This window comes from Bradyrhizobium sp. Mp19, from assembly GCF_029952935.1.
Taxonomy (GTDB): Bacteria; Pseudomonadota; Alphaproteobacteria; order Rhizobiales; family Xanthobacteraceae; genus Bradyrhizobium; species Bradyrhizobium elkanii.
In genome coordinates this window covers 1-54,586 of record NZ_JASAUT010000033.1, presented here as the reverse complement: position 1 = coordinate 54,586, position 54,586 = coordinate 1, and the positions used below count along the sequence as shown (strand labels likewise).

Sequence of the window (54,586 nt, the reverse complement as noted above, 5' to 3'; positions counted from 1 at the left end):
CGGCATGGAGCCCGGCATTCCCGGCCTGCTTGGCCTGCGCGCCGCCTATATCAGCGGCCAGCTCGGCGGCTGGCGCTACGGCACGCGGACCGCGTTCGCTCCCGATTGCATGCAGATCGTCGCGAGCCTGCTGACGGAGGACGACGTGAAGGCGGTGGCCGCCTACCTGTCATCGCGTCCGGCGCCGGCGGATCCATCCTTCGCGCCGCGAGGCAGCCTTCCGATGCCGCTCGAATGCGGCAGCGAACCGCATTGAAGGGATCGTGCCGATGTCGCGAACCTTAGCAGGACTGCTTGTCGGACTGATGCTGGCACTGTCGCCCATGGCGGCATCGGCGCAGCAGAAGGCGGCCGATCCGGCCGTCCTCGCCAAGGGCGAGTATCTCGCACGCGCCGGCGATTGCATCGCCTGCCACACCGCGCGCGAGGGCAAGACCTTCGCCGGCGGCCTCCCGATGAAGACGCCATTCGGCACGCTCTACACGTCGAACATCACGCCCGACCCGCAGACCGGGATCGGGACGTGGACGTCGGATCAGTTCTACCAGATGATGCACAATGGCCGCTTCCCCGATGGCGGCCTGGTCTATCCGGCGATGCCGTTCGCCTCCTATACCAAGGTGACGCGCGAGGACAGCGACGCGATCTACGCCTATTTGCGCACGGTGTCGCCGGTCAGGCAGCTCAACAAGCCGCATGACCTGACATTCCCGTTCAACAACCGCTCGCTGATCCTCGGCTGGCGCACGCTGTTCTTCAGGGAAGGCGAGTTCAAGCCTGATCCAACGAAGTCGGCAGAGTGGAACAGAGGTAACTATCTGGTCGAGGGACTGGGTCATTGCGGGATGTGTCACACCCCGATCAATGCGCTCGGCGGCAGCAAGCAGTCGCAGGCCTTCGAGGGCGGCCTGATCCCGATGCAGAACTGGTACGCGCCGTCGCTGACCTCCAACAAGGAGACGGGGCTCGGCGACTGGACGATCGAGGAAATCGTCGACTATCTGCGCAAGGGCGTGTCCGCGAAGGGCGCCGTGTACGGGCCGATGGCCGAGGTCGTCTACAACAGCCTGCAATATCTCAATGATGATGATGCGCGCGCGATGGCGGTCTATCTGAAGGGCCTTGCGCAGGGCGGTCCGCCGGAAAAGGCGTCGACGTCGCTGCCGTCGGCCGAGAGCAGTCTGCTGCTGTCCTTTGGCAAGTCGATCTATGACCGCGACTGCGCAAGCTGTCATGGCGCGACCGGGCAGGGCATGCCGCCGGATTATCCGCCGCTTGCCGGCAATCAGTCTATCCAGATGGTCTCCGCAGTGAACCCGATCCGGATGGTGCTCAATGGCGGGTATCCGCCGGGCACATCAGGGAATCCGATGCCCCACGGCATGCCGCCGTTCGCGCAGAAGTTGTCGGATGACGAGGTCGCGGCTGTCGTGACCTACATTCGAACGGCCTGGGGCAATCGCGGCGAGCCGGTGTCGGCGCGGCAGGCCAACGAACTGCGCGCAGCAACGCTGAACTAAAGCATGATCCGGAAAAGTGCGAAGCGGTTTTCCGAAACGATCATGCTCAAACAAAGGAGCTAAAGCGCGATGACTAGTCAATCTCGTCTCGTCGCGCGTTAAGGGGAGCGCGATCATGATCAACTCGTCTTCGCCGCAACCGCCGGCATCGGGCTCGGAAGACGATGATGTCGAGACGATCGTACGCGCCGGTCCGGGCGGCGCGGTCGCGGTCGCAGGCATTGCGACGGCCGTCGTGGTCGGGTTGTGGTTTGCGTTCTATCTGCTGGTCTTCCTGCCGCGGAGCGTTCCCTGATGGCGAGCGAGACCGATCACAGCCTCGGCGAGGCCGTTGCCGCACGGATCGAGCGGCGCTGGGCGACGCTGTCGATCGTCATTGTCGGCGTCCTGGTCGGCATGGCGGGCTATATCGGCATCCATCAGGCGACGATGCCGCAGGGCCGGGTCGAAACCGCCGATCCAAAGACGCTGCATCTGTCGGGCGAATTCGTCGAGAGCAATCTCGGCAGCGAAATGCAGGCCGACGGATCGGTCACCGTGCGCGCGATTGGCCAGCAATATTCCTTCACGCCGCAATGCATCGTGGTGCCCGCGGAGACGCCGATCACCCTCCGCGCCACCAGCGCCGATGTCGTCCACGGTTTCCTGATCGAGGGCACCAACATCAACACGATGCTGGTGCCGGGCTACGTCACCGACCTGCCGGTGCGCTTCAAGGCGCCGGGCGATCACGTGATGCCGTGCCAGGAATTCTGCGGCATCGGCCACCAGGGCATGTGGGGCAAGGTCAAGGTGGTCGACAAGGCTGCGTTCCGGGACATGGCCGCAGCGAAGCGGAGGCTGACCTGTGTTGATTAACAAGCGGCTGATCGCGGCGCATTTCTGGCTTGCCTTCATCGTGTTCGGCGTCGCGCTGGTGCTCGGCGCCTGGCAGATGTTCGTGCGCAGCCCGTTGAACGCCTGGCATTTCAACCCCGAATTCTATTATCGCTCGGTCACCGCCCATGGCTCGGCGATGGGATACGTCTTCCCGACACTGATCGCGATGGGATTCGGCTACGCGATCACCGAAGCCTCGCTCGAGAAGGAGCTGGTTGGACGGCGCTGGGCCTGGGTGGGCTTCTTCCTGGTCGCCGTTGGCGCCGTTGTCGCGATGATCCCGGTGTCGCTCGGGCTCGCCTCGGTGCTCTACACCTTCTATCCGCCGATGGTCGGCAATCCCTTCTACTACATCGGCGTCGTCATGGTCGTGGTCGGCTCATGGATCTGGGTCGCGCTGATGGTGATCAATTTCGCGATCTGGAAGCGCGAGAACCCGGGCAAGCCGGTGCCGCTTGCGATGTACGCCAATGTCGCGGGCTCATTGCTCTGGGGCTGGACCGCGGTCGGCGCGGCGCTTGAGATCCTGTTCCAGATCCTGCCCGTGGCGCTTGGGCTGAAGTCGACGATCGATGCGGGGCTGGCCCGCGTCTTCTTCTCCTGGACGCTGCACGCCATCGTTTATTTCTGGCTGATCCCGACCTACATCGCCTACTACACGATCTTCCCGCGGGCGATCGGCGGCCGGCTGTTCAGCGACGCGATGGCGCGGATTTCGTTCATCCTGTTCGTCGTGGTGGCGATGCCGATCGGTGTGCATCATCTGTTTGCCGATCCGCAGGTCGGCGCCGGATTCAAGTTCATGCACTCGGTGTTCACCGGCTTGGTCGCGCTGCCGACGCTGCTCACGGTGTTCACGATCTGCGCGTCGGCTGAGATCGCCAGCCGCCTGCGCGGCGGCCGCGGCGCCTTCGGCTGGGTCGGCGCGCTGCCGTGGTCCAATCCGATCATGCTGGCGACGGCGCTGTCGCTGGTCATGCTCGGCTTCGGAGGCGCCGGCGGCCTGATCAACATGAGCTATCAGCTCGACGCCACCGTGCACAACACGCAGTGGATCACCGGACATTTCCACCTGATCTTCGGTGGCGCCATCGTCATCATGTATTTTGCCATCGCCTATGATCTGTGGCCGCATCTGACCGGCCGGGCGCTGGACAGTTTTGGCCTGATGCGCACGCAGCTCTGGCTATGGTTCATCGGCATGATTGTGACCACCTTCCCGTGGCACTATGTCGGTATTCTCGGCATGCCGCGCCGCATGGCCTATTATGACTATGCCAACCCGGAGATCTCGCCGCAGGCCTTGTCGGTCACGATGTCGGCAATCGGCGGATTCATCCTGTTGCTGTCGGGCCTGCTGTTCCTGCTGGTGCTGATCCGCGGGCAGTTCGGCGCGCGAGGCGAGGCGGGTGCGTACCGCTTCGCGGTGCCGCTGCACATGCCGGCGCGGATTCCGGTCGCGCTCAACTCATTCGGCCTGTGGCTCGCATTGATGGTCGGTCTCACCGTGGTGAACTATGGTTTCCCGATTGCGCAGCTAATGGCGCTGAACGAGACCAGCGTGCCCGCGGTCTATGTCGGAGCAGGCCGATGAGCGACCAGCCGCTGTTCTCGCTGCGCAATCCGTGGTTCGGCGCCAGCGTCGGCATCACGGTCGCCATCGCCGTTTTGTCGGCCATCGCAGGCCTGATCTGGTTGCCGCTGGCGCAACCCAATTTGAAGCTTGCCGGCGTCTGGGATGCGATCTGCAGCGCGGCCGGCGTTCCGCGTGCCGCCGTGCAGGAGGCCGGCATCAAGCCGGATTTCAAGACGTCGAACGTCATCATGACGTCGGAGATGCTGACCAAGGTGAATCAGGTCTCGATCGGGCGGGGCGCAACGCTGGCGCAGCGCTGCGCGATCTGCCACGGACCGCAGGGCGTCAGCGACGCCCATTCGCCGAACCTCGCCGGGCAATTTGCCGCGGTGACGTACAAGGAGCTGAACGACTTCAAGACCGGCGCGCGGGTCAGCGTGGTGATGAGCCCGTTCGCGGCGGCGATGAGCGATCAGGACATGAAGGACGTTGCGGCCTATTACGCCTATCTGCCGCGGGTGCCTTCGAACAATCTGGATACCGGGCGTCCCGCGCCGGCGATCGTGGTGACGGGCGCCCCGATGCGCAACATCGCGCCTTGCGGCTCCTGCCACGGCGATGTCGACAACAAGGCGGGAAGCCCCTGGCTCGGCGGCCAGTCGGCGGTCTACATCAAGGCGCAGCTCGAGGCCTTTGCATCCGGGGCGCGCCGCAACGACATCAGTCAGCAGATGCGCAACATCGCGCGCCAGATGACGGCCGAGGAGATCGACCAGGTCGCGCACTACTACGAGGCCCAGCCCTGAGCCATTAACGCGCCATTAACCATAATTGCGGCAGGTTGACGGGACATGGGTGCCGATTGCCGGCACCCGGCAAGGCACCCGGACAGATGGCGGTCGACCTCTTCAATGCGACGGCTTCGGCAGGTGTCGATCCCTCGCGCCTGAAGGTCGCGAGCTCGATCAAGCAGGCGGCCGCGACCACCGGCACGAGCTTCGAATATCTGCTCACCACCGCGAAGATGGAATCCAATTTCAATCCGCGGGCCGGCGCCACGACCTCGTCGGCGCACGGACTTTATCAATTCATCGACCAGACCTGGCTCGGCACCGTCAAGGAGGCCGGAAGCCAGCTCGGCTATGGCCAGTATGCCGACGCCGTCACCAGGAATTCCGACGGCAGCTATTCGGTCAGCGATCCCTCCGCCCGCGCCGCGGTCATGAAGCTGCGCGACGATCCGGATGCGGCATCCTCGATGGCGGCGGTGCTCACGCAGTCCAACAGCTTCAAGCTCACCGGCAAGCTCGGCCGTCGTCCGACCGATGCCGAACTTTACATGGCGCACTTCATGGGCGTCGGCGGCGCCGGCAAGCTGATCTCGAGCGCCGAGGACAGCCCGAGCGCCAACGCGGCCGCGATGTTTCCGAAGGCGGCAGCCGCCAACCAGTCGATCTTCTACGACAAGTCGGGCAGCGCGCGCAGCGTCAGCCAGGTCTATTCGGTATTGACCACGCGCTACGCCGCGGCCGCGAACTCCAAGGATACGCGCACCGCATTCGCCGCGGCGGGCGGCGACACCATGAGCCCTTACGCGATCGCAAGCGCGGCGCCCACACAAGCGCTGACCATGGACACCGCGTCCTATCTCTCGACGTTCCCGGACTCCCGGTCGGCGACGCCCGTCGCTGCGACCTCGGCCGTCGCATCGGCGCAGCCGGCACCGACCTTCCGCTCGCTCTACCAGGGCGGCGACCGCTCGGAGCCGATCTCGCCGGCGGTGCAGGAGCTGTGGGGCAATTCCTCCTCGCTGACCGCGTCGGCGACGCCAAAGGTCCGCGCGCCCGGCCGGCTTGACCTGTTCAGCGATCCGAGCGGCACCTACAGCAACGGCTAGCGCTGCCCTGCTGCGCGCGCGAAGCTGCACGCCGTTGCCGTCTTAACGAAACGTCAATAATCCCAAACGTTTATGGTGAACCCTTTATTAAGCGTCATGGTTTATTTTTCCTTGTAGTGGCGTCGTATGCCGATGCCGTTTCGTTGCGTAAGCCGGAAGGACCATGATCGTTCGGCAGTTTATTAGTTGGATTAGGACCGCTCCAGCAGGTGAGCGAGCAGAGGCGACACGGGCGTTGGCCCGGGCCTGGCTCATCTCGGATCTCACCGAGGACGACCGCATCGCAGCCGAAGGCGCGCTGCTGATGCTGCTCGACGACCCGTCGCCGCTGGTGCGGCAGGCGATGGCCGAGGTGTTCGCGCGCAGTGCGGATGCGCCTGCCGCGATCGTGCAGGCGCTGTCGGCCGACCAGCCGGCGATCGCGCTGCCGGTGCTGGAACATTCGCCGCTTCTGATCGATGCCGACCTCGTCGACATCGTCGCCACCGGCTCCGACGAGATGCAGTGCGCGATCGCGCGCCGCGTCAATCTGCCGGCCTCCGTCGCCGCCGCGATTGCCGAGGTCGGTTCGGCGGCGGCCGCGCTCGAGCTGATCGAAAATCCTTACGCCGGCCTCGCGCCGTTCTCCTGGGATCGCATCGTCGAACGCCACGGCCATCTCGCCGCCATCAGGGAATCGATGCTGCAGCTGGAAGACCTGCCGTCGGCGACGCGGCTGGCGCTGGTCGCAAAGCTCTCCGACACGCTGGCGCAATTCGTCGTCGCGCGAAACTGGCTCGGTGCCGATCGGGCCGAGCGCATCGCCGGCGAGGCGAGGGAACGCTCCACGGTGAACATCGCCGCGCGCGCTTTCGGCGACGACATGCAGAACCTGATCACGCATCTGCGCGCCACCGGGCAATTGACCGCCGGGCTGATCCTGCGCGCGTTGCTGTCGGGCAATCTCGATCTGTTCGGGGCGGCGCTCGCTGAACTCTCCGGACTGCCCTATGGCCGCGTCTCCGCGCTGTTGAACGACCGCGGCGGCAACGGCCTGCAGGCGCTGCTGCGCCGTGCCGGCCTGCCGGAATCCACCTACGCCGCGTTCCGCGTCGCGCTCGAGGCCAGCCACGAGGTCGGCTATGTCGACAGCGGCGACGGCGCGGCGCGGCTGCATCGCCGCATGGTGGAGCGGGTGCTGACGCATTGCGAGACCGATCATTCTGCGGCCGAACCGCTCTTGATCCTGCTGCGCCGCTTTGCGACCGAATCGGCCCGCGAGGACGCACGGATGTTTTGCGAGGAGCTCGCCGCGGAAGACGCGATCGCGGTGCTGCCTTACGACGACGATCTGATCGCGGCCTGAGGGCGGCGTTTCCTGCCGATCGATGGATGCTTGAGTGGCTGCCGCAACGCGAGCAGCCGGCCGCGGCACTATTCGCCGGGCACGATGCTCGGCGCGAGGATCGCCTCGAGGTGCTCGGGACGGTCGCGGTTGGCGTGGGTCAGGAATTCATCGGCGATGCCGCGGAGCTGCTTGCTCAGCACGCCGGCGACGACCGCGGTGTCGAGCTTGGTGCGGTTGCGCACGATCGCCTGCACGGCGTTGATGTGATGGGCGATCAACTGCGGCGGCACGGCGCCGAGATCCGGCGCGTGCTCGATGATGCGGCACAGGCTCTCCGCGGCCGCGGCCGCCGACGGATAGCCGAATGTCGCGGCATCGCCCTTGACGTCATGCGCGGCGCGGAACAACTCCTCGCGCGTCTTTTGGTTGAAGCCCTCGCGCAGCACGGTGGCGTGCGCGGCGGAGAGGCGGTCGGCCTCGATCGTCATCCACTCCTTGAACTCGCCCGACAGCCCGGCGAGCGCCTTTTCGGCGCGGCCGACCGGATCGTCGAGATCGCTCTCGGGGACGCGCAGCAGCATCTTGCGCAGCGGATTGGGCTGCGTGATGACGTGGTGCGTGCCGAAACTCTTGACCTCGATCGTCCCGGGTTTGTCTTTCGCCATGGCGGTGTCCTAGATGGCCGAGCGCGCCTTTTCGAGCAGCGACGGCTGTTGCAGCACCTCGACCTCGCCGCTGCCGCGGCGTTCGGGGCCGATATAGGTGTTGGTGGTGTTGCGGCGGCGGTCGGGGCCGAAATAGGTCTTGGTCTTGATGAACGGGCGCGGATTGGCGACCACGTTCATGATGCGCTGGTAGAGGCCCTTGGCTGAGATCGGCTTGGCCAAAAATTCGGTGACCCCGGCATCGCGCGCCACCGTGACGCGGCGCTTCTCGGAATGCCCGGTCAGCATGATGATCGGCGCGTAGGGATTGCCCTTGGATTCCGGCTGCCGGATCATCTGCGCAAGCTCGAGCCCGTCGAAGATCGGCATCGACCAGTCGGTGATGACGATGTCGGGCACGTAGTGCGTATACATCTCGAGCGCGGTGGCGCCGTCCTCGGCCTCATACACCTCGCGCGCGCCGAACGAATGCAGCAGCGTCCGCAGGATGCGGCGCATGTGCGGATTGTCGTCGCAAATCAAAAATCGCAGCTTGTTGAAATCGATGCGATACATGGTCCGGCCCTGATAGGGCATACCGGGCCAATGCGGTATTACCCGACGTTAACCATATCCCGCCCGGGGTTAATGATTGGTTGCCGGGCAGGGGGAGCAAGGGGGGCCGCCGTCAGTAGCCGAACTGCTCGCGCAGGATGCGCTCCTCCAGCGAGTGGCCGGGGTCGAACAGCATCCGCATCGCGATCGTCTTGTCGGACAGCACCTCGACCCGGCGGACGTCGCGGACCTCGTCATGGTCGGCGACCGCGGCGACCGGGCGCTTCTCGCCCTCGATCACCTCGATCACCACGAAGGCGGAATTCGGCAGCAGCGCGCCGCGCCAGCGCCGCGGCCGGAACGCGCTGATCGGGGTCAGTGCCAAGAGCGCCGCGTTGATCGGCAGGATCGGCCCCTGGGCGGAGAGGTTGTAGGCGGTCGATCCGGCCGGCGTCGCCACCAGGATGCCGTCGGCCATCAGCTCGGGCATCCGCTCGTGCTCGTCGATCAGGATGCGCAGCTTGGCGACCTGGTAGGTCTGCCGGAACAGCGCGACCTCGTTGATGGCGTGATGCAGATGCACGGCGCCGTGGATGTCGGTCGCGCGCATCAGCAGCGGATTGATCAGCGACTCCCGTGCGGCGGCAAGCCGGGTGCGCAGATCATGCGTCGAGTATTCGTTCATCAGGAAGCCGACGGTGCCGCGATGCATGCCGTAGATCGGCTTGCCGCTGCGCATGTTGGCGTGCAGCGTCTGCAGCATCAAACCGTCGCCGCCGAGCGCGACCACGACGTCGGCATCGGCGGGTGGATGGTTGCCGTACATTTCCGTCAGCTGCTCGAGCGCCGACTGCGCTTCCGCGCTGGCGCTGGCGACGAAGGCGATCTTGTCATACCGCTTGGAGCTGGCCATTCGCTCACGAACTCGTTTGGCACGGAACACGCCGCGCTCGTCTATACATCCCGGGCGGCCTTGTCGAGATGGTCCGGGAACGGACCGCATGCCACGCCGGCGCCGCCAAACTAGCGCAGTTTGCCGCTGGATTGCGTAAATCGGGGCGCAGGGAGTGAACGATATGGCTAACAGTCTTGCGACACGGCTCGCCGCGGCGTTGCTGGTGGCCTGTCTTGCGACCGCGGCGCGGGCCGACGACGAGATCCCGCAGCCATCGCCGTCGCCGAGCGCGCAGGCTCCAAGTGGCCAGAACCCAGCTGGCCAGAACCCGAGCGGCCAGAAGGGGCGGGCAGGACGCGGCGGCGAGGCCGGCTCCGGCGCCAACGCTGCGGCCAGCGGCTCGACCGCCGAGCAGCATCGCCTGCCGCCGGACTCCACGACCAAGCAATCGGTCGCGCTGCCGAACCGCACCCTTAACTTCAGCGCGACCGCGGGCTCGATCCGCGTGTTCGACGACAAGGGCGAGCCGCTCGCCGACATCGCCTATACATCCTACCAGCTCGACGGCGCCGAGAAGGCGAACCGGCCGGTAACCTTCCTGTTCAACGGCGGTCCGGGCTCCGCGTCAGCCTGGCTGCAATTCGGCAATGTCGGGCCGTGGCGGCTGCCGTTCGACGGCGCGGTGTCCTCGGCCGCGCCCGAGCTGCAGGCCAATGCCGACACCTGGCTCGATTTCACCGATCTTGTCTTCATCGACCCGGTTGGCACCGGCTACAGCCGCTTCGTCACCACCTCGGAGGAGGCGCGCAAACGCTTCTTTACCGTCGATGGCGATGCCAATTCGGTCGCGCTGGTGATCCGCCGCTGGCTGGAGAAATACGACCGGCTGACCTCGCCGAAATATCTCGTCGGCGAAAGCTATGGCGGCATTCGCGGGCCCAAGGTGGTGCGCAATCTGCAAATGCAGCAGGGCGTCGGCGTCCGCGGCCTGGTGCTGATCTCGCCGGTGCTCGATTTCCGCGAATATACCGGCTCCAGCCTCCTGCAATATGTCGCAAGCCTGCCGACCATGACCGCGGTCGCGCGACAGACGAAGGGCCCGGTGACGCGCGAGGATCTCGCCGACGTCGAGAGTTACGCGCGCGGCGATTTCCTGCTCGACCTCGTCAAGGGGCAGGCCGACACCGAGGCCACCGCGCGGCTCGCCGACAAGGTCGCAAGCCTGACCGGGATCGATCAGGCGGTGAGCCGCAGGCTCGCCGGCCGTTTCGACATCGGCGAATTCCGCCGCGAGTTCGATCGCAAGAACGGCAAGGTGACCGGCCGCTACGACGCCTCGGTCGAGGGCTTCGATCCCTATCCGGATTCCAGCTACTTCCGTTTCAACGATCCGTCCGGCGATCCGCTGATGGCGCCTTTGACCAGCGCCGCCGTCGACCTCACCACACGCAAGCTGAACTGGCGGCCGGACGGCTCCTATCATCTGCTCAGCGAAAGCGTGAACAAGGCCTGGGAGTTCGGTCACGGCATCAGTCCGGCGGAGTCGGTGACGCAGCTTCGCCAGGCGCTGGCGCTCGACCCCAATCTGAAACTCCTGATCGGGCACGGCCTGTTCGATCTCGCCACCCCGTACTTCGCCTCGAAGATCATCCTCGACCAGTTGCCGGCCTTCGCGGGTCCGAGCCGCACCAGGCTCGCGGTCTATCCCGGCGGTCACATGTTCTACTCCCGCGACGGCTCGCGCCAGGCCTTCCGCAAGGAGGTCGAGGCGCTGATGAGGTGAGGGGAATGTGGCGGTGTGGATTGCGCCGTCGCTGCAAATACTGTCGTCGTCCTGGCGAAAGCCAGGACCCATAACCACCGGATTCGATTGTGAACGGGATCGTGGCCCCAGCGTCGCGCAACAAATGCCATTTGGGGTAATGGGTCCTGGCTTGCGCCAGGACGACATCGATTGCGTGGCACGGCCGACGTCCACATTCGTCGTCCCGGCGAAAGTCCGCAGCGGAAGTTGGGAGCGGACCTCGTCGTTCCAACATCGCGCAATGGTTCGCGGCATGTCGGGGTTGGTCGCCGGCCAGGCCGCGGCGCGGCGCGACAATAAACTACGTCCGCTTGCCGCGTGCGCGATCAAGCTCGCGCCGGTTCTTGTTTTGACGCGTTTTCCTCACGCGAACCGGTAGCCACTTCGCTCGAGAACGCTTTAGCGCTCACGGCTCCACGGGAAGAGGGAGGCCGGGAAGTCGGCCGCGTAGCGGTGACCAATCGGCGGACGGGGCTCTTCTTGCGGAGGATTCCGGTCGGGCTCGACCACCTTTCTGTAAAGATGCCAGGTCGCATGACCAAGCACCGGCAGAACGACGCAGAGACCGACGAAGAATGGCAGTGAGCCCACGGCCAGCAATACCGCAACGATCAATCCCCACGCGGCCATTTCAATTGGATTCATCATCACGGCCCGTATCGAGGTGCGGATCGCATCGATTGCTGTCGCATGACGGTCGAGCATCAGTGGAAATGAGACGACGCTGACGCACAGGGCAACCAAGGCGAAAAGGAAGCCGACGCCGCATCCGACGATGATGAGCGACCAGCCTTCGGGCGTCGTCAACACGCGCTTTGCGAAATCAGGGATGCTCGCAGCCGGCGCATAGCCGAACGTCATGATGTAGATCGCGTCCGCGGTAGCGATCCAGACCCCGAACAGAACGAGCAGGAGAACGCCAAGCTCAAACATGGCGCCGAACGACGGCGCGCGCAGCACCTGCATTGCATCCCAGGCTCCTGGCTCCTCTCCGCGTTCGCGTCGTCGGCTCAGTTCGTAGAGGCCTAGTCCGGCGAAAGGACCGATCAGGGCGAAGCCGGCGGCGAGCGGAAACAGCAGGGGCAGCACCGAATAGCCAAGCACAAGTCTGAACAGGACAAGTCCGAGCACGGGATACATCACGCACAGGACAATTGCGTGGGTCGGGATGGCCTTGAAGTCTTCCCAGCCGAGGCGCAGCGCGTCGCCCAGGTCGGAAAGGCTGATCTTGCGAACGACGAAGGCGGTAGAGACGCCAAACAATTGCAGCTTGGGTCGTGCGAACACCGTGGTCATGGTTCCGGTCTCCTTGCTTGTGGCCGCAGGGGAACGGAGCGCCATCAACACACGCACATCCGCCTCATGCGCGAAAATCGCGACTGAGTCCGGCAAATCAGATTCAACCAGAAGGAGCTTGCCGGACGACATCCGTCGCAACCGGTCCAGTAAAACTAGTCCGATGCGCGGCAGAAGCAAGGTGGCGAATGCGGTCGGGAGAATTGTGCAGGTGCACAAACGAGGTCTTGCGATGCACCATGCGATAGGGAGGGCCGATCAGTGTTCGCGGCATCCAATCCATCCCTACCAACACGCGCCGGACAACGGCGGGCATTACTCCTCTATTGACGTCTGGCTCGATGGGTACCATGTTGATGGTTGACGCCCCCAGCTCCGATGAGGTTGCGGCCGTGACGTTGAGTTTTTGTCATGTCCCAGCATCGCGACCGGCAGAATGGGCGAGGCAAAAGCCACGGTGATGGTGAACGTGAGACCATCCCTCTGACGTGAGCTCCGCCCTTTCGTTCGTCTCCGCAGCCTTCGATGGCAAGGAGGAATGAGGGATGGCTGTAGCGATCTTACTGCTCCTGGTTGCCGTCGCCTCGGTGCTGTTTCACCTCTACAGCCCCTGGTGGTGGACCCCGATTGCCTCGAACTGGAGCTATATCGACCACACGATCAACCTGACATTCTGGATCACCGGAGCGGTGTTCTGCGCGGTGATCGTGTTCATGGCTTATTGCGTCCTGCGCTTTCACCACACCGAGGGACGGCGCGCCCACTACAATCCCGAGAACAAGAAGCTCGAATGGTGGCTCAGCATCGGCACCGCGATCGGCGTCGTCGCCATGCTGGCGCCCGGCCTCGTCGTCTGGCACCAGTTCGTCACCGTTCCCGACGACGCGACCGACGTCGAGGTCGTTGGACAACAGTGGATGTGGAGCTATCGGCTTCCGGGAAAGGACGGCCGGCTCGGCACGTCAGATGCGCGCCTGATCAGCTCCGACAATCCACTCGGGTTGAATCCCAATGATCCGAACGGGCAGGACGACATCGTCGTGCAAAACGAGGATCTGCATCTGCCGATCGGGAAGCCGGTGAAGGTGCTACTCCGCTCGATCGACGTCCTGCATGATTTCTATGTGCCCGAGTTCCGGGCGAAGATGGATATGATCCCTGGCTCGGTGACTTACTACTGGCTCACGCCGACCCGGACCGGAACCTTCGACGTCCTCTGCGCGGAGCTTTGCGGTGCCGCGCACGCACAGATGCGCAGCAAGGTCGTCGTGGAAGAAGAGAAGGAATATCACGCGTGGCTGGACAAGCAGCACACGTTCGCCGCCTTGTCCGGCCAGCGCAACGTCGCGAAGGCCGCGTACAAGACTGGCAGCGAATGAACATGCCGACGAGGATCGGCCGGATGTTCGGCCGGATATGAAGTGAACTCGTCGCTGAGCGGAAGACCAAGGAGGGTATTCCGATGGTCGATATCCCGTTTGATCAGGTCGCAGGAATCCCGCCCGCCGAAGTCGCTGAGGTTGAGCTCTATCACCCGCACAGCTGGTGGACGAGGTACGTTTTTTCGCAAGACGCCAAGGTGATCGCCGTCCAGTACTCGATCACGGCGATGTCGATCGGAATGGTTGCGCTGGTGCTGTCGTGGATGATGCGGCTGCAACTGGGATTTCCCGGCACGTTCTCCTTTATCGATGCCAATCAGTACCTTCAGTTCATCACCATGCACGGCATGATCATGGTGATCTATCTGCTCACGGCGTTGTTCCTCGGCGGCTTCGGCAACTACCTCATCCCGCTGATGGTCGGCGCGCGGGACATGGTCTTCCCCTATGTGAACATGCTGAGCTATTGGGTCTACCTGCTCGCGGTGCTGGTGCTGGCCGCGACGTTCTTCGTGCCGGGCGGGCCGACCGGCGCCGGCTGGACGCTTTATCCGCCCCAGGCGATTCTCTCCGGGACCCCCGGACAGGACTGGGGCATCGTTCTCATGCTGGCCTCGCTGATCCTGTTCATCATCGGCTTCACGATGGGCGGGCTCAATTACGTGGTCACGGTGTTGCAGGCCCGCACACGCGGCATGACCTTGATGCGCATGCCCTTGACGGTGTGGGGCATCTTCACCGCCACTGTGATGGCGCTGCTGGCGTTCCCGGCGCTGTTCGTGGCCTCGGTGATGCTGCTGCTGGACCGCCTCCTTGGAACCAGCTTCTTCATGCCGACACTGGTCGAGATGGGCCAGCTGACCAAGTATGGCGGCGGCAGCCCTATCCTGTTCCAGCATTTGTTCTGGTTCTTCGGCCACCCCGAAGTCTACATCGTCGCGCTGCCGGCGTTCGGCATCATCTCGGATCTGATCAGTACGCACGCGCGCAAGAACATCTTCGGCTATCGCATGATGGTCTGGGCGATCGTGGCGATCGGGGCGCTGAGCTTCGTCGTGTGGGCGCACCACATGTATGTCAGCGGCATGCACCCGTATTTCGGGTTCTTCTTCGCCACCACGACGCTCATCATCGCGGTCCCGACCGCGATCAAGGTCTACAACTGGGTGCTGACCCTTTGGCGCGGCGACATCCATCTCACGGTGCCGATGCTGTTCGCGCTCGGCTTCATCGTCACCTTCGTCAATGGCGGCCTGACCGGGCTGTTCCTCGGCAACGTTGTCGTCGACGTTCCGCTGTCCGATACGATGTTCGTTGTCGCCCACTTCCACATGGTGATGGGGATTGCGCCGATCATGGCCGTGTTCGGCGGGATCTATCATTGGTATCCGAAGGTCACCGGGCGGATGCTCAATGATGCGCTCGGACGCTTCCACTTCTGGGTGACGTTCGTCGGGGCCTATGCGGTGTTCTTCCCGATGCACTATCTCGGCCTGCTCGGGATGCCGCGCCGCTATCACGACATCGGCGACACGTCCTTCGTCCCGGCCTCCGCCCATGACCTCAACGCGTTCATGAGCGTGGCGGCGCTGATTGTCGGCTTCGCCCAGCTCGTCTTCCTGTTCAATCTGGTCTGGAGCCTGTTCAAGGGAAAAGAGGCGGGCGGCAATCCCTGGGGTGCCACCTCGCTGGAATGGCAGACGCCGGAGACCCCGCCGGGACACGGCAACTGGGGCAAGGAGCTCCCCGTCGTGTATCGCTGGGCCTATGATTACAGCGTGCCCGGTGCCGCCAGGGACTTCATCCCGCAGAATGAACCGCCGGCCAAGGTGCTGGCCCAGGGGGCCCATCCGTGAGTGCCATCGTCCTGTTCATTGCTACGATTGCAGCGATCGCGGGATGGTGGCTCTCGCAGCAACGGCTGGCCGCCAAGCCGTGGCTGGAGCAGGGCATTGCCGTCGATCTTCGCGGCGATCGCGGCTCTTCGGTGCCGGCAGCGAAAATCGGCCTCGGTGTCTTTCTCGCGGTGGTCGGCTCGCTGTTCGCGCTCCTGATCAGCGCCTACTCGATGCGCACCACCATGGTGGACTGGCGCGAGCTGCCGCTGCCGAGGCTGGTGTGGTTCAACACCGGCGTCCTCGTCATCAGCAGCGTGGCGCTGCAATGGGCGCTGATGGCCGCGCGCCGCGACGACCATGAGGGCTTGATCGCGGGCCTGTTGGTCGGCGCTGCATCGGCCGTGATGTTCCTGATCGGGCAGCTCGTGGTGTGGCAGCAGCTCAGCATCGCCGGCTATGTCATGGCGTCGAATCCGGCCAATTCCTTCTTCTATCTGATCACCGCGCTCCACGGGCTGCATGTGACCGGCGGCCTGGTGGCGCTCGGCAGGGCGACCGTAAAACTGTGGCGCGGCGCGCCGATGACGCAGATGCGCCTGAGCGTCGAGCTTTGTACCATCTACTGGCATTTCCTGTTGCTGGTCTGGCTGGTGCTGCTCGGTCTGCTGACGGGCTGGACCGACAATTTCGTCGACATCTGTCGCCAGTTGCTCACCTAGCGAGGGCAGGAAGCGATGACAGAAACCACACTCGCAACCCCCAAGGCGCTGCCCGGGACGATACCCGGATTGCGCGGCATCGCCGCCGACTGGGCCTCGGACCAGCGCGCGTTCAAGAACGTGTCCTGGGGGAAGGCCATGATGTGGATCTTCCTTCTGAGCGACACCTTCATCTTCAGCTGCTTCCTGCTGTCGTACATGACGGCGCGAATGTCGACGACTGTGCCGTGGCCCAATCCCAGCGAAGTCTTCGCGCTCAATATCGGCGGCCAGCACATTCCGCTCATCCTGATCGCGATCATGACCTTCGTCCTGATCAGCAGCAGCGGGACGATGGCGATGGCCGTCAACTTCGGTTACCGCCGGGATCGCGTTAAAACGGCAGCCTTGATGCTGGTCACCGCGGCATTTGGCGCGACGTTCGTCGGAATGCAGGCTTTCGAATGGACCAAGCTGATCATGGAGGGCGTGCGGCCCTGGGGCAACCCGTGGGGCGCACCGCAATTTGGCGCTTCCTTCTTCATGATCACCGGCTTCCACGGCACCCACGTGACCATCGGTGTGATCTTCCTGATCGCCATCGCGCGAAAGGTTTGGCGGGGAGACTTCGACGTCGAGCGGCGCGGCTTTTTCACGAGCCGCAAGGGCTACTACGAGATCGTCGAAATCATGGGCCTGTACTGGCATTTCGTCGATCTGGTCTGGGTGTTCATCTTTGCCTTCTTTTATCTCTGGTGAGGTCGCGCATGACAGAAGCAGCGGTACATGTGGAAGGGCAGGCAGCACAGCACGCGCTACACACCTATGTGCATGGTGCGGTGGCATCGGGCGCCGCGCATGCAGAGGGCCAGCAGCACCCGATCAAGCTCTATCTGGTGGTCTGGGGATGGCTGTTCGTGCTCAGCACCTGCTCCTATCTCGTCGACTATTTTGGTATCCATGGCCACCTGCGGTGGTCGCTGATCCTGCTGTTCATGGTGCTGAAGGCCGGCCTGATCGTCGCTGTGTTCATGCACATGGCCTGGGAGCGGTTGGCGTTGGCCTACGCCATCCTGTTGCCGCCGGTGCTGGTGCTGGTGTTTGTGGGGATCATGGTGTTCGAATCCGACTATACGCATCTGCTTCGGGTCATGTTCTTCGCGCCGGCAAGCTAGAAATGCGACGGCCATGAACACATGGGTCATGCTGGAGGAGGCAAGGCATCCTGAAGGCGGAGGCCTCGCCGCTTCTTGCGGCACCCTGCGAAGAGGGCCTTCAGCCGGTGGCTTTTTCGAACTGACGAGGAATTAATCTCGTGCAAATCAATCGTTCAATTCGTCGCCGGGGCTATGCCAACATCGGAGACTACGTCGCACTGACGAAACCGCGCGTGATGTCGCTGGTCGTCTTTACCGCACTGGTCGGTCTCATGGTCGCACCAGGCGGCATCGAGCCCTTCACCGGGCTCGCTGCTCTTCTTTGCATCGCTGCGGGCGCCGGCGCCGCAGCTGCGCTCAATATGTGGTACGACGCCGACATCGATGCGCTGATGGCGCGTACCGCCATCCGTCCAATTCCCAGCGGCCGCGTGTCGCGCCCGGAAGCATTGGTCTTCGGATTGATGCTCGGCACGTGCGCCGTCCTCGCCCTCGGCACCTTGCTGAACATGGCCGCCGCTGCGCTGCTGGCCTTCACGATCTTCTTCTACGTCGTCGTCTACACGATGTGGCTCAAACGTCGAACCCCGCAGAATATCGTCATTGGCGGTGCCGCCGGAGCGCTCCCTCCGGTGATCGGCTGGGTCGCGGTCACAGGATATGTCGGGCTCGAGCCGCTCATCCTGTTTCTGATCATCTTCCTTTGGACGCCACCCCACTTCTGGGCACTGTCGCTCAATCTTGCTGGAGAGTATGCCCGCGCCGGAGTGCCGATGTTGCCGGTCGTGGCCGGCAGGACCGAAACAAAGCGCCAGATTCTTCTCTACAGCGTGCTTCTGGTTTCGACCTCGCTGCTGCCTTGTGCACTGGGGTTTGCGGGAGCCGCCTACGGCGCGGCTGCGGCGACGCTGGGAGCGATCATGATTTTTCTCGCATGGCAGGTACGCCGGAGCCCCGACAAGGAAAGGCGGCCCGCTCGTCGCCTGTTCGTGTTTTCGATGCTCTATCTGGTCCTGCTTTTCGGGGTGCTGCTGATGAATGCTGCACCCTATGCTCAGTCCCGCTGACTGGGCGCATTCGAATCGACAGCCGCCTTGCCTCGTCGGGCATCTCAGTGATTGAATTTCGCGGGGCACCCGCCGGGGACGGCCCTAGCGCTCGTCTCGCATATATGGACTTCGCTGGGAGACGAGTCTCAAGTCTTGATCGGCCGACATCGTCTGGGGCCCGTGCATATGTGGCACGCTCGCCGGGTTGCCCAGCAGGATCCAGGTGATGGCGCCCGTGGCCAGCATTCCGCCGCAAATAACCAAAAGGTCCCGCCTCATCGCGCGTCCTCCGTGTGCGGCCATTTCCAAGCATAAATCAGGCCAATCCATTCGGGTACGGACAGGTGTGGCGCACAGGATAGCGTTGGACAAGTAGGACAGGCTCGCCCTAAGCTTCGCCCATTGCAGCAACCAGGCGCGGTTCAAGAATGGACTGGTCCTACTATCTCGGGGGCACTGCTATTGTCCTGCTTCTTCTTGCCTATCGGCTGCATGGCGGGCTGTTTAGGAAGAATTCACTGCGGGACGAGAGACTAAATCGACTGATTGATGAACGCATTGGACGCATGGACCTGAAGCGACGCAACGATTGAATCGCCCTGAAGCGGCACCCCCACTCTCCGGAATCAATCCTTACGGCGACGGCAGAGCTGTCTCCGGAGAGGACCGTCGCGGCAGATGATATTTTTTGTGATTTGATAAGAGCTATTTGAGCAAGCGAATGAAAGTCTGGGTCTATACCGACACAAGCAAGCCCGTTGGCGAGCCGGAGCATCTGAAGGTTTTCGCGACCAATGACGCCGCGCAGTCGTGGTTCAAACGGAACGTTCCCGAGGGCGCCGCATTTGCTTACGAGATCATTCTGGGGCCACGTTACCTGGCCAAGACGCTCCTCGTGCTGTCCGTCCTGCTTCTTGGCATCGCCGATCTCTACACCACCAACACGATCCTGAATCTCGGCCTCGGCGAGTTGAACCCGTTCATGCATGTCGCGCAGACATGGCTCGGCCCCTGGTGGCTGATCCCGAAGCTCGGTTTGACCTATTTCATGATGTGGCTGCTGTGGCGCAGCAACAACCCTTACAATATCGCGATAGTGGTGGCGTTTTGCTCCACGCCCGTACTCAATAATCTTCTCATCATAGCAGGCACGAACTAACCCCAATTCACGTTTCGACCGTGAACCGAAGGATCGATCTGGCTCACCCATACGTCTCCACGATGAAGTCGATCAGCGCGCGCAGCTTCGGCGTCATCTTGCGGTGCTTCGGCCACAGGATCTGGCGCGCGCGGGCCCGCGTCGTGTAGTTCGGCAGCAGGACCTGCAGCCGTCCCGCGGCGATATCGTCGGCAAGCAGCTCGTCGCGCATCAGCACGATGCCGGCGCCCGCCAGCGCCGCGTAGCGGATGCCGAACGCGCTGTTGATGAAGAGGCGGCTCGCGACATCGACATGCACTTCGCCCTCCGGCCCGGAGAAGGTCCATCGCTGCCCGTCCGACCAGCCGGGGTAGCGCAGGCATTCGTGGTGGGCGAGATCCGCCGGATGGGTCGGCGTGCCGCGTTCGGCGAGATAGCTCGGGGCGGCGCAAACCACGCCGGTATAAGGCGACAGCGAGCGCGACATCATGGTGGAATCGGTCAGCGTGCCGACCCGGATCGCGGCATCGAGCCCTTCCTCGAGCAGGTCGACCATCCTGTCGCTGAGGATGAGGTCGACCGAGACGTCCGGATATCTCTTCATGAAGCGGACCAGCGCGGGCGCCAGGCTGTACGATCCGAAGGCGACCGAGGTCGCGACGCGGAGCTTGCCGCGCGGCGCGCTGAGCGCCTCCTCGACCAGCGCATCGCCGGCCTCGGCCTGTTCCAGCAATTGCCTGCAGTGATCGAGATAGCTGCGGCCGAGCTCGGTGAGGCCCTGCCGCCGGGTCGAGCGGTTGATCAATTGCGAGCCGAGCCGGTCCTCGAGAAAACGGATATGCTTGCCGATCATGGTCGGCGACATCCGCAGCTCCTTGGCCGCCGCGGTGAAGGAGCCGAGATCGGCGACGCGGGCGAACACGGACATGCTGGTCAGTCGATCCATGATTATAAACCAATAGTTATTTCACTGGAGATCAAAGCGCCGATTATAGAGCTTTGGAATTGTATTTATTACCATAAGTGAGCAATCGGCGCGATGATGCGCGATTGCCTTGGAATGTGGCCGGTCGCGCCCGGAGGGGCGCGGACCGCGCGGGGCCTCGAACCAGGACAGGAGTGTCAGGATGCCTTTCCAGATCACGATCAATGGGACCAGTCATCAGGTCGATGCCGATGGCGACACGCCGCTGCTCTGGGTGCTGCGCGACGTGCTGGGCATGACCGGCACCAAGTTCGGCTGCGGCATGGCGCTGTGCGGCGCCTGCACGGTGCATCTCGATGACAGCGCGGTGCGCTCCTGTATCACGACGATCGACAGCATCGGCGACTCCAAGATCACGACCATCGAGGCGGTCGGCAAAACGCCGGCGGGCAAGAAGATCCAGGACGCCTGGCTCGCGCATGAGGTGCCGCAATGCGGCTACTGCCAGTCGGGGCAGATCATGTCGGCCTCCGCGCTGCTCGCGAGCAAGCCGAAGCCGACCGATGCCGATATCGACGACGCGATGTCGGGCAATATCTGCCGCTGCGGCACCTATGTGCGCATTCGCGAAGCCATCAAGCAAGCCGCGCAGTCGGGAGGTTGAGCCATGACGCTGATCGACAATCTGTCCGAGCGCGCCGCCGATCTGTCGCGGCGCAACTTCCTCCGCGCCGGCGCGGTCGCAGGCGGCGGCCTGCTACTCAGCGTGGGCCTGCCGTTCGCGAGCCGCGAGAGCGAGGCGGCCGCCTCCGATGGCTTCGCGCCGAATGCCTTCGTCCGGATTGGTAGCGACGGCAAGGTCGTGCTGACCATGCCCTATGTCGAGATGGGGCAGGGCACCTATACCTCGATCCCGATGCTGATCGCCGAGGAGCTCGAGATCGGCTTGACGCAGGTCCGGCTCGAACACGCGCCGCCGAGCGACAAGCTCTATGCCAATCCGCTGCTCGGCGTGCAGGCCACCGGCAATTCGAATGCGATGCGCGGCGCCTGGCAGCCGATGCGCAAAGCCGGCGCCACCGCGAAGGCGATGCTGGTCGCAGCCGCGGCGAAGCGCTGGAACGTCGAGCCTGGGACATGCCGCGCCGAGAACGGCGAGGTGCATCACGCGGCCTCCGGACGCAAGCTGGGCTACGGCGAACTGGCGACTGACGCGGCGCAGATGCCGGTGCCGGAGAACGTCACGCTGAAGAGCCCGTCCGAGTTCAAGCTGATCGGCACGCCGGCCAAGCGGCTCGATACGCCCTCCAAGATCAACGGCACGGCGGTCTACGGCATCGACGCCCGGCCGCCCGGGGTGAAGATCGCGACGCTGGCGCAGTCGCCGGTGTTCGGCGGGCGGGTGAAGCGCGTCGATGATGCGGCGGCAAAAGCCGTCAAGGGCGTGCGCCAGATCGTGACGCTCGACGACGCCGTCGCGGTCGTGGCCGACCACATGGGGGCAGCGAAGAAGGGTCTGGCGGCGCTCACGATCGAGTGGGACGAGGGCCCTCACGCCAAGCTCGCCACGGCGGATATCGCGCGCGAGCTCGAAGCCGCCACCACCAAGCCGGGCACGATCGCGCAAAATATCGGCGACGCCGACAAGGCGATGGCCGGCGCGGCGACGAAAGTCGAGGCGACCTATCAGCTGCCGTTCCTCGCCCATGCGACGATGGAGCCGATGAACTGCACCGTGCATGTGCGCCCCGATGGCTGCGAGATCTGGGTCGGCAGCCAGGCGCTCTCGCGTGCGCAGGCGGTGGCCGCGAAGGTGCTGAACATGCCGCCGGAGAAGGTGGTGGTGCACAATCATCTGCTCGGCGGCGGCTTCGGCCGCAGGCTCGAGGTCGATGGCGTCATTCGCGCGGTGCAGATCGCCAAGCAGGTCGATGCGCCGGTCAAGCTGGTGTGGACCCGCGAGGAGGACATCCAGCACGACATGTACCGGCCCTACTGGTGCGACCGGATTTCGGTCGGCCTCGATGCGTCCGGCAAGCCGGTCGCCTGGAACAACCGCTTCGCCGGCTCGTCGGTGCTGGCGCGATGGGCGCCGCCGGCGTTCCGCAACGGTCTCGACCCCGACACGACCGAGGGCGCGATCGATCTCGTCTACGACATCCCCAACTTCCACGTCGAATATGTCCGGGTCGAACCGCCGGGCATCCCGACCGCGTTCTGGCGCAGTGTCGGGCCCTCGCACAACGTGTTCGTCACCGAAAGCGTGATCGACGAGCTGGCGGCGGCGGCGAAGCAGGATCCGGTCGATTATCGCCGCGCGCTGCTCGGCAAGTCGCCGCGCGCCAAGGCGGCGCTCGAGCTCGCGGCGGCCAAGGCCGGCTGGGGCGGCAAGCTGCCGGCCGGGCGCGGACGCGGCGTGTCGCTGCAATTCGTGTTCGGCAGCTACCTCGCACAAATTGCCGAGGTCGAGGTTGCCAGGGACGGTTCGGTGCGCGTCCACCGCGTCGTCTGCGCGATGGATTGCGGCACCGTGGTCAATCCTGACACGGTGCAGGCGCAACTGCAGAGCGGCATCAATTTCGGCGTCACGGCGGCGCTCTACGGCGAGATCACGCTCAAGGACGGCCGCGTCGAGCAGAGCAATTTCGACAGCTATCAGATGCTGCGCATCGATCAGGCGCCCGCGATCGAGGTCCATATCGTCCCGAGCACCGAGCCGCCCGGCGGCATGGGCGAGACCGGAACCTCGGGCATCGTGCCGGCGATCAGCAACGCGATCTTCGCGGCGACCGGCAAGCGGCTGCGCAAGATGCCGGTCGATCCGGCGGCGTTGAAGCAGACGTGACCGGTTGAATGCCCGCACCGCTGGGGCCGTGCCTGCGGCTCGCACGGGCACCGCGTTCTCACGGCGCGGTGCATCCGAGCCTCGCTCAATTCTGCCGCCCCTCAGCAGGGGGCGGCTCCACGGCGACATCGAGAATATTCTAGCCTGACCGATCAGGGTGTAACCAAACTGGCCGCGTAAGCGAACCAGTAGGTACAGGCACTGCATGTCGACCACGGAGAACGAGCTCAAGGCGCTGATGCTTGCCAGCCAGGATGGCGATGCGGCGGCCCACCGAGCGTTGCTGGAGCGCCTGAGTCGGCATCTGCGCGCCTATTACAAAAGCAAGCTTGCCAGGACCGGACGCGGCGCGGCGGAGGCGGAGGACCTGGTGCAGGAGGCCGTACTGGCGATTCACCTCCAGCGGCACACCTACGACCCGGCACAGCCGCTGACGCCCTGGGTGCACGCGGTCGCGCGCTACAAACTGATCGATTTCCTGCGCCGAACACAGGCCTCGCGCGCCGACGTACCGATCGACGAGGCCGACGACATCACGGCGCATGACGATCACGTCGGCACCGAGAGCAGCTTTGACGTCAGGCGATTGCTCAAGCAGTTGCCGGCGAACATGCAGTGCGCCATCGCCGCCGTAAAGCTCGATGGATTGAGCGTCGCAGAAGCGGCGCAGCGGTGCGGCATGTCGGAATCCGGTGTGAAGGTCAGCATCCATCGCGGGCTCAAAGCTCTGGCCGCGTTGATCGCTCGGAGAACGGAACCATGAAGACGGACGAACTCATTGCGGCGCTCAGCACGAATGTCGAGCCGGTCGATCGCCGGCTGGTCAGCCGCAGTGTCGCTATCGCGCTCGGGCTGGGGCTGGTTGCCGCGCTTGGCCTCGTGTTTGCCGGGCTTGGTGTTCGCGCCGACCTGACCACGCCGCGCGCCGTGACCTTTCTGTTCCTGAAGCTCGCATTCGCGCTCGGCACTCTGGGTGCGGCGTCGGTCTATCTGACTCGGCTGGCGCGTCCGGGAGGTGAGCGAACAATTTCCCTCGGACTTGCTGCACTACCGTTCGCGGCGATCATGCTGCTCGCTGCGATCAGCCTTGGACAGGCGCCCAGCTCCCACTGGGACAGGATGGTCATGGGAGACCAATGGTTCGAATGCCTGATTTCCATTCCGGTCATCGCGATCGTGCCGTTTGCCGTGATCATCTGGGCCGTCAGAAAGGCGGCGCCGACCAATCTGGTGCGGGCGGGGGCATTCGGCGGCCTTGTCGCAGGTGGCGTGAGCGCTGTCGCCTACGCACTCCATTGCACCGATGACTCGCTGCCCTTTGTCGCCCTGTGGTACGGCGGCACGATCGTACTGTGCACACTCGCGGGTGCGGTATTGGGACCGCGGCTGCTGCGTTGGTGAACGAGGAGATTTAGACCTGTCACGTCGGCGTGAGCGTGTAACCGGAGGAATATCGACTCCGAACTCATGATCAGAAGCGCAAATAAATGCACTTCAGAACAATGATGGAGCCGGGTTATGTCGATCAACAAGATCATTCTTGCTTTCTCGTTCCTGGTGCCGGTTGTTGTGGCATCGGCGGCTGCGCAAGCGGGCGCGACGATCTCCGACAAGCGGTATTTGCCCAATGAGGCCAAGGAAACAACGCCGGCGGTCGCCACCCAACGCAACCCGATGTCTGCATTCGGTTATGATCAGGAAGCGGCGCGCTTGCAGCCAATGAACGTTCCGGACACGGCTGGAACGCGGTGGCGCTATCACGGCGGGCCGAAGTCTCAATAGGCGGGGCGTCAGGCCGGGGTGAACGGTTAACCACCCAACCTCTCGCTGGTGCACTTGTGAACAGGGTGACCTTTCCAGCACCCGTCCTTTGTGAGACTGTCGCACTATGAATGTTCGCCAATTGTTCAGATTGCTGCTCGCCGTCCTCGTGACGGCCGGCCTGACAATTGCGCCGCTGGTCACGCCTGCGGCGGCTGGATCTTTGTTGACCGGTATGAGCCAGATGGCGGACACGTCGGACATGGCGGCTGATATGCCGTGCTGCCCCGACAAGCAGAAGAGCAATGACTGCCGGGATTGTCCGCTGGTTGCGATTTGCATGTTGAAGGTCCTGCACGCGGGACCGTCGGCTCTCGGCCTCGCGATGAGGCCGGTGACGCAGCTGCAATTGCATCCGCATGACGATCTGGTTGCCGACGGCTTGGTCCGTCCGCCTCCCGACCATCCTCCTCGATATTTGGTCTGACTGGCGCTGCAAAGCGCCGGTTGCTGCTGCGCGGCCCTTGGACGCGTGGACGTTTCATGCCGCGCAAGCGGCAGATCAAATCCAATCGAGGAACGAGATAATGAAGTTGTTCAACACGTCGCGTGCCGTAGGGGCCGCGCTCATCGGTCTGGCGCTGACAGGCACCGCCAACGTCGCGCTCGCCGACACCAAGGACTACGAATTCCAGCTCGTCGACCAGACTGTTCAGGCCGGTCCGGACAAGGTTGTCACCGTCAGGCTAATGAACAAGAAGACCGGCAAGGCCGTGCCTGACGCCGTGATCTTCGCGACGCGGCTCGATATGGCCCCGGACGGCATGCAGGAGATGGCTACCAAGGTCACGCCGATGCCGGGGACCGAACCCGGCACCTATCGGTTCAAGGCGACCTTTGGGATGGCCGGCCGCTGGCAATTGTCGCTCGGCGCCAAAGTGCAAGGCGAGACGGGCACGGTCGAAAGCAAGCTCGTAGTCACGGCCGGAAAATGAACCGGCTGGCTCTGGCCGGCGCTGCCGCTGCGCTCCTTGCAGCGGCAGGCGTCGCACATATCGGCCGCGGCCTGCCGTCTTGGGTGGGCGCAAATCTCGCTGCCTCTGCCGCGCAAGCGGCGGAAGCAGGCGCGCCGATCTATTACCGTGATCCGGACGGCAAGCCGTTCTACTCACTGACGCCGAAGAAGACGGCTGACGGCCGCGACTACCGGCCCGTCGCCGCCGGCGCCGATATCAGCTTTGACGAGGCGGAAGGGCCGACGGCAATGCCGGCGGCCGACGCCAAGCGCGAGCGCAAGGTGAAATATTATCGCAATCCGATGGGACTTCCCGACACCTCGCCGGTGCCGAAGAAGGACTCCATGGGGATGGATTACATCGCCGTCTATGACGGCGAAGACAGCGACGACGGTTCGATCACGCTGTCGCCCGGCAGGATCCAGCGCAGCGGCGTCAAGTCCGAGGCCGCGCAGATGCGCCGCATCCGCACGCTGGTCCGGGCACCTGGCACGATCCAGCTAGACGAGCGTCGCGTCTCCGTGATCGCGATGCGGGCCGAGAGCTACGTGCAGAAAGTCGCCGACGTCACGACCGGCAGCCGCGTGACGAAGGGCCAGCCGTTGATGGAGATCTACAGCCCGGCAATATCGTCCGCTGCGGCCGAATATGTCGCGACCATCACGTCGAAGGCGACTGCGGGTATCGAGCCCTACGGGCGCGGCTCCAAGCAGCGGCTGACCAATCTCGACGTTCCCGAACCGGTCATCGCCGAGATGGAGAAGAGCCGGACGGTTCCGATCGCGATCCAGTGGCTGTCGCCGCGCGACGGCATCGTGCTGCAGCGCGCCGCCATCGAGGGCATGCGCGCCCAACCCGGCGACGCGCTGTTTCGGATCGCCGACGTCTCTGTCGTGTGGGCATTGGTCGACGTCGCCGAGCGCGATCTCGGCAACATCGTGGTCGGGCAAAAGGTCACGGTGCGGGCACGCAGCTATCCCGGTCGCAGTTTCGCAGGCCAGATCAGCGTGATCTACCCGCAGGTCAACAAGGAGACGCGCACCGCGCGGGTCCGGATCGAATTGCAGAACGCCGACCTCGCACTGCTTCCGGACATGTATGTCGACGCCGAGATCGACACCGGCAGCGCGGCGCCGGTACTTACGGTCGCTGATAATTCCATCCTCGACACTGGCAGTCGCCAGAGCGTGCTGATCGACCGCGGCAACGGGCGGTTCGAGCCGCGCGAGGTCAAGCTCGGGCGGCGCGGCGAGGGCTATGTCGAAATCCGCGACGGCCTCGCCGAAGGCGATGCGGTGGTGACCTCCGCCACCTTCCTGATCGACGCCGAGAGCAATCTGAAAGCGGCGATCAAGGGCTTTGCCGAGGCCGGTGCTGCGCAGGCGGGCGAGGGCGACAAGACGGGGGACCGCCGATGATTGCCCGCATCATCGCCTGGTCGGCGCGCAACCTGCTGCTGGTGCTGTTCGGCACCGGCTTTGCGGCAGCCGCGGGCCTTTACGCGCTGCTGCATCTGCCGCTCGATGCGATCCCCGATCTCTCCGACACCCAGGTCATCGTCTACACCGAATATCCCGGCCAGGCGCCGCAGGTGATCGAGGACCAGGTCACCTATCCCCTGACCACGGCGATGCTGACGGTGCCGAAGTCGAAGGTCGTGCGCGGCTTCTCGTTCTTCGGCGTGTCTTTTGTCTATGTCATCTTCGAGGACGGCACGGACGTCTACTGGGCGCGCTCGCGCGTGCTCGAATTCCTCAACGGCGCGGCGTCGCGGCTGCCGGCTGGCGTCTCGCCGACCATCGGACCCGACGCCACCGGGGTCGGCTGGGTCTACCAGTATGCCGTGATGTCGAAAGAGCTGAACCTTGCGGACACCCGCACGATCCAGGACTGGAATCTGAAATTCGCGCTTGCCAGGGCGGAAGGCGTGGCCGAGGTCGCCAGCGTCGGCGGCTTCGTCAAGCAGTACAATGTCATTCTCGATCCGCAGCGGATGCGCGATCGCGGCATCACCATACAGCGGATGCGCGATGCGATCCGCGCCAGCAACGCCGACGTCGGCGGCCGCACCGTCGAGCTGTCCGAGTTCGAATATGTCATCCGCGGCAAGGGCTATCTGAAGGACATCAACGATCTCGGCAACATCGTGCTGAAGACCGATGGCGGCACGCCGGTGCTGCTGCGCGACGTCGCCCGCGTCGAGCTCGGCCCCGACGAGCGGCGCGGCATCACTGAACTGAACGGCGAGGGCGAGGTCGCGAGCGGTATCGTGCTGCAACGCTTCGGCGTCAACGCGCTCGACGTGATCGAAAACGTCAAGAAGCGTTTCAGGGAGATCGCGACCAGCCTGCCGAAATCGGTCGAGATCGTGCCGGTCTATGACCGGTCCAATCTGATCTATGCGGCGATCGACACGCTGAAGCGCACGCTGTTCGAGGAGAGCGTGGTGGTCGCGCTGGTCTGCATCGTGTTCCTGCTGCATGTCCGCAGCGCGCTGGTCGCGATCCTGATGCTGCCGGTCGGCGTCTTGATGGCGTTCGGCGCGATGAAGCTGCTCGGCATCGGCTCCAACATCATGAGCCTCGGCGGCATCGCGATCGCGATCGGCGCCATGATCGATGCGGCGATCGTGATGATCGAGAACGCGCACAAGCACCTGGAGCGCGCCGAGCCCGGGCGGCCGCGGGTCGCAATCCTGATCGAGGCCGCGGCGGAGGTGGGGCCGGCGCTGTTCTTCAGCCTGCTCATCATCACCGTTTCCTTCATGCCGATCTTCACGCTGGAGTCGCAGGAGGGGCGGCTGTTCTCGCCGCTCGCCTTCACCAAGACGTTTGCGATGGCGGCGGCGGCGCTGTTGTCGGTGACGCTGGTGCCGGCGCTGATGGTGATCTTCGTCCGCGGCAGGATCGTCCCCGAGCACAGAAATCCGATCAATCGCTTTCTGATCTGGATCTACCGTCCGGTTATCAACGGCGTGTTGCGGGCCAAGACGCTGGTGATCCTGCTCGCGCTCGGTGCCGTCGCCGTCTCGATCTGGCCGGCCCGGCAGCTCGGCACCGAGTTCATGCCTGACCTCAATGAGGGCACGCTGCTCTATATGCCGACCACGCTGCCGGGGATCTCGGTGACCAAGGCGGGCGAATTGCTGCAAATGCAGGACCGGATCATCCGCGGCTTTCCGGAAGTCGCCTCGGTCTACGGCAAGGCCGGCCGCGCCGCGACCGCAACCGATCCGGCACCGTCGGAGATGTTCGAGACCGTCATCAATCTGAAGCCGAAACAGCAGTGGCGCGCCGGCCTCACGCTCGACCGCCTGATCGCCGAGATGGACAAGGCGCTGCAATTTCCCGGTGTCTCCAACGCCTGGACCATGCCGATCAAGGCGCGCATCGACATGCTGTCGACCGGGATCAGGACGCCGGTCGGCGTCAAGGTGATCGGTCCAGATCTTGCCGTGATCGACAAGCTCGCGCGCCAGGTCGAGCAGGTCGTGCGGGGTGTGCCCGGCACCTCGTCGGCCTATGCCGAACGCAGCCTCGGCGGCTATTATCTCGAGATCACGCCGAATCGCGAAGCGTTGTCGCGCTACGGCATCGCGGTGCAGGACGTGCAGGACACGATCGCGACCGCGCTCGGCGGGCAGAGCGTGACCACGACGATCGAGGGGCGCCAGCGCTTTACCGTCAACATGCGCTATCCGCGCGATCTGCGCGACAATCCGGGGGCGATTGCGAGCGACATCCTGGTGCCGATGCCGGCGGGCGGGGCGGTGCCGCTCGGCGAGGTCGCCGACATCGCGCCGGCGCGCGGGCCGACCACGATCCGGACCGAGAACGGGCAACTTGCGACCTATATCTATGTCGACATCCGCGATCGCGATCTCGGCGGCTATGTCGCGGACGCGCAGCGCGCGGTGCAGGCCGGCGTGCAGTTTCCCTCCGGAACCTATGTGGTCTGGAGCGGGCAGTACGAATACCTCGAGCGCGCCGCCGCGCGGCTCAAGATCGTGGTGCCGGTAACGCTGTCGATCATCTTCCTGCTGCTCTACCTCAATTTCCGCTCGGTGGCGGAGACCATGATCGTGATGCTGTCGCTGCCGTTCGCGCTGGTCGGCGGGCTCTGGCTGATGTGGGCGCTCGGCTTCAACCTGTCGGTTGCGGTCGCGGTCGGCTTCATCGCGCTCGCCGGCGTCGCCGCCGAGACCGGCGTCGTGATGCTGATGTATCTCAACCAGGCGCTGGGCGAGGTCACGGCGCGTCGCGCTGCCGAGGGACGCACGATCGATCGTGACGACCTCAATCGCGCGATCATCGCGGGCGCGGTCGAGCGCGTCCGGCCGAAGATGATGACGGTGGTCGCCATCATGGCCGGGCTGTTGCCGATCATGTGGAGCACCGGCACCGGCTCGGAGATCATGCAGCGCATCGCGGTGCCCATGATCGGCGGCATGATCTCGTCGACGCTTCTGACGCTGATCGTGATTCCCGCGATCTTCGCCGTCGTGAAGGGCGTCGAGATCAAAGCGAAGGTGCCGGCACGCGAAGTTGCTTCCTGTGCCGCGCGTCAGGCGGCAAAGATGTGATGGAAACATGACGTCGGTTCGTGGATTCAAACCGGATTGAATGATACCCCGAGGGGGTATATAGCTGATGGCGATTTGCGGCTGGCTGATTTGCGGTCGGCTTTGCGGGGCAATCGGAGATGCGAGGCGGGTGTTGGTGCGACTGAACAGGCGAGGGCGGGTGCGGGCGGGATGTTCCATCATCCTGGCCTATCTGTTTTGCGTGCTCGCGCCGTCCTTCGCGCTCGCATTCGGGGCGCCGTTTCCGTGCCTGACGGATGAAGTCCAGCCCGCCGCCGCGGCGCATGTTCACGCGCCGTCGATGCCGATGGCGCACGCCGAAGCCGTCACGCACGATCATGCTGCCCACGATCACGGCGGCATGCAGATGCATCAAGCGGCCGATGATGCCGCGCCGCCTGCGAAGCACAGCCACGACGGCAAGACCGCGTCGGGGCCGTGCTGCGCGTTGATGTGCGTATCGGCGCTGCCGGCCGATCTTCCCTTCGTCGCAGCTCCCTTGCACCCGATCGCCACGCGACTTTGCGAGGCTCATCAGAGCCTGCGAAGCGAGGCGCCGGCGCGCCTCTACCGTCCCCCCATCGCCTGATCTTTCGCTGACATCGTGGCTGTGCCGCGCGCACGCGGGCGCATGCCGATTACTCATCTGATGATCGGGACAGATCCATGTATTCGCAACTCGGGGCGAGGCTCGCCGCCGTGGCCACCAGGCTTGACAACAGACTGGGCCTGCGCGCGCCACCCACATTGCTGCCGCGGATGGCCGCCGCCATCCTCGCATTTGCGCCGCTGGCCGGCTGCATGGCCGATGGCCGGCCGATTGCCGTCGCAAGCGATCCGGCGAACCCGGCGGCGGGGACGGTCGGCGTCGGCTACCGCTCGACGATCGCGCCCTACAGCAGCCTGCGTCCGTCGACGCCGCTGCCGTGGCGCGAGCGCAACGACGGCGTCACGCCGCCGGCCAGTTCGAAGTCGGATCGGTAGGAGGGCGCCATGCGACATCTGGCCATTGCGCCGATCCTGCTGCTGACGTCCGCGCTCGCGGGATGCGCGTCGTTCTCGCCCGACAGCGGCATGGGCGTCGTCTCCGAGGTGACCGAGCAGGCGATCGGCAAGGACGTTGCCTTCGTTCGCAGCGGAGAGGGGGCCGCGAGCGTCGACACCGCGGTGAAACGGCTGCTCGCGCGCAATCTGACGGCGGATGCCGCCGTGCAGGTCGCGCTGCTGAACAACAAGGGCTTGCAGGCCGCCTATAACGAGCTGGCGCTGGCGGAGACCGATTACGTCGCCGACAGCCTGCCGCCGAACCCGACCTTCTCGGTCTCCCGCATCACCGGAAACGGCGCCAGCGAGGTCGAGCGGCAGGTGGTCGGCGACATCCTCGCGCTCGCGACCTTGCCGGCCCGCTCCGAGATCGCGCGCGAGCGCTTCCGCCAGGCGCAGCTCAAGGCCGCACTCGCCACCTTGCGGCTCGCCGCTGAGGTGCGGCGTGCCCATGTCGCGGCAGTCGCGGCAAATGAGATGGTCGCGTTGCTGACGGATGCGAAGGCAACCGCGGAGTCAACCGCGCAGCTCGCAAAAAAGCTCGGCGAGACCGGCGGTATGAACAAGCTCGACCAGGCCCGCGAGCAAGTGTTCTACGCCGAGATCACCGCCGACCTCGCCAGCGCGCGGCAGAACGCGGCGAGTTCGCGCGAGCGGCTGGCGCGGCTGCTCGGATTGTGGGACGGCGATCTCGGCTTCCGGATTCCGGACCGGCTGCCGCCGCTGCCCAAGCGGCCGCTGCAGCAGCCCTCGATCGAGATCGCCGCGGTCGGTCACCGCGTCGATCTGCAGATTGCACGGATGGAAATCGTCGCGCTCGCCAAGGCGCTCGATCTTACCGAGGCGACGCGCTTCGTCACGCTGCTCGACGTCGCCGGCATCGACAAGCGGACGCACGATCCCGAAGCTCCGCCGTTCAGGGAGCGTGGCTTCGACGTCCAGTTCCAGATTCCGATCTTCGACGGCGGCGAGGTGAGGGTACGCCAGGCGGCGGAGACCTACCGCCAGGCGATGAACCGCCTCACCGAGAAGGCGATCAACGTCCGCTCCGAGGCGCGTGACGCCTACCGCGTCTACCGCTCGACCTACGACATCGCGCGCCATTACCAGCGCGAGGTGCTGCCGCTGCGGCAGATCATCACCGAGGAGATGCAGCTGCGTTTCTCCAGCATGCAGGTCGACGTGTTCGCGCTGCTGACCGAAGCGCGGCAGCGGCTCGCCTCGCTGCGCGCGGCGATCGACGCCAAGCGCAACTTCCTGCTGGCGCAATCCGAACTGCAGACCGCGATCAACGGCGGCGGCTCGGCCGGCGCAGCATCGACACCGTCTTCCATCGCCTCGGCCGCGCAGCCCGCGGCCGGCGGCGGTCATTGAATGGAGCAGCACATGTTTTCACGACGAGGATTTCTGGGCAGCGCGGCGCTGGTCACGGCAAGCGCGGTCAGCGGCCGCGTCCAGGCCGCCGCCATTCCGGAAGCGCCGACCATGGACAAGGTGGTGATGCAGCCGCCGCTACATCCCACCAGCGGGCCGGACTACCGGCCGGTCGTCACGCTCAACGGCTGGTCGCTGCCGTGGCGGATGAACGGCGACTGGAAGGAATTCCATCTCGTCGCCGAGCCCGTGGTGCGCGAATTCGCCGACGGCATGAAGGCCAATCTCTGGGGCTATAACGGCCAGGCGCCGGGGCCGACCATCGAGGCGGTCGAGGGCGACAAGGTCCGCATCTTCGTCACCAACAGACTGCCGGAGCACACCACGGTGCACTGGCACGGCATGATCGTGCCGTCAGGCATGGACGGCGTCGGCGGGCTCAACCAGCCGCACATCAAGCCCGGCAAGACCTTCGTCTACGAGTTCGAGATGAAGCACAGCGGGACCTTCATGTACCACCCGCATTCCGACGAGATGGTGCAGATGGCAATGGGCATGATGGGCATGTTCATCGTGCATCCGCGCGATCCGGCGTTCCGTCCCGTCGACCGCGACTTCGTCTTCATCATGAGCAGCTACCTCATCGACCCCGGCACCTATCTGCCGAAGGTCAACGAGATGACCGACTTCAACATGTGGACCTGGAACAGCCGCGTCTATCCCGGCATCGATCCGATGCCGATCCGGCTCGGCGACAGGATCCGGGTGCGGATCGGCAACCTGACCATGACCAACCATCCGATCCATGTGCACGGGCACAATTTCGCGGTGACCTGCACCGACGGCGGCTGGGTGCCGGTGTCAGCGCAATATCCGGAAACCACGACCGACGTGCCGGTCGGCGCGGTCAGGGCGTTCGACATGCTCGCCGACAATCCGGGCGACTGGGCGTTCCACTGTCACAAGTCGCACCACACCATGAACGCGATGGGCCACGACGTCAGAAACTTCATCGGCGTGTCGCGCCAGGATCTGGCGAAGGCGGTCGGCAAGCTCGCGCCCGACGCCATGGTGATGGGATCGACCGGCATGGCGATGGGCAACATGGAGATGCCAGCGCCCGACAACACGCTGCCGATGATGACCGGCACCGGACAATTCGGGCCGATCGAGATGGGCGGCATGTTCACTGTCATGAAGATCCGCGAGGGGCTCGGCCGCGACGATTACGCCGACCCCGGACCGTACAAATATCCGCCGGGCACGGTTGCCTATGAGGTCGAGGCACCCGCCGCCGAGCCCGCGCGCCAACCGCCGGCGGCGCCCGGGCGAAAAGCCAAGCCATCGATGAAGGGAATGAAGATGTAGCGGACCCAGCTCACTCACCAACGACAAGCATCAAACACAGAATGGAGAATCCAGTGAAGCAACTCACCAGCATCTGCGTCGCGCTGATCGCGCTGTCGGTAACCGCCGCGCCGTCGCGCGGCCACGAAAAACATGGCCACGAATCCTATTCAGCCGGCGAGCCCGGCGATCCGAGCAAGCCTTCGCGCACGGTCGAGGTCGAGATGAAGGAGATGGAGTTCACGCCGTTCCGCATCGAGGTCAAGCGCGGCGAACAGATTCGCTTCGTGATCCGCAATGCCGGCACTGAGGATCACGAATTCCTGCTCGCGACCACCGAAGAGAATTTGAAGCATGCCGAAGTGATGAAGAAGCATCCGCATATGGAGCATGACGATCCGAACGGCGTTCGCCTCGCACCGAAGAAGAGTGCGGAGATCGTCTGGAAATTCACCAAGGCCGGAACGTTTGAATATTCCTGCCTGATCCCGGATCACCGCGACTACGGGATGACCGGCCGCGTCATCGTGAAATGAAACCAGCAACGAAAGAAAGCACAACAACCATGAACAGGATCATCCGGATCGCAGGCGCCGCCTCGCTTGCGTTGGCGTTGACATTGAGTGCGCCTTGGGGCGCTGTTTTCGCGCAGGGCGCTGATATCGATGGCGAGGTCAAGAAGATCGACGAGGGCGCCGGGAAGATCACGCTCAAGCACGGCCCGGCCAGGAGCCTCGGCATGGACGAGCCGATGACGATGGTCTACCGGGTCAAGGATCCGGCGCTGCTGAAGCAAGTCAAGGTCGGCGACAAGGTCCGGTTCGAGGCCAAGGAGGGCGACGGCGGCTACACCGTCACCGCGATCCAGAAGGCGAAGTGAGGCGACGGCCCGCATCGCCAGGTTGGGCTGTCGGCTAAACCCAGCCGGCAGCCCTTGAAACCGCAACGTATGCTCCCCAGAGCTGTTCCAGACGGATCGGCTTGAATGGGCTGCGTGGCTGGCCTTATCCTGTCGTCTGGAAGGACGAGCAATGAACGATTGCTGCGAGCAGAAGACGACCGAATGCTGCGCACCACCGCCGCTGACGCTGCCGAGCAAGGCTCGCGTGCGGGCAGGGGACCGCGATCGCGCGGCCGATTCGTGCGGATGCTCAGGCGGCGTTCCCGTCTTTGACGGTCTCGATCCGCGCTACAAGCGCGTGCTCTGGACGGTCATCGGCTTCAATGGCGCGATGTTCCTGACCGAGATGATCGCGGGGCAGCTTGCCGGATCGCAGGCGCTCAAGGCCGATGCGCTCGACTTCCTTGCCGATACGGTCACCTATGGACTGAGCCTTGCGGTGATCGGCGCCAGCCTGCGTGTGCGCGCCTCCGCCGCGCTGCTGAAGGGCGCGTCGCTGAGCTTGATGGCGCTGTGGGTATTCGGCTCGACCGTCTACCAGACGTTCGTGCTCGGCGTGCCGAAAGCCGAGGTGATGGGCGCCATCGGCATGTTGGCACTGGCGGCCAATCTAGGCTCGGTTCTGCTTCTGCTGCCGTACAAGGACGGCGACGCCAATGTCCGCTCGGTCTGGCTCTGCTCGCGCAACGACGCGATCGGAAACCTCATCGTGATGGCGGCTGCTCTCGGCGTGTGGGGATCGGTCTCGGCCTGGCCTGATCTTGCCGTCGCCGCCGTGATGGCGGCGATATTCCTCACCTCGTCGGTGCAAATCCTGCGGCAGGCATGGGCCGAGTATCGCGAGGCGGCACTACGCAGCCCGTCAGCGGCGCATGGCTGATGAAGCCGCAAGCGCGATAGGCCGCGCCAGGGCGGAAATTTGCCGCGCATTTACCTTAAATGATGGCTCCGTGGGAACGTCCGTGGCAGCGGCGCGTTGCTGTGCATCATTCGCGCGCACAGAAGGCCCCCTCCATGACAATCAACGCGGCAATACTGATGGCGGCATTGGTGCTATCGGGAACCGTGTTGGCGCAAAGCTCCGGCCCTTCGGCCGGCTCGGCGGGGGCCGGGCAGGCCGCCAACGTGACCACCACCGGCGAGGCGCTGAACAGCGCCAAGAAGACTGGCAACAGCGGGCCGCCGGTGGAGAAGGCTGCGCGTCCGGCCAAGCCGGATGCCGGCGCTGCGGGCAACACGGTGGGGGCGAGCCGCCCGCCAAAGCCCGATCGTCGCCTCGAGCATTATCCGTAAATCACCCTCGTAATCCTGGGGACGTCACCGGGGCCGGGCCGGTTCGGGCGCCATCAGTCATGATACCGTCATGCCGCATCGGTTAGCCAAGGCGTTTGGCTGAAACGCGGTGGACAGGTTCATGGCGGGGAAGAACCGGGCCCAATTCCCGGGAATGGATCGGCAGACCGCCGGAGTGCTTCTTGTCCTTGCCGTGGCGCAAGTGTTCGGCTGGGGGACCCTCGGGCTGCCGGCCATTGCCGGTGACCGGATTGCGGCTGATCTCCACATCTCGCTCCCCATGGTGTTTGCCGGCACGTCGACCCTGTATGTGACGATGGGCCTGTGCGGGCCGTTGCTAGCGGAACCGTTCCGGCGCGTTGGCGCGCGGCGCGTCATGATGATCGGCAGCGTGATTGCCGCGCTCGGTTTCGTCGTGCTGGCCTGCGCGCATCAGGCCGCGCTCTACTTCGTCGCCTGGGCGGTCCTCGGTATTGCCGGAAGCGCGGCACTAAGCACAGCCGCCTACATCATGTTGAACGAGGTGGCCGGGCGGAACGCCAAGGGGGCGATCGGCGCGCTGATGCTGGTCACCGGACTTTCCAGCAGCATCTTCTGGCCGACAACCGCGTTCCTCACCGGCGCCATCGGCTGGCGCAGCACCTGCCTGCTCTATGCCGCGGCGATGGTCCTTGTTTGCCTGCCGCTCTACAGCTTCGGGCTGCCGCGCCGCTTGGCCAACGCGGCCGAACCAGCATTGCCACCGGACCGGTCGGCCGCGCCGCCGCCGGCCAGAAGCACGTTCTTTCTGGTGGTCGCAGCAATCGCGCTCAACGCCTTCGTCAGCTTCGGGTTCAGCGCGGTGCTGGTCGAACTGTTGAAGGCGCAGGGGCTGTCGGCAACCGAGGCGGTCGCGTTCGGCTCCACCCTCGGAATCGTGCAGGTGTCGGCACGCGCAATCGACTTCATGGGCGGCGGCCGCTGGGACGGCATCACCACGGGGCTCGTCGCCGGCACGCTGCTGCCGGTCGCGATGCTGATCCTGATCGTCGGCCACGGCAGCCATCTGGCGATTGCGGCTTTCATCCTGATCTATGGCCTCGGCAGCGGCGCGCTTGCGGTCGCACGCGCGACGATTCCGCTGGTGTTCTACGACAGGAGCGCGTTCGCCAAGGCGACGTCGCATATCGCCTTGCCGCTCAACCTGATCTCGGCGGTGGCGCCGCCGGTCCTGGCCGGTCTGCTGACGCGATTCGGCAGCAACGCCGTGCTCGAGCTGGCGCTCACCTGCTCGATCGGTGCGCTGGTGATGCTCACCATTCTCGGCCGCCGTCGGCCCGTCGTCGGGATCGCCGCGACGTCGTGAAACGCAGCGCCTTGTCGGCCATGGCGCATGTGCCCGGCACACTTCTTGCCTTTGAATCTCTTGCCACCGAGCGCGATACAGCGGTCGCAAGCGCGCGCTCAAAGCATGACGCGAGAGGTTGCCATGACCCAACGGCGTATCGGCTTCGTCGGCTTCGGCGAGGCCGCGCAATGCTTCGCGGCGCATCTCGCAGGCAGACACGAATCCGCGCCGCTGGTGTTTTGCGAGGGCAAGACTAATCGTCCGCCATATTCGGAAACGTTCCGGACCATCGCGTCCGCCCGCGGCGTTGAGCTGGTGGACAGCCTATCCGCGTTGATGGCGCGCGCCGACATCGTATTCTCCGCGGTCGTGGTCGCAACGGCCGTGCCGGTCGGGCAGGCCATCGCCGGCCTGGTTCGGCCCGGGATGCTGGTGGTCGACGTCAACGCCTCCACGCCCAGGGCCAAGCGGCTGGTGGGCGATGCGGTGACGGCGAACGGTGGTGGCTTCGTCGATGCCAACCTGATGGGCGCGGTCAGCATCTACGGTGCGGCGGTGCCGCTGTACTGCTCCGGCGACGGCGCCGCGCGCTTCGCCGAGCTGTTTGCGCCGTTGGGCTTCACGATCGAGCTCGCCGGCCTGGAGGCCGGCACGGCGGCGGCGGTGAAGATGCTGCGCAGCGTGGTGACCAAGGGCATGGAGGCGCTGATCGTGGAGGCGCTGACCGCCGCCTCGCTCGCGGGGGTGCGCAGCGAAGCGCTGCGTGGCATTTGCGAACCGATGGACGCGACGCGCTACAGCAAATTCGTCGACATGTGCGTGCGCACCGATGTGCTGCACGCCGAGCGCCGCGCCGTCGAGATGGATGGCGTCGCCGAGGGGCTGCGCGAGATCGGCCTGCAACCGATCATGACGGAAGCGACCGCCGCACGGCTCAGGACATCGGCGCGGCTCGGCCTGCGCGATGATTTCGCGGCGCGCCAGGCCTACAGCGCTGACGACGTGCTCGATGCGTATGCTGCGAGAATGGCCGATCTCGCTCGCGATTTGTAAATTCGTAGGATGGGTAGAGCGAAGCGAAACCCATCGACTTCGTGCCACGGTGACAGACGATGGGTTTCGCGGAGTTTATCGTCGGGCCGCGCTTTGCGCGGACCGTCGGCTCTACCCATCCTACAGCACAGCAAAAAGCCGGCGCAGTCGTCGTGACTGCACCGGCTTGATCGGTGGAATTTGCCTCGCTCAGTAAACCAGGCCGGTGCCCGGGGGCTTCTCCAGTGCTGCGGCGAGCGAGCGATATTCGTCGCTGTTGGTGCCGGCGAGCTGGGCGATGCGGTTCAGGTGGTATTGCGCCTGATCGCGGTTGCCCTGTTCGACCTGCCAGAGGCCGTAATACTGCCAGGTGCGCACATGGGCGGGATCAGCCTTGAGCGCGCGCTCGTACCAGATCTGCGAGACCTTGTAGTCGCCGAGCTTGCGATAGGAGTAGCCGATCAGGTTGGCGACGTCGGCGCGATCATCCTGGCCGAGCGCCTTCAGCTGCTCGATTGCGGCGGTGTAGTCGTGCTTGTCGTAGATCGTGGTGTAGGCGGCGCGATAGCCGGCCAGGAACTTCTGATCGTCGATCGCGGAGCTCTTGTCCTTCTTCGCCTTCTTGCCCTTGCTGCTGCCGCTGTCGGAAGCCGGCGGCGAGGGATTGTCGCTGCCCGCGGCATAGGCCGAGATGACCGGCCCGGAGGCGAGCGTCATCGAGAGCACTGCGAGGCCCAAAAACTTCGTCTTCCTGCTCATTCCTGGTTGCTCCTGATCGTTCCTGATCGTGCTCGGTAATCCTACACCGAAGCCTGATGACTTGAACACCCAGGGGTGCAGAACATTCCCGGCCGATCCCACGATTGCGTGATCCGGCAGTGGAGGAGAACATGACAGAGATGTCATGCACATGAATGAAGTCCGTCAGGGTCCTTCAGAACCGGTTCAGTGCGCGGCTCCTAAGGTCACGTGCATTGATCGGTGAGGCCGACCATCCGGCCGGAAACCTCTCGATCCCGACGAGGAGGACCATCATGCTGAAGACGATTTCCGCCGCGCTGCTCGCCATGTCCGTGATCGCAGCGCCCGCGCTCGCCGTCGAGACCGGCAAGGCCGCAACGCCCGCGCCGGCGACCACGACTGCCCCGGCAACCAAGGCCGCTCCCGTGATCAAGAGCGAGCAGCTGCCGTCGAAGGTGCGCAACGCCAACGCCAAGATGCACCACAAGCACTATCGCCATCACCGCCACCACAAGCACATGGGCATGCTGAAGGTGAAGTCGCCGAAGCATGCGACCACGCACGTCCGTGCGAAGGTCGCGACCAAGCACGTCGCGCCGGCCAAACGCGGCTGACCCAAGCGCGGTTGAATCTGATCCGAGGGGCGTAGTTTCGATCCACATTGCCCCGCTGCGCCTTTTGGATGCAGAACCGGCCCGTCCGTCCATTGCTTCCCCAATGGCGACGGGCCGGAGTGCGTCCGGCTCCGGTTGTGAACCCGGGCGAAGAATAACCGAGTTGCGAATTCCCTTCGGCCGCCCGGCAGTTTATGAGACGCCTCCGGGGACTCAGGGAACAGCGTCGTTTGCGGATTTCATCACAACTGGCAGCCATCCTGCTGCTCTCGCTTCCGCTCGCCGGCTGCCTCACCAGCGACGACGGCGGCGGGCCGACCACCTTCACCGATGACCGGGGCGTCGCCAACCAGCCTTTCCCGGACCGCTACCGCGACCAGATCCTCGCCTTCATGCGGACTTACCTGAACAATCCGGTCGGGGTCCGCGAGGCTGTTATCGCCGAGCCGGCGCAGCGCACGATCGGCGGCCGGCTGCGCTACGTCGTGTGCCTGCGCTACAGCGCGAAGGATACCGACGGCAATTACCGGCCGGCCCGGGAGCGCGGTGTCCTGTTTGTCGACGGCCGGCTCGACCGCATCCTCGACAACCCCGCCGAGCCCTGCGCCGGCGCGTCCTACGCGGCATTTCCGGAACTGGAAAAGATGTCGCGCTAAGGCATGATCCGGAAAAGTGTGAAGCGGTTTTTCCGAAAAGATCATGCCCGAACAAGAGGCAGAAGCGCGATCTGATCGCGCTTCTGCGCGGCGGCTTGTCGCAAGCCTGATCGAAACGTTAGCGAACTCCGATCACTTTTCGGGGAGCGTTGAACTTCAACTTAGCCGTCTGCGACTTACATGGAGCCGAGATGCGGTTGCTTAACCGGTGAAAAATCTCGCTGTGCCAAGGAACAAACGGGCGTTGTTGCGACCCTGTCACAGCTCGGAAACATCACGGGTCCGGCATTGCCCCAAAGCAACCTAATTGAGGTCACGTTGTTTGGCTTAACAGCGCAGCGTTAGTAACGGGGACCAGAAATGAAGAAGTTTTTGTTCGGCACGGTCGCGCTGGCCGCTCTCGCGAGCCCGGCGTTTGCGGCTGACATGCCGGCCCGCACCTATACCAAGGCGCCGCCGCCCTATACCGCCCCCGCAGTCGTCTACAACTGGACCGGTTTCTATATCGGCGGCCATGTCGGCGGCGCGTTCACCGACGGCAACAACCTGATGGGCAGCGACGCGCGCTTCATGGGTGGCGTGCAGGGCGGCTTCGACTATCAGTTCGCCCCGAACTGGGTGATGGGCGCCGAGGCGCAGTATTCCTGGCTGCCCAGCTCCTCGAACAATGGCGTGCTGCTCCCGGGCGGAACGCTGGTCACCGGCAACACCGACCAGATCGGTTCGGTGACCGGCCGCCTCGGCTACACCTGGGGTCCGGCGCTGCTCTACGCCAAGGGCGGTTATGCCTGGCGCGACAACAACAACATCACCGCGTCGGTCGGCGGCGTGCCGGCGTCCTTCACCACCGATGGCGGCCACAAGGACGGCTATACGGTCGGCGCGGGCCTCGAATACATGTTCGCCCCGAACTGGTCGGCGAAGGCCGAATACCAGTACTACAATTTCGGCAAGACCAACTTCACCAGCGGCCCGGCCGACCTCGTCGGCACGAGCTTCCGGAACGACGAACATACCGTCAAGCTCGGGGTCAACTACCGCTTCGGTTGGGGCGGCCCGGTCGGCTCCCGCTACTGATCGCATTGTCGTTAATCGAGATCGAAAGGCCGGCCTTCGGGTCGGCCTTTTTTGTTGGCCAGCCGCTCGCCCCGGAATGACGACGCATGCGGTGCACCTGTAGCCCGGATGGAGCGCAGCGTAATCCGGGGCAGCCGATCCGACGAACGAAGTCCCCGGATTTCGCTCCGCTCCATCCGGGCTACGACCCCACATTCACCTGATGTTCAGGCCTGATCGTGCAATGCAAAAAATAATTCCTGCATTGCACGGAACTTTCATCGTGCTGCGCTATTATGCGATCGCCGGGCTGGTGGACAAACGAACATGCGTAGTTTTGCGTTAGGGCTGATCCTCTCTGCGGTCTCCGTGCCGTGCCTTGCCCAGACTATCCTCAAATCCGAACCCCTGGCGCTCGCGCCTTATGAGGTCGTGTTCGTGCAGGACGCGTCCTGCTCGGCTGGCAAGGTGCTCAAGGTGACCGGCGCGATCCGGGGTCTGCATCGGCGGAAGATTTGCGTTTCGCTCGCCGCCGAACAGGCCTCGCTGGCGACGGCAATGCCGTAGGCGCGGGGCGACCGCACCCAGTTCATCCCCGGTCCGCCGCTGCGCGCCGGCCAGCCTAACGTCTGGTTAGTTCAACCGCGGCTCCAGTCGCGCTTCGCGATCGGCATCGGCCTTGTTCTTGGCCGGATCCTCGTTCGGGTCGAGCTGACACGGCCGGATTTCGTAGTCGTTATCCAGCACCGGGCGGGGCGCGGACTTCTCCTCCTCGGAGACGGCATCCACCACCAAGCCTGATTTCCTGGCCAGCGTCCAGACATCCGCCTCGGTCGGGTAGGCCTTGCTCAGCTTGGCGTCCTGATAAAACAGCGCGTACGGCATTCGTCGTTCCCCAAACAACCGACAACGCCAGCACCCGTTTTGGGTTTCAGGCAATGTCGCCGTTCCGGTCACGGAACCGTGAGCGAGCATCCGCGGCAAGCATCTGAAAATATGAGTCATTTCGGCCCTTTCCCGGAGGGGCCCTGAGTCCTTAACGGGTGGTAAATCCCCGAAAAAAGAATCCCCGGGACTCTCCGGGTAGAATCGCCGGATGCTCCGGTCCATGAGAGCGATCCACCAGCCTCCTTACGAATGCGTGCAGCTCGCCCTTGCGGTTGCGCTGCTCGCGGCCTGCGCCGCGAACGTGGCGCTGGTCTGGTCCTGGCTCTAGATTTCCCGGCTCTCGCCAAAATCTGGATGTGGCGGCCACGCGAAATCGCCGGGGCCGCGCGGCGCCGCTGGCGATTGACGGCACCTGCATTCCTTCCATCATTGCCGGCAGAACAAGCGCCCGCTGCGCCCCGTGCGGACGGGCCGCGATCGGGGAGCTGATATGATCGAAACGCTGAAGGAGCGGGTCAACGGCGATGCCGGCCTGGTGCGGCGCGGCCGCTACCTCACCACGACATTCCTGCTTGAGATCGGCGCGGCCGCCTGGCTGATCGCGATCCATGAGGGCCGGATCGTCGCGGTGACGAAGGGCCCGTTCGTGATGCCCTCGTCGTCGTTCGCGCTGCGCACCTCGCAGGCGGAGTGGGACCGGTTCTGCGAAAAGCGGCCGCCGCCGGGCTCGAACGACCTGATGGCGCTGATCAAGCGCCGCGTGCTGAAAGCCGAGGGCGAGCTGCAGGTCTTCATGGCGAACCTGCGCTACTTCAAGGAGGCGCTCGGCAAGCTGCGCCGCGAGGGAGTGGCCGCATGAGCACAAAATTCGAACCGATCGTCGGCCGCTACATGCATCTGGAGCTGTTCGGCCGGGCCCACCGCGTCTATGTCGAGGAGGCGGGCGAGGGTACGCCGCTGCTCTGCCTGCACACCGCGGGCGCCGACGGGCGGCAATATCGCGGCCTGATGAACGATGCGCGCGTGACGCGCAACCACCGCGTCATCGCCTTCGACATGCCCTGGCACGGCAAGTCGTCGCCGCCGCAGGGCTGGCACGACGAGGAGTACCAGCTCACCTCCGCGCAATACACGACCATGATCCTGGCGGTGATGGACGCGCTCGACCTCGACAGGCCGATCGTGATCGGCTGCTCGATCGGCGGCCGGATCGCGCTGCATCTCGCGCTCGAGCATCCCGAACGTTTCCGCGCCATCATCGGCCTGCAGGCCGGCGCGCATGTCGATCCCTATTACGACCTGAATTTCCTGCACCGGCCGGACGTGCATGGCGGCGAGGTCGCCGCCGCCATCGTCTCGGGCCTCGTCGGCCCCGACGCCACCGACAAGGAGCGGTGGGAGACGCTGTGGCACTACATGCAAGGCGGGCCCGGCGTGTTCAAGGGCGACCTCTATTTCTACAAGGTCGACGGCGACATCCGCGCCCGCGTCGCCGAGATCGACACGAGACGTTGCCCGCTGTTTCTGCTGTCGGGCGAGTACGACTATTCCTGTACGCCGGAAGAGACGCTGGCGGTCGCGAACAGCATTGCCGGAGCCGAGGTCACCATCATGAAAGGCCTCGGCCATTTCCCGATGAGCGAGAATCCGAGTGAGTTTCTCAAGCACCTGCTGCCGGTGCTGGAGAAGATCGGCGGCCGCTAGCGCACGCCTGGGGTTGCTTTGGTCCTCGACCTCGGGCGGCGCGGTATGACAGACTGCGCATCCGCACGATTGGGCGTGAACCGGTTGCGCAGGAGGTCCCCATGCTTCCGAAGGCTGAAGCGGCCTATTTCGCGATTGCCGACATCTCCGGCTATACGAATTTCCTTGCGGCGGTCGAGCTCGACCATGCGCAGGACATCATCGCCGATTTCATGGATACGGTGGTGAAAGCGCTGCGCCCGCCATTCCGCCTCGCCAAGTTCGAAGGCGACGCCGCGTTCGTCTACACTACCGCCGAAGCAATCGACGGCTCGCTGCTGCAGGACGCGATCGAGGGCGCCTATTTCAAATTCCGGCGGCGCCTGCGCAACGTGCGCCAGGCCTCGACTTGCGAGTGTCAGGCCTGCATCGCGATGGGCGATCTCGATTTCAAGTTCGTTATCCATCATGGCGAGATGGTGAAGCAGAAGATGGGCGGGAGAGAGGAGCTTGCCGGGCGCGACGTCATTCTGGTCCACCGGCTGCTCAAGAACACGATTGGTGAGAAGATCGGCGGGCGCGCATATGCGCTCTACAGCGACGCGGCCATCCGCGCGATGGGCGTCGATCCGCTCGCGCAGGGTCTCATCGCGCATCGCGAAACCATCGACGTCATCGGCGACGTGACGCTGTGGGTGCGCGATCTTGAAGCGGCGTGGCGGCAGGAAGACGCGCAAACCCGGATGCAGGTGACGCGTGACGATGCCTACGCCATGCTGGAATTCGACATCGCCGCGCCGCGGCAGACGGTGTGGGAGTTTTTCACCGTGCCCGGGCAATGGCAGAAATGGTGGGACGCCGACGCCATCGTCGAGGATTCCGGCAAGGGACGACGCGGTCTCGGCACCAGGAACCACTGTATGCACGGCAACCATACCGTCGTTGAGGAGATGCTCGATTGGCGGCCGACCGATTATTTTACGGTGGGCATCACGCTTCCAATTCCCGGCGCGCCGCGGATCGTGATGACTCGCGCCGTTCTGGACGGTCCAAACGGAATGACGCATCTGGAGCTGCGGGTCGCCAAGCCTAAGCCAAAGGATCGAGAATTCGTCGATGGCGCCGCAGCCAAGTACACCGAACGCATGACCAAGGCGATCGCCGGCTTGCGATCCATGCTGGAGGGGAAGCAGCCTGCCCTCGACGCAGTGGAAGAGCCGACGCTGACGCGATCGGGCGGACGCTTCCTGACCGAACCGGTGAAATCGGGGGAGCGCGGCTGAAGCCCAACGGACCCGGACCGATCCGGCGAAAAGGGGGCCCGTTTACTTGCCCGAGCGCGGCAGCTCGTTGATCGCGGCGCGGACCTTGGCCATGGTCGTGGTGCAGTATTCCTCGCGCTCCTTCAGGAAGCGCTGCTGCTGGGCGCGGAAATTGGCAACCCGCTCCCGCACCTCGGATCCGAAGTCGCCGGTGATGTCGAGCCTGGCAAATTGCGGCGGCTGCGCCGGTTGAGGCGGGACTTCGACGACCGTCACCGCCAAAGGCGACGGAGCGGGGGGCAGGCCCTCGAGCACGGTCGGCACCGGAAGCGGAGGCGGCACGACCGCAGCCCGCACCTCGGCCGCAGGCTTGACGCTGAACGTGGCGATCGCCTCGGCCAAGGCCTGTTCAGCGGCGGTTGGCAACGCGGCGACGGGTGCAGGTGTAGCAACAGGTGGTGGCGCGGCGGTCGGCTTTGCGGCAGGCGGCCCCGCCGTCTGCGGGGCAGGCGCCGGCGGCTCGGCGTCGGGCAGCTTGCCCTTCACCGACTGTACGAAGGCCATTGTCTGAGCGATCAGGAGATCGCGTTCCTTCATCCACTTCATGGCGCACCTTGAGCGCGCGGATTCCAGCAAAGCAACCGCGCGGAATCAAGCGCTCGCCATCATGATGGTTGACGAAGACGCCTGTTTGGTAGGCGCGGTGACATAATTGTGACAGGCCGCGCGGTCGTGGACGGTCAGCGCTGACGGGGATTGGTGTTCGGCACGAACGGGGTACCGACGATTCGGACCGGGGGCTGACCGCCCGCCGCCGCTTGATTCGCGGCCGGCCGAGGCGCGGGGTTCGCCGGCGCGGGTGCCGGATCGAGCAGGGCGACCAAGCCGGCCGCGGCCACGCTGAGCAGCGTGAACGTGCCCAGAAGCAGCAGATTGCGGTCGGATTCGCGGACCCTCATGCGAGGAAAATCGCGTGAGCGGGCATAACGTTCCGAACAAATCCTCAGGGCGTTGTCGAGCGGACTTGGCCTCACCTTAAGAACGAGCATCAGGAGAGGACGAGCCGGTGAGCCCTCCGGAACGGGGGTGGGTTCAGCCTAATGGGCCGCTACCGCAGCGGGTACCTGTACCTGCTCGATGCTGCGGGCCTCGATCAGGTCGGCGTAGCGACCATATTCCTCGGCCATTTCCAGCAGCTTCTCGCGCACCGCGGCGTCGGTCACCTGCCGGGCCAGCCGTCGCGCCTGATCGGATTGGAAGCGGTAATGTGCTGTGTCGGACATGGTGGCGGCTCCTCACATATCTGTAAGGGCCACCCGGCAAAGGTTCATCAAGGCGTCATTGCAGCGTCGGTGGGCGATCCGCCGGCGGGGCCGCCGCGGCGGGCCCCGTCTTGTCCTCGCGGACCTCGACTTCGAACCAGCCCATCTCCTTCAGCTCGCGTGCCTTCTTCTCGGCCGCGTCTTCGCTGTCGCGCTTCAGCACGATTTGGCTGGTGCCATCTCGGGCAAGGATCAAATAGGTCATTGGCAGAGTCCCACCCCACATTCTGCATACCCCGTTTGGGGCCGCAAGAACAGAAGCAAGGCGAGGGATGGGTGATCCTACGGGAAGGATCCCACGATTCCTGCCAGGGAGGTGTCGCGGCGGCTTTCCGAACCGGCCCCAGCGGCGCAGCGCCGGTTCGGAAGGGGCGAACTGCCTCAGCGCTTCACCACCACATCGATGTGGCGGTTTCTGTCGTCCCGCCGATGTGCCTTAGCGTTGGGTGCAGACGAAGCGAGTGCCGTTCTTCGTCGTGCCGGTGGCCCGGCTGCCCTTCTTCGCGACAGGATAGTTGTTGCCGTTCGAGAAGCCGGTGAGATGGATGTAGGCGCTATCGCCGCCATCATACGACCCCGAGATCAGACCCGGGGCGGAGCAGGTCCAGCCTGCTGCGCTTGCCGGGATGCAGCCGATGGCAAGGAAGGCGAGGGCGAGTGCGATTTTCATGTCACCCTCAAGGCTCATCGATAGCCCGCGCTGAAATTATGGTCGCGAATGCCGATCGCCTTGGCCTGTGCTGCGGACACCCGATCCCGACACTGGATGTACCTCAGCACCTGCGCGTCGGTGCCCGCGGAGTGAGCGCGCCACATATCGAGAGTAAAGCCGTTCTTGGCCATGCAGGCCTGGGAGTGAGAGCTGTCATTGCGCTCCCTGGCGCTCGCCGGAGCGACGGCCAACGTGGACAAGACAATCGCGGTGCAGAAAACAATCTTCATTTTGAAATTCCCAAAGATGAAAGTGCGGGAACAATAGCCAGCGGGAACAAAATCACAAGTAGTCGTCGCGTGGGTGCTCAACGTTCTCGCTAGGGCTTCATGCAAGACATTGCGAAGCGCAGAGGTCGTTGCATTGGCTAGCGCTGAGCGCGACCTCCGATGCGGCACTCCCGACAACCGGAATACTACGGCTCGCTCTGTACATTGTGGGCAATCAAGCGAAGCGCTTTGATTGAATCGCGACGACGTGTTCGAATCGCAGCCGGGAACGACGCGCGGCGCAAAGCCGCGCATATCTGGATGGAGGACGCGATGCCCAGGCACTTCGGTTTGAAGGCAGCATCGGCCGCAGGACGGTCGGCGTTCACGGGATCATCGAGGGATTTGCAGCAGCGGACTGCTTCGGCGTCGGCATCGAAGAAGCATGCTCCGGACAGCTCCGCAGCATCGAAGCACGCTTCCCCATGCTCGGAACTGCCGTATTCGCCTGCGAGCTGGCGGGGTAGCCGCGGCCGGCGGTCGATCTCGGCAGACTGAAGCTGGGTCGCGGCGGCCGGATGGCGGAAATCCAAGCCAATTGGTGCCGGCTGAGGGGATTGAACCCCCGACCTTCAGTTTACAAAACTGCTGCTCTACCGCTGAGCTAAGCCGGCGAATTGGGAATGATTTGCGCGCTCGCATAGCAGACTTGGCGCGCCAGAGCCAGAACCAAGGCCAGAACCGCCGAGGCTAGGACCCCAAGCAGAGCCCGAAGGCCGGAACGTGTGCGGCCCGGATTCCATCACTCGGCGCGCATCGGCCCGGCAGCAAAAAGGCGGCCCGCAGGCCGCCTTTTGCGCCGTCGGCCTTTAGCTGAGCTACTGGCAGGGATGCCTGCGGCCGTCGCTGCCGCGGAACCAGGTGCCGGGGGTGCAGACAAAGCCGTTCTGCCGGGCATATTCGGCGCCGCCGATCGGGGCGCGGGCATAGTCGGGGCCGCCGAACGGGGCGGTGGCGACCGCAGCCGCGGTGCCGACCGCGCCGCCGACGACGCCACCGGCCACGCGGGCCGCGGCGTCGACAGGCGCGAACGGGCCGGGGTCATAGCGGTTGTAGCTGCTCTGCCAGTCGCGGTCCCGCCGATCGATGCGCTGGTGATAGGCGGTGCGGGTGGTGCCTGGTGCCATCGCCTGGCATCGGGCGTCCGGCCAGGCATTCGAGCAGCGCGCGGGGGTGCCGATCGTCTGTTGCGCCATCGCCGGGCTCGCCAGCGCCGAGGCGAGCAGGGCTGCTGCGCCGAGGATTTTGAAGTGTGTCATGCAAGGCCTCCTCTCGTCGTGGTGGACGGCTAATTTCTCTGTGCAGCGCTCGTTCCGCCGCGGCCTTGCCCTGCGTTCAAACCAGTGTGAAGTTCCGCAGGCCCGTGCGCATGATGCGTTCCGGAGCATGCTGCCTTTGACGAGAATTGCGTGTAGAGCGGTGAACGAACTGGTGTCGGTGCCGACGCGGGGGATTGATGTTCGGAATCTTGAGTCTTGGCTTTCTGCTCGGCATGCAGCATGCGCTGGAGCCGGATCATATCGCGGCGGTATCGAGCATCGCGGCCCGCCGCACCCATGTCGGTGACATCGTCAAGCACGGGCTGACCTGGGGACTTGGCCACACGCTCACTTTGTTCATCTTTGCCGGCGCCGCGATCCTGCTCGGGCGCGCGATCCCGGACACGGTCGCACAGCCGATCGAGACCGCGGTCGGCATCATGCTGGTCGGGCTCGGCGCGCATGTGTGGTGGCGGCTGTGGCGCGACCGCGTGCACTTCCACACCCATTCGCATGGCGACGGCATCACGCACTTCCACGCCCACAGCCATGCGGGTGAAGCCGTGGCGGCCACGTCCACCGTGGCGCCTGCGTCGACCGTGCCGCACGTCCGCGCCGCGCACAGCCATGCGCACGGCTTCCGCTGGCGCACGCTCCTGGTCGGCCTGATGCACGGCATGGCCGGCTCGGCGGCGCTGTTGGTGCTGACGGTGTCGCAGGCCCCAAGTCCGGTGATCGGGCTCGGCTATGTCGCGCTGTTCGGCATCGGCTCGATGATCGGCATGGGCGTGCTGTCCAGCGTGATCGCGGTGCCGCTCGCAGCCTCGGCGCGCTGGCTGACCTGGGCCAATCGCGGCCTGCAAATGGCGGTCGGCGCGGTCACGATCGCGATCGGCGTCCACTCGATCGTCGAGAACGCCTTCACCTGACGGGTAGGCGGCTCCTTGTTCGAGCGTGAAGACCGCTTCGCACTTTTCCGGATCATGCTCCCGGGGCGCCCGTTAACGATTTCTGATTCCGCACGGCCGCATTGACCGGATGCCGATGCTTACGCGTTAGGCTTACCGGCAGTTTGGCCGGCGTCCTTAACCCTTCCGCCAAGCCGTTGGATTAGGTTGCGGGTAGAACAATTCGGGACGCTGGGTGAACATGCGCGCAAGTCTTGCGCTGGCGATATTGGCTGCGATGACCTCGACGGCGCTGGCCGGCGGCGGCTTCGACATTGTCGTGCCGGTGCGGCCCGGCGTGCCGATCATCATTAACGGCGTCGACGCCTCCTACGCCGTGATCGAAAGCGCGATGGGGCTCGCGCGCAACGAGTCGATGGTGCCGACCGTCTATGGCGGCCGCCCGATCGATCCCCAGCCGAATGTCGGCCACTATTATCCGAGCCTCGGCCGCATGCCGGGTTACGGCCGCCTCGAGATCGAGCCGCCGGCCAACCGCCGCCTGCCCAAGCCGGCCGAGAGCTATCATCAATCGTGGGGTGCGGAATCGGCTCCGTTGCCGGCACAGTCCAACGTGCCGGTCGATCCGCCGCCGGTGATCTACGCGCCGGAGTTCAACGGGCCGCGGCCGCTGCCGCGCCCGTTCCCGCGGCCACCGCGACCCCGAGGATTCTGAAATCGACTGCCCGAAATCAAGAGCCCCGCGAAACGGGGGTCCTGAATAGCCATCAAGAGCTACGCGACGAACAGAGAGACCTACAGGAGAGAGTAATGCGTCAAATGATCAAAGGACTGATTGCGGCGGTGGCCGTCATGCTGACCGCGCCCGCAATGGCGTGCGGTTTCAACCCTTGCGGCTATTCCGCGCCCGTCGTCAATTACGGCTGCGGTGGTTGCGGGGGCTACGGCTACGGTTACGGCGCCGTCGAACGTCTGCCCGACCCGGATGCCGCTTATCCCAGCGCGGCGCAGCAGTACTATTACGTCAACCAGGGACCGACCTACACCGGTCCGGGAAATTGGGCGCCGCGTCCGTACTACCGCGAAGGCTACGGCCGCCCGTATTACGGCTATCGCCGCTATGGCTACCGTCACTACGGTTACCGCCACCACTACGGCTATCGTTCGCACCACGGCTATCGCTACGGCCGCTACGGCCATCAGGTGCTGCGCCGCTATTACTGACCCGGCGATCGATCGAAGACTCAGCGCCCGTTCGCGTCACGCGAGCGGGCGTTTGTCGTTCACATCAGCCCGAGCCGGCTGGCGCCGATATAGAGCGCGAGCACACAGGCGTTCGACACGTTGAGGCTCTTGATCTCGCCGGGCATGTCGAGGCGGGCGACGAGGCGGCAGGTCTCGCGCGTCAATTGCCGCAAGCCCTTGCCTTCGGCGCCGAGCACCAGCGCGAGCGGCGCTTGCAGCGCGGCCTTGCCGAGATCCTCGGTGCCCTCGCTGTCGAGGCCAACGGTCTGGAAGCCGCGCTCGTTCAACTCGTTCAGCGCGCGCGCCAGGTTCTGCACGGTGACAACAGGCACGAGCTCAAGCGCGCCGGAGGCGGACTTCGCCAGCACGCCGGTCGCCTCCGGGCTGTGACGGGCGGTGGTGACGATCGCCTTCACCGCGAACGCCGCGGCCGAGCGCAGGATGGCGCCGACATTGTGCGGATCGGTGATCTGGTCGAGCACCAGCACGATGCCCTCCAGCGCCAGCGTGTCGATGCCGGGCGAGGGCAGGGGATCGGCCTCCGCCAGGAGGCCCTGATGCACCGCATCGGGGGTGAGGCGCCGGTCGATCTCGCCGGGCCGGACGATCTCGGGGGCGACGCGGGTCGCGATGTTTTCGTCGGCGAGGCGCTTGGCCGCGTTCTCGGTGAGGTAAAGCTTGCGGATATGGCGGTCGGGGTTGGCAAGCGCGGCCGACACCGTGTGCCAGCCGTACAGAATCACCGGCCCGTCGGAACCGGATTCGCGTTCCCGCCGAGCCGGCGGGCGGCCGAATTTCGGCCCTTTTTTGAAGGGTTTACCGCCCTTGCCTCGGAAATTGGGTTTGCGGTCGCGATCGCTCATGTGAGGCTTGTGTCACGGCTCCCGAATATTGGCAATTTTACACAGCGTTTTCGAGCGAAGTGGGGTCCGGTTCGCGTGAGGAAAACGCGACAAAACAAGAATCTAGCTGCAAGACTCGCTACTTTGGAACAGAGATCGCCCGAGCCTGCAAAAGTATCCCAAATAGACGGCTGGCTTGGTTGACTTTGGGGACCGCCTTCCCCCATAAACGCGCCCGACCGCGCACCCGCTTCGGGTCGGCCGGTTATCAGCGTCATTTCGATGACCGGTCCGCCGCCACTCGCGCGGCCGGTCTGATGCTGTTGGACGGGGGAGTGTCCCGAGTGGCAAAGGGAGCTGACTGTAAATCAGCCGCCTCATGGCTTCGCAGGTTCGAGTCCTGCCTCCCCCACCACGCTTCGCCCTGACGGGCTACGCGTGGCGCAGCCACGCAGGGGCCCGTCAGGGCGAAGCGTGTCCGGCGTAGCTTGAGCGCCAGCGAAAGCGTAGACGGACTGACATCCGCGACCCACGGCTCGGCGGGCCCGGAAAACTCCATCGTAGCGACGTGAGCGAAGCAAGGCCACAGCCCGCTTTCGACGCCTGCGTCTTCACCCTATCTGCGCAAACATCTCCAGCCGCCGCCGGCGTTCCGTTGCTCGGCCCGCGAGTGCAATGGTAGATTGCGCCATTTCATGATTGAGCCGTTTCAGACGACATGAAGAAGATTTTGCACTGGGACGTTTCTGCAGGAGATGACCCGGCGCTGATGGTTGCCTGCGTCATCTTGCTTGGCGTCTCGATCCTGGTTTCGATACCGGCATTTTTCGGTGGTGGCGGCCAGGCCGGAATTGATTTTTCATGTTTCTGGGGCGCGGGCGCGATGGCGCTCGAAGGCCATGCGGCGGCGGCCTACGATTGGGAGCAGCTGCATCAGCAACTTGTTCTCCGGGTGCAATCCCTCAATCAGGCTCCGTATCCTTACGATCAGGTGCCGGTTCCGTTCTTTTATCCGCCGGTGTTTTTCCTGGTTCTGGCGCCGCTGGCGCTGCTGCCGTTTCCGGTTGCGTTCTGGGTCTGGAGCGCGGCAAAGCTGTCTTGCTGGCTGCTTGTCGCTCATGCCATCCGGCCACGCTTCGGCGCGCTGCTGCTGGCACTCGTTGCTCCGCCTGTATTCTATGACTTCATTTCCGGCCAAAGCGCACTGCTCGCCGCATCGTTGCTCGGCGGCATCCTGCTGACATTGGACAGGCGTCCGCTTCTCAGCGGAATCCTGATCGCGCTGCTGATCTTCAAACCTCAATATGGCGTTCTGCTTCCCTTCGTGCTGATCGCCACCGGGCGTTGGCGCGTCGTCATCACCGCCGCCCTGGTGATTCCGGTGCTGCTGCTGCTTGCCGGACTGATCTTCGGTTGGGATACCTTTGATGGATTCCGCGCGGCCGCCACCTTCGCCACGACGCAATTCCACCTCAGTGGCGCGCTGCCATGGTACAAACTGCAGAGTATCTATGGGCTCTTGAGAGACGCCGGCCTTGGCTACGGTTTGGCGATGGCGGTCCACGTCGCCATCGCATCGGTGGTTGCGATCGGGGTGCTGATCCTGTGGCGCGGCCATGTCAGCTTCGCCGTAAAGGCCGCAAGCCTGCTGGCGGCAACGCCGCTGATTTCTCCTTACTTCGCGATCTACGATATGCCGATCCTGGTGGTCGCGCTGCTCTTTCTCATGAACGCCACCCCGGGCCGCCTCGCGTCGCGTTCGGGTCGAAGCGCCTTCCGGATCGCGGTCAGCGTCATCTTCGTATTGGGATACGCTTTCCCGTTCGTGCGCACGCCTCTCGGCCCGATGATGTGCGCAACCGTGATCGCGCTGATCTGGACGAGATACCGGCAAGAGGCCGGCGAGACAGCTACAGGCGAGCAGTTGCGAAAATCTGCGACCGTCGGAGGCTAAAGCGGGATGGGTTTAGGTTGAATCGATTTGGGATTCCCAAATCAGTGTGTTTCTGATTCACCATGCTGGCTGG

General features: G+C 64.6%; 62 protein-coding genes and 2 tRNA genes (1 of these 64 cut by a window edge). 47 read left to right on the top strand and 17 right to left on the bottom strand.

The features are described 5' to 3' along the window. The 8 genes from QJT82_RS29455 to QJT82_RS29420 all read left to right on the top strand — a co-directional run. A protein-coding gene (locus tag QJT82_RS29455) for a c-type cytochrome (RefSeq protein WP_080686845.1) crosses the window boundary here: on the top strand, positions 1-256 show its end. The gene continues 356 nt to the left of window position 1, outside the view; 256 of the gene's 612 nt are visible here — the last part of the coding sequence; its start codon lies off the left edge, out of view; the stop codon is at positions 254-256. A gap of 49 nt (positions 257-305) precedes the next feature. Next, the gene (locus QJT82_RS29450) at positions 306-1,520 is read left to right on the top strand and encodes a cytochrome c (RefSeq protein ID WP_155258644.1); all 1,215 of its coding nucleotides are present in this window, start codon (positions 306-308) and stop codon (positions 1,518-1,520) included. A 115-nt stretch (positions 1,521-1,635) separates the two neighbouring features. After that, on the top strand, positions 1,636-1,815 hold the full coding sequence (locus QJT82_RS29445) for a hypothetical protein (RefSeq protein ID WP_016843914.1): 180 nt from the start codon (positions 1,636-1,638) through the stop codon (positions 1,813-1,815). Further along, entirely contained in the window at positions 1,815-2,378 is a 564-nt protein-coding gene (locus tag QJT82_RS29440) for a cytochrome c oxidase subunit II (RefSeq protein ID WP_028342681.1), read from the top strand. Before QJT82_RS29445 ends, QJT82_RS29440 begins: the two co-directional genes overlap by 1 nt. Beyond that, positions 2,368-3,993, top strand: coding sequence for a b(o/a)3-type cytochrome-c oxidase subunit 1 (locus QJT82_RS29435; RefSeq protein WP_028342680.1), 1,626 nt, complete (start codon positions 2,368-2,370; stop codon positions 3,991-3,993). Before QJT82_RS29440 ends, QJT82_RS29435 begins: the two co-directional genes overlap by 11 nt. After that, entirely contained in the window at positions 3,990-4,781 is a 792-nt protein-coding gene (locus QJT82_RS29430; RefSeq protein ID WP_028342679.1) for a c-type cytochrome, read from the top strand. The genes QJT82_RS29435 and QJT82_RS29430 overlap by 4 nt, the downstream gene beginning before the upstream one ends. Before the next feature lie 86 nt (positions 4,782-4,867). Then, complete coding sequence (locus QJT82_RS29425) at positions 4,868-5,872, top strand: transglycosylase SLT domain-containing protein (protein ID WP_051447997.1); 1,005 nt, start codon at positions 4,868-4,870, stop codon at positions 5,870-5,872. 163 nt (positions 5,873-6,035) lie between these two features. Then, positions 6,036-7,217: a DUF2336 domain-containing protein gene (locus tag QJT82_RS29420; RefSeq protein ID WP_028342677.1), complete on the top strand. Its 1,182-nt coding sequence runs from the start codon at positions 6,036-6,038 to the stop codon at positions 7,215-7,217. A gap of 68 nt (positions 7,218-7,285) precedes the next feature. On the opposite strand, the gene QJT82_RS29415 is transcribed toward QJT82_RS29420, so the two are convergent. The 3 genes from QJT82_RS29415 to QJT82_RS29405 all read right to left on the bottom strand — a co-directional run bounded on the left by QJT82_RS29415 (position 7,286) and on the right by QJT82_RS29405 (position 9,311). Then, a complete protein-coding gene (locus tag QJT82_RS29415; protein WP_028342676.1) occupies positions 7,286-7,864 on the bottom strand; it encodes an Hpt domain-containing protein in 579 nt (192 codons plus the stop codon). 9 nt (positions 7,865-7,873) lie between these two features. Continuing rightward, positions 7,874-8,419: a response regulator gene (locus QJT82_RS29410; RefSeq protein WP_028336173.1), complete on the bottom strand. Its 546-nt coding sequence runs from the start codon at positions 8,417-8,419 to the stop codon at positions 7,874-7,876. Between the two features lie 112 nt (positions 8,420-8,531). After that, entirely contained in the window at positions 8,532-9,311 is a 780-nt protein-coding gene (locus tag QJT82_RS29405; protein WP_016843906.1) for an NAD kinase, read from the bottom strand. 163 nt (positions 9,312-9,474) lie between these two features. Between QJT82_RS29405 and QJT82_RS29400 the strand changes: the two genes are divergently transcribed. Then, the gene (locus QJT82_RS29400) at positions 9,475-11,076 is read left to right on the top strand and encodes a peptidase S10 (protein WP_028342675.1); all 1,602 of its coding nucleotides are present in this window, start codon (positions 9,475-9,477) and stop codon (positions 11,074-11,076) included. A 420-nt stretch (positions 11,077-11,496) separates the two neighbouring features. On the opposite strand, the gene QJT82_RS29395 is transcribed toward QJT82_RS29400, so the two are convergent. Continuing rightward, a complete protein-coding gene (locus QJT82_RS29395) occupies positions 11,497-12,393 on the bottom strand; it encodes a DUF2189 domain-containing protein (protein WP_028342674.1) in 897 nt (298 codons plus the stop codon). A gap of 545 nt (positions 12,394-12,938) precedes the next feature. On the opposite strand from QJT82_RS29395, the gene coxB reads away from it, so the two are divergent. The 7 genes from coxB to QJT82_RS29360 all read left to right on the top strand — a co-directional run bounded on the left by coxB (position 12,939) and on the right by QJT82_RS29360 (position 19,676). Continuing rightward, on the top strand, positions 12,939-13,772 hold the full coding sequence (gene coxB, locus QJT82_RS29390) for a cytochrome c oxidase subunit II (RefSeq protein ID WP_028342673.1): 834 nt from the start codon (positions 12,939-12,941) through the stop codon (positions 13,770-13,772). Between the two features lie 83 nt (positions 13,773-13,855). Beyond that, positions 13,856-15,631: a cytochrome c oxidase subunit I gene (gene ctaD / locus QJT82_RS29385; RefSeq protein ID WP_028342672.1), complete on the top strand. Its 1,776-nt coding sequence runs from the start codon at positions 13,856-13,858 to the stop codon at positions 15,629-15,631. Beyond that, entirely contained in the window at positions 15,628-16,332 is a 705-nt protein-coding gene (locus QJT82_RS29380; protein WP_028342671.1) for a cytochrome c oxidase subunit 3, read from the top strand. Before ctaD ends, QJT82_RS29380 begins: the two co-directional genes overlap by 4 nt. Positions 16,333-16,347: 15 nt before the next feature. Next, a complete protein-coding gene (locus QJT82_RS29375) occupies positions 16,348-17,070 on the top strand; it encodes a heme-copper oxidase subunit III family protein (RefSeq protein WP_028342670.1) in 723 nt (240 codons plus the stop codon). Between the two features lie 8 nt (positions 17,071-17,078). Next, the gene (locus tag QJT82_RS29370; RefSeq protein ID WP_028342669.1) at positions 17,079-17,486 is read left to right on the top strand and encodes a cytochrome C oxidase subunit IV family protein; all 408 of its coding nucleotides are present in this window, start codon (positions 17,079-17,081) and stop codon (positions 17,484-17,486) included. Between the two features lie 140 nt (positions 17,487-17,626). Further along, positions 17,627-18,535: a heme o synthase gene (locus QJT82_RS29365; protein ID WP_028342668.1), complete on the top strand. Its 909-nt coding sequence runs from the start codon at positions 17,627-17,629 to the stop codon at positions 18,533-18,535. A 703-nt stretch (positions 18,536-19,238) separates the two neighbouring features. Next, positions 19,239-19,676: a DUF5658 family protein gene (locus QJT82_RS29360; protein WP_028342667.1), complete on the top strand. Its 438-nt coding sequence runs from the start codon at positions 19,239-19,241 to the stop codon at positions 19,674-19,676. A 43-nt stretch (positions 19,677-19,719) separates the two neighbouring features. Here QJT82_RS29360 and QJT82_RS29355 read toward each other — a convergent pair whose 3' ends face one another. Then, positions 19,720-20,601, bottom strand: a complete 882-nt coding sequence (locus tag QJT82_RS29355; RefSeq protein ID WP_028342666.1) for a LysR substrate-binding domain-containing protein — start codon at positions 20,599-20,601, stop codon at positions 19,720-19,722. A gap of 181 nt (positions 20,602-20,782) precedes the next feature. Here QJT82_RS29355 and QJT82_RS29350 point away from each other — a divergent pair, with 181 nt between their 5' ends. The 19 genes from QJT82_RS29350 (at position 20,783) to QJT82_RS29260 (ending at position 39,123) form a co-directional block, all read left to right on the top strand. After that, on the top strand, positions 20,783-21,244 hold the full coding sequence (locus tag QJT82_RS29350) for a (2Fe-2S)-binding protein (protein WP_028342665.1): 462 nt from the start codon (positions 20,783-20,785) through the stop codon (positions 21,242-21,244). A gap of 3 nt (positions 21,245-21,247) precedes the next feature. After that, entirely contained in the window at positions 21,248-23,425 is a 2,178-nt protein-coding gene (locus QJT82_RS29345) for a xanthine dehydrogenase family protein molybdopterin-binding subunit (RefSeq protein WP_035632250.1), read from the top strand. 205 nt (positions 23,426-23,630) lie between these two features. Next, on the top strand, positions 23,631-24,188 hold the full coding sequence (locus tag QJT82_RS29340) for a sigma-70 family RNA polymerase sigma factor (RefSeq protein ID WP_028342663.1): 558 nt from the start codon (positions 23,631-23,633) through the stop codon (positions 24,186-24,188). Then, a complete protein-coding gene (locus QJT82_RS29335) occupies positions 24,185-24,826 on the top strand; it encodes a DUF1109 domain-containing protein (protein ID WP_028342662.1) in 642 nt (213 codons plus the stop codon). Before QJT82_RS29340 ends, QJT82_RS29335 begins: the two co-directional genes overlap by 4 nt. A 117-nt stretch (positions 24,827-24,943) precedes the next feature. Then, the gene (locus QJT82_RS29330; protein WP_028342661.1) at positions 24,944-25,207 is read left to right on the top strand and encodes a hypothetical protein; all 264 of its coding nucleotides are present in this window, start codon (positions 24,944-24,946) and stop codon (positions 25,205-25,207) included. 130 nt (positions 25,208-25,337) lie between these two features. Then, positions 25,338-25,673, top strand: coding sequence for a hypothetical protein (locus tag QJT82_RS29325; RefSeq protein WP_338139838.1), 336 nt, complete (start codon positions 25,338-25,340; stop codon positions 25,671-25,673). A 100-nt stretch (positions 25,674-25,773) separates the two neighbouring features. Beyond that, positions 25,774-26,181: a FixH family protein gene (locus QJT82_RS29320; RefSeq protein ID WP_028342659.1), complete on the top strand. Its 408-nt coding sequence runs from the start codon at positions 25,774-25,776 to the stop codon at positions 26,179-26,181. Further along, positions 26,178-27,620, top strand: a complete 1,443-nt coding sequence (locus QJT82_RS29315) for an efflux RND transporter periplasmic adaptor subunit (RefSeq protein ID WP_051447996.1) — start codon at positions 26,178-26,180, stop codon at positions 27,618-27,620. Before QJT82_RS29320 ends, QJT82_RS29315 begins: the two co-directional genes overlap by 4 nt. Further along, positions 27,617-30,784: a CusA/CzcA family heavy metal efflux RND transporter gene (locus QJT82_RS29310; protein WP_028342658.1), complete on the top strand. Its 3,168-nt coding sequence runs from the start codon at positions 27,617-27,619 to the stop codon at positions 30,782-30,784. Before QJT82_RS29315 ends, QJT82_RS29310 begins: the two co-directional genes overlap by 4 nt. A gap of 67 nt (positions 30,785-30,851) precedes the next feature. Further along, entirely contained in the window at positions 30,852-31,373 is a 522-nt protein-coding gene (locus QJT82_RS29305; RefSeq protein ID WP_338139837.1) for a hypothetical protein, read from the top strand. Positions 31,374-31,450: 77 nt separating this feature from the next. Continuing rightward, on the top strand, positions 31,451-31,768 hold the full coding sequence (locus QJT82_RS29300; RefSeq protein WP_028342656.1) for a hypothetical protein: 318 nt from the start codon (positions 31,451-31,453) through the stop codon (positions 31,766-31,768). A 9-nt stretch (positions 31,769-31,777) separates the two neighbouring features. Continuing rightward, positions 31,778-33,202, top strand: coding sequence for a TolC family protein (locus QJT82_RS29295; RefSeq protein ID WP_028342655.1), 1,425 nt, complete (start codon positions 31,778-31,780; stop codon positions 33,200-33,202). 12 nt (positions 33,203-33,214) lie between these two features. Continuing rightward, positions 33,215-34,570 (top strand): copper oxidase, encoded by a 1,356-nt coding sequence (locus QJT82_RS29290; RefSeq protein ID WP_035632248.1) that lies wholly within the window; start codon positions 33,215-33,217, stop codon positions 34,568-34,570. A gap of 41 nt (positions 34,571-34,611) precedes the next feature. Next, positions 34,612-35,085 (top strand): cupredoxin family protein, encoded by a 474-nt coding sequence (locus QJT82_RS29285; protein WP_028342653.1) that lies wholly within the window; start codon positions 34,612-34,614, stop codon positions 35,083-35,085. 29 nt (positions 35,086-35,114) lie between these two features. Further along, complete coding sequence (locus tag QJT82_RS29280) at positions 35,115-35,429, top strand: copper-binding protein (RefSeq protein ID WP_028342652.1); 315 nt, start codon at positions 35,115-35,117, stop codon at positions 35,427-35,429. A 151-nt stretch (positions 35,430-35,580) separates the two neighbouring features. After that, complete coding sequence (locus QJT82_RS29275) at positions 35,581-36,330, top strand: cation transporter (protein WP_028342651.1); 750 nt, start codon at positions 35,581-35,583, stop codon at positions 36,328-36,330. A gap of 134 nt (positions 36,331-36,464) precedes the next feature. After that, positions 36,465-36,743 (top strand): hypothetical protein, encoded by a 279-nt coding sequence (locus QJT82_RS29270; protein ID WP_028342650.1) that lies wholly within the window; start codon positions 36,465-36,467, stop codon positions 36,741-36,743. A gap of 121 nt (positions 36,744-36,864) precedes the next feature. Then, positions 36,865-38,088: an MFS transporter gene (locus QJT82_RS29265; protein WP_035632246.1), complete on the top strand. Its 1,224-nt coding sequence runs from the start codon at positions 36,865-36,867 to the stop codon at positions 38,086-38,088. A 123-nt stretch (positions 38,089-38,211) separates the two neighbouring features. Further along, positions 38,212-39,123, top strand: coding sequence for a DUF1932 domain-containing protein (locus QJT82_RS29260; RefSeq protein WP_035632243.1), 912 nt, complete (start codon positions 38,212-38,214; stop codon positions 39,121-39,123). 189 nt (positions 39,124-39,312) lie between these two features. On the opposite strand, the gene QJT82_RS29255 is transcribed toward QJT82_RS29260, so the two are convergent. Further along, entirely contained in the window at positions 39,313-39,861 is a 549-nt protein-coding gene (locus QJT82_RS29255; protein WP_028335359.1) for a tetratricopeptide repeat protein, read from the bottom strand. 275 nt (positions 39,862-40,136) lie between these two features. Between QJT82_RS29255 and QJT82_RS29250 the strand changes: the two genes are divergently transcribed. The 4 genes from QJT82_RS29250 to QJT82_RS29235 all read left to right on the top strand — a co-directional run bounded on the left by QJT82_RS29250 (position 40,137) and on the right by QJT82_RS29235 (position 42,736). Beyond that, a complete protein-coding gene (locus QJT82_RS29250) occupies positions 40,137-40,457 on the top strand; it encodes a hypothetical protein (RefSeq protein WP_035632262.1) in 321 nt (106 codons plus the stop codon). 230 nt (positions 40,458-40,687) lie between these two features. Beyond that, positions 40,688-41,113 (top strand): hypothetical protein, encoded by a 426-nt coding sequence (locus tag QJT82_RS29245; RefSeq protein ID WP_028342646.1) that lies wholly within the window; start codon positions 40,688-40,690, stop codon positions 41,111-41,113. Positions 41,114-41,473: 360 nt separating this feature from the next. After that, complete coding sequence (locus QJT82_RS29240) at positions 41,474-42,190, top strand: outer membrane protein (RefSeq protein WP_028342645.1); 717 nt, start codon at positions 41,474-41,476, stop codon at positions 42,188-42,190. Positions 42,191-42,496: 306 nt separating this feature from the next. Next, on the top strand, positions 42,497-42,736 hold the full coding sequence (locus QJT82_RS29235) for a DUF6719 family protein (RefSeq protein ID WP_028342644.1): 240 nt from the start codon (positions 42,497-42,499) through the stop codon (positions 42,734-42,736). 66 nt (positions 42,737-42,802) lie between these two features. Here QJT82_RS29235 and QJT82_RS29230 read toward each other — a convergent pair whose 3' ends face one another. Continuing rightward, entirely contained in the window at positions 42,803-43,054 is a 252-nt protein-coding gene (locus QJT82_RS29230) for a hypothetical protein (protein WP_028342643.1), read from the bottom strand. A 493-nt stretch (positions 43,055-43,547) separates the two neighbouring features. On the opposite strand from QJT82_RS29230, the gene QJT82_RS29225 reads away from it, so the two are divergent. The 3 genes from QJT82_RS29225 to QJT82_RS29215 all read left to right on the top strand — a co-directional run bounded on the left by QJT82_RS29225 (position 43,548) and on the right by QJT82_RS29215 (position 46,023). Continuing rightward, a complete protein-coding gene (locus tag QJT82_RS29225) occupies positions 43,548-43,916 on the top strand; it encodes a hypothetical protein (protein ID WP_028342642.1) in 369 nt (122 codons plus the stop codon). Beyond that, entirely contained in the window at positions 43,913-44,761 is an 849-nt protein-coding gene (locus QJT82_RS29220) for an alpha/beta hydrolase (RefSeq protein WP_028342641.1), read from the top strand. The genes QJT82_RS29225 and QJT82_RS29220 overlap by 4 nt, the downstream gene beginning before the upstream one ends. A gap of 101 nt (positions 44,762-44,862) precedes the next feature. Further along, positions 44,863-46,023, top strand: coding sequence for a DUF2652 domain-containing protein (locus QJT82_RS29215; RefSeq protein WP_028342640.1), 1,161 nt, complete (start codon positions 44,863-44,865; stop codon positions 46,021-46,023). Between the two features lie 42 nt (positions 46,024-46,065). Here the strand turns inward: QJT82_RS29215 and QJT82_RS29210 are convergent, their stop codons facing one another. From QJT82_RS29210 to QJT82_RS29170, 9 genes are all read right to left on the bottom strand, one after another. Continuing rightward, the gene (locus tag QJT82_RS29210; RefSeq protein WP_028342639.1) at positions 46,066-46,608 is read right to left on the bottom strand and encodes a hypothetical protein; all 543 of its coding nucleotides are present in this window, start codon (positions 46,606-46,608) and stop codon (positions 46,066-46,068) included. Positions 46,609-46,742: 134 nt separating this feature from the next. Then, a complete protein-coding gene (locus QJT82_RS29205; RefSeq protein ID WP_028342638.1) occupies positions 46,743-46,961 on the bottom strand; it encodes a hypothetical protein in 219 nt (72 codons plus the stop codon). Positions 46,962-47,099: 138 nt separating this feature from the next. Continuing rightward, positions 47,100-47,285, bottom strand: a complete 186-nt coding sequence (locus QJT82_RS29200; RefSeq protein ID WP_028342637.1) for a hypothetical protein — start codon at positions 47,283-47,285, stop codon at positions 47,100-47,102. A gap of 55 nt (positions 47,286-47,340) precedes the next feature. Then, complete coding sequence (locus tag QJT82_RS29195) at positions 47,341-47,529, bottom strand: hypothetical protein (protein ID WP_028342636.1); 189 nt, start codon at positions 47,527-47,529, stop codon at positions 47,341-47,343. 231 nt (positions 47,530-47,760) lie between these two features. Further along, complete coding sequence (locus tag QJT82_RS29190; protein ID WP_028342635.1) at positions 47,761-47,994, bottom strand: hypothetical protein; 234 nt, start codon at positions 47,992-47,994, stop codon at positions 47,761-47,763. Positions 47,995-48,008: 14 nt separating this feature from the next. Continuing rightward, positions 48,009-48,266: a hypothetical protein gene (locus QJT82_RS29185; RefSeq protein WP_028342634.1), complete on the bottom strand. Its 258-nt coding sequence runs from the start codon at positions 48,264-48,266 to the stop codon at positions 48,009-48,011. A 185-nt stretch (positions 48,267-48,451) separates the two neighbouring features. Beyond that, positions 48,452-48,838 carry a hypothetical protein gene (locus tag QJT82_RS29180; protein ID WP_028342633.1) on the bottom strand — a complete coding sequence of 129 codons (387 nt, stop codon included), beginning with the start codon at positions 48,836-48,838 and terminating at the stop codon, positions 48,452-48,454. 6 nt (positions 48,839-48,844) lie between these two features. After that, positions 48,845-48,919, bottom strand: a tRNA-Thr gene (locus tag QJT82_RS29175). Positions 48,920-49,123: 204 nt separating this feature from the next. Next, entirely contained in the window at positions 49,124-49,564 is a 441-nt protein-coding gene (locus QJT82_RS29170) for a hypothetical protein (protein WP_028342632.1), read from the bottom strand. Between the two features lie 197 nt (positions 49,565-49,761). Here QJT82_RS29170 and QJT82_RS29165 point away from each other — a divergent pair, with 197 nt between their 5' ends. The 3 genes from QJT82_RS29165 (at position 49,762) to QJT82_RS29155 (ending at position 51,696) form a co-directional block, all read left to right on the top strand. Further along, a complete protein-coding gene (locus QJT82_RS29165; RefSeq protein ID WP_028342631.1) occupies positions 49,762-50,493 on the top strand; it encodes an urease accessory protein in 732 nt (243 codons plus the stop codon). 220 nt (positions 50,494-50,713) lie between these two features. Further along, positions 50,714-51,187: a hypothetical protein gene (locus QJT82_RS29160; protein WP_028342630.1), complete on the top strand. Its 474-nt coding sequence runs from the start codon at positions 50,714-50,716 to the stop codon at positions 51,185-51,187. Positions 51,188-51,282: 95 nt separating this feature from the next. After that, on the top strand, positions 51,283-51,696 hold the full coding sequence (locus QJT82_RS29155; RefSeq protein WP_028342629.1) for a hypothetical protein: 414 nt from the start codon (positions 51,283-51,285) through the stop codon (positions 51,694-51,696). A gap of 59 nt (positions 51,697-51,755) precedes the next feature. Here the strand turns inward: QJT82_RS29155 and rlmB are convergent, their stop codons facing one another. After that, positions 51,756-52,580 (bottom strand): 23S rRNA (guanosine(2251)-2'-O)-methyltransferase RlmB, encoded by an 825-nt coding sequence (gene rlmB / locus QJT82_RS29150; protein ID WP_028342628.1) that lies wholly within the window; start codon positions 52,578-52,580, stop codon positions 51,756-51,758. 308 nt (positions 52,581-52,888) lie between these two features. On the opposite strand from rlmB, the gene QJT82_RS29145 reads away from it, so the two are divergent. After that, positions 52,889-52,974: transfer RNA gene (locus QJT82_RS29145), tRNA-Tyr, on the top strand. 303 nt (positions 52,975-53,277) lie between these two features. Beyond that, positions 53,278-54,513, top strand: coding sequence for a glycosyltransferase family 87 protein (locus QJT82_RS29140; RefSeq protein WP_028342627.1), 1,236 nt, complete (start codon positions 53,278-53,280; stop codon positions 54,511-54,513). Positions 54,514-54,586: the final 73 nt, after the last annotated feature.

Excerpts from the sequence above, each read along its gene's own strand:
- QJT82_RS29450 (WP_155258644.1), top strand. The coding sequence starts at position 306 with ATGCTGGCACTGTCGCCCATGGCGGCATCGGCGCAGCAGAAGGCGGCC.
- QJT82_RS29445 (WP_016843914.1), top strand. The coding sequence starts at position 1,636 with ATGATCAACTCGTCTTCGCCGCAACCGCCGGCATCGGGCTCGGAAGAC.
- QJT82_RS29440 (WP_028342681.1), top strand. The coding sequence starts at position 1,815 with ATGGCGAGCGAGACCGATCACAGCCTCGGCGAGGCCGTTGCCGCACGG.
- QJT82_RS29430 (WP_028342679.1), top strand. The coding sequence starts at position 3,990 with ATGAGCGACCAGCCGCTGTTCTCGCTGCGCAATCCGTGGTTCGGCGCC.
- QJT82_RS29425 (WP_051447997.1), top strand. The coding sequence starts at position 4,868 with ATGGCGGTCGACCTCTTCAATGCGACGGCTTCGGCAGGTGTCGATCCC.
- QJT82_RS29420 (WP_028342677.1), top strand. The coding sequence starts at position 6,036 with ATGATCGTTCGGCAGTTTATTAGTTGGATTAGGACCGCTCCAGCAGGT.
- QJT82_RS29415 (WP_028342676.1), bottom strand. The coding sequence starts at position 7,864 with ATGGCGAAAGACAAACCCGGGACGATCGAGGTCAAGAGTTTCGGCACG.
- QJT82_RS29410 (WP_028336173.1), bottom strand. The coding sequence starts at position 8,419 with ATGTATCGCATCGATTTCAACAAGCTGCGATTTTTGATTTGCGACGAC.
- QJT82_RS29405 (WP_016843906.1), bottom strand. The coding sequence starts at position 9,311 with ATGGCCAGCTCCAAGCGGTATGACAAGATCGCCTTCGTCGCCAGCGCC.
- QJT82_RS29400 (WP_028342675.1), top strand. The coding sequence starts at position 9,475 with ATGGCTAACAGTCTTGCGACACGGCTCGCCGCGGCGTTGCTGGTGGCC.
- QJT82_RS29395 (WP_028342674.1), bottom strand. The coding sequence starts at position 12,393 with ATGACCACGGTGTTCGCACGACCCAAGCTGCAATTGTTTGGCGTCTCT.
- coxB (WP_028342673.1), top strand. The coding sequence starts at position 12,939 with ATGGCTGTAGCGATCTTACTGCTCCTGGTTGCCGTCGCCTCGGTGCTG.
- ctaD (WP_028342672.1), top strand. The coding sequence starts at position 13,856 with ATGGTCGATATCCCGTTTGATCAGGTCGCAGGAATCCCGCCCGCCGAA.
- QJT82_RS29375 (WP_028342670.1), top strand. The coding sequence starts at position 16,348 with ATGACAGAAACCACACTCGCAACCCCCAAGGCGCTGCCCGGGACGATA.
- QJT82_RS29370 (WP_028342669.1), top strand. The coding sequence starts at position 17,079 with ATGACAGAAGCAGCGGTACATGTGGAAGGGCAGGCAGCACAGCACGCG.
- QJT82_RS29360 (WP_028342667.1), top strand. The coding sequence starts at position 19,239 with ATGAAAGTCTGGGTCTATACCGACACAAGCAAGCCCGTTGGCGAGCCG.
- QJT82_RS29355 (WP_028342666.1), bottom strand. The coding sequence starts at position 20,601 with ATGGATCGACTGACCAGCATGTCCGTGTTCGCCCGCGTCGCCGATCTC.
- QJT82_RS29350 (WP_028342665.1), top strand. The coding sequence starts at position 20,783 with ATGCCTTTCCAGATCACGATCAATGGGACCAGTCATCAGGTCGATGCC.
- QJT82_RS29345 (WP_035632250.1), top strand. The coding sequence starts at position 21,248 with ATGACGCTGATCGACAATCTGTCCGAGCGCGCCGCCGATCTGTCGCGG.
- QJT82_RS29340 (WP_028342663.1), top strand. The coding sequence starts at position 23,631 with ATGTCGACCACGGAGAACGAGCTCAAGGCGCTGATGCTTGCCAGCCAG.
- QJT82_RS29335 (WP_028342662.1), top strand. The coding sequence starts at position 24,185 with ATGAAGACGGACGAACTCATTGCGGCGCTCAGCACGAATGTCGAGCCG.
- QJT82_RS29330 (WP_028342661.1), top strand. The coding sequence starts at position 24,944 with ATGTCGATCAACAAGATCATTCTTGCTTTCTCGTTCCTGGTGCCGGTT.
- QJT82_RS29320 (WP_028342659.1), top strand. The coding sequence starts at position 25,774 with ATGAAGTTGTTCAACACGTCGCGTGCCGTAGGGGCCGCGCTCATCGGT.
- QJT82_RS29315 (WP_051447996.1), top strand. The coding sequence starts at position 26,178 with ATGAACCGGCTGGCTCTGGCCGGCGCTGCCGCTGCGCTCCTTGCAGCG.
- QJT82_RS29310 (WP_028342658.1), top strand. The coding sequence starts at position 27,617 with ATGATTGCCCGCATCATCGCCTGGTCGGCGCGCAACCTGCTGCTGGTG.
- QJT82_RS29305 (WP_338139837.1), top strand. The coding sequence starts at position 30,852 with ATGGCGATTTGCGGCTGGCTGATTTGCGGTCGGCTTTGCGGGGCAATC.
- QJT82_RS29300 (WP_028342656.1), top strand. The coding sequence starts at position 31,451 with ATGTATTCGCAACTCGGGGCGAGGCTCGCCGCCGTGGCCACCAGGCTT.
- QJT82_RS29295 (WP_028342655.1), top strand. The coding sequence starts at position 31,778 with ATGCGACATCTGGCCATTGCGCCGATCCTGCTGCTGACGTCCGCGCTC.
- QJT82_RS29290 (WP_035632248.1), top strand. The coding sequence starts at position 33,215 with ATGTTTTCACGACGAGGATTTCTGGGCAGCGCGGCGCTGGTCACGGCA.
- QJT82_RS29285 (WP_028342653.1), top strand. The coding sequence starts at position 34,612 with ATGGAGAATCCAGTGAAGCAACTCACCAGCATCTGCGTCGCGCTGATC.
- QJT82_RS29280 (WP_028342652.1), top strand. The coding sequence starts at position 35,115 with ATGAACAGGATCATCCGGATCGCAGGCGCCGCCTCGCTTGCGTTGGCG.
- QJT82_RS29275 (WP_028342651.1), top strand. The coding sequence starts at position 35,581 with ATGAACGATTGCTGCGAGCAGAAGACGACCGAATGCTGCGCACCACCG.
- QJT82_RS29270 (WP_028342650.1), top strand. The coding sequence starts at position 36,465 with ATGACAATCAACGCGGCAATACTGATGGCGGCATTGGTGCTATCGGGA.
- QJT82_RS29265 (WP_035632246.1), top strand. The coding sequence starts at position 36,865 with ATGGCGGGGAAGAACCGGGCCCAATTCCCGGGAATGGATCGGCAGACC.
- QJT82_RS29260 (WP_035632243.1), top strand. The coding sequence starts at position 38,212 with ATGACCCAACGGCGTATCGGCTTCGTCGGCTTCGGCGAGGCCGCGCAA.
- QJT82_RS29255 (WP_028335359.1), bottom strand. The coding sequence starts at position 39,861 with ATGAGCAGGAAGACGAAGTTTTTGGGCCTCGCAGTGCTCTCGATGACG.
- QJT82_RS29250 (WP_035632262.1), top strand. The coding sequence starts at position 40,137 with ATGCTGAAGACGATTTCCGCCGCGCTGCTCGCCATGTCCGTGATCGCA.
- QJT82_RS29240 (WP_028342645.1), top strand. The coding sequence starts at position 41,474 with ATGAAGAAGTTTTTGTTCGGCACGGTCGCGCTGGCCGCTCTCGCGAGC.
- QJT82_RS29235 (WP_028342644.1), top strand. The coding sequence starts at position 42,497 with ATGCGTAGTTTTGCGTTAGGGCTGATCCTCTCTGCGGTCTCCGTGCCG.
- QJT82_RS29230 (WP_028342643.1), bottom strand. The coding sequence starts at position 43,054 with ATGCCGTACGCGCTGTTTTATCAGGACGCCAAGCTGAGCAAGGCCTAC.
- QJT82_RS29225 (WP_028342642.1), top strand. The coding sequence starts at position 43,548 with ATGATCGAAACGCTGAAGGAGCGGGTCAACGGCGATGCCGGCCTGGTG.
- QJT82_RS29220 (WP_028342641.1), top strand. The coding sequence starts at position 43,913 with ATGAGCACAAAATTCGAACCGATCGTCGGCCGCTACATGCATCTGGAG.
- QJT82_RS29215 (WP_028342640.1), top strand. The coding sequence starts at position 44,863 with ATGCTTCCGAAGGCTGAAGCGGCCTATTTCGCGATTGCCGACATCTCC.
- QJT82_RS29210 (WP_028342639.1), bottom strand. The coding sequence starts at position 46,608 with ATGAAGTGGATGAAGGAACGCGATCTCCTGATCGCTCAGACAATGGCC.
- QJT82_RS29205 (WP_028342638.1), bottom strand. The coding sequence starts at position 46,961 with ATGAGGGTCCGCGAATCCGACCGCAATCTGCTGCTTCTGGGCACGTTC.
- QJT82_RS29200 (WP_028342637.1), bottom strand. The coding sequence starts at position 47,285 with ATGTCCGACACAGCACATTACCGCTTCCAATCCGATCAGGCGCGACGG.
- QJT82_RS29195 (WP_028342636.1), bottom strand. The coding sequence starts at position 47,529 with ATGACCTATTTGATCCTTGCCCGAGATGGCACCAGCCAAATCGTGCTG.
- QJT82_RS29190 (WP_028342635.1), bottom strand. The coding sequence starts at position 47,994 with ATGAAAATCGCACTCGCCCTCGCCTTCCTTGCCATCGGCTGCATCCCG.
- QJT82_RS29185 (WP_028342634.1), bottom strand. The coding sequence starts at position 48,266 with ATGAAGATTGTTTTCTGCACCGCGATTGTCTTGTCCACGTTGGCCGTC.
- QJT82_RS29170 (WP_028342632.1), bottom strand. The coding sequence starts at position 49,564 with ATGACACACTTCAAAATCCTCGGCGCAGCAGCCCTGCTCGCCTCGGCG.
- QJT82_RS29165 (WP_028342631.1), top strand. The coding sequence starts at position 49,762 with ATGTTCGGAATCTTGAGTCTTGGCTTTCTGCTCGGCATGCAGCATGCG.
- QJT82_RS29160 (WP_028342630.1), top strand. The coding sequence starts at position 50,714 with ATGCGCGCAAGTCTTGCGCTGGCGATATTGGCTGCGATGACCTCGACG.
- QJT82_RS29155 (WP_028342629.1), top strand. The coding sequence starts at position 51,283 with ATGCGTCAAATGATCAAAGGACTGATTGCGGCGGTGGCCGTCATGCTG.
- rlmB (WP_028342628.1), bottom strand. The coding sequence starts at position 52,580 with ATGAGCGATCGCGACCGCAAACCCAATTTCCGAGGCAAGGGCGGTAAA.
- QJT82_RS29140 (WP_028342627.1), top strand. The coding sequence starts at position 53,278 with ATGAAGAAGATTTTGCACTGGGACGTTTCTGCAGGAGATGACCCGGCG.